The organism is Mesorhizobium sp. CNPSo 4689 (genome assembly GCF_057784325.1).
Map to the genome: position 1 here is coordinate 109,325 of NZ_JBWLUZ010000006.1, position 55,641 is coordinate 164,965.

Consider the following 55,641-nt stretch of genomic DNA (forward strand, 5'->3'; position numbering starts at 1 on the left):
CGGTCGGCGCGCGGATCCTCGTCGCGAAAGCACGGCGCGATCTGGAAGTAGCGGTCGAAGCCCGACACCATGATCAGCTGCTTGTACTGCTGCGGCGCCTGCGGCAGCGCGTAGAAAGTGCCGGGATGAATGCGTGACGGCACCAGGAAGTCGCGCGCGCCCTCGGGCGAGGACGCGGTCAGGATCGGCGTCGAGAATTCGGTGAAGCCAACCTCGCCCATGCGCTTACGCATCTCGGCGATGATCTTTGTCCGCGCCACGATGTTCTTGTGCAGCGTCTCGCGACGCAGGTCGAGGAAACGGTATTTGAGGCGGATGTCCTCGGGATAGTCGGGCTCGCCGAACACCGGCAGCGGCAGCTCCTTGGCCGCCGACAGCACTTCGATCTCGCGCGCGAAAATCTCGATCTCGCCGGTCGGCAGATTGGCGTTGGTTGTCTCGGGCAGGCGCGCCTTGACCTCGCCGTCGACGCGGATCACCCACTCGCCGCGCACGGTCTCGGCGATCTTGAAAGCCGGCGAATCCGGATCGGCGACGATCTGGGTCAGGCCGTAATGGTCGCGCAGGTCGATGAACAGCAGGCCGCCATGGTCGCGCACACGGTGCACCCAGCCGGACAGGCGAACGGGCGTGCCGACGTCGCTCTTTCTCAACTGGGCACAGGTGTGGCTGCGGTAACGATGCATTGTCATGGGTGAAGTCCGGATGCTGGGTTGCGGGCCGTGCGCCCTGCTCGAAATTTGCGCGAAAAGCGCATGAGAGGCCGGCTTTGTCAAGGCAAGCGGGCGGTTCCGGTGCGGCGCGCCAACTGTTCAGGCGAAGTGGATTTCAGCGCCCTGGTGTTCGAAATCCGCGAGGATCGCGGCCGGCGCCGTCTTTTCGACCACCAGATGGCGGATCGCTTCGGGTCCGGCGACGCGGTAGGGCGCCGCCGTGGCCAGCTTGTCGTTGGTGACGGCGATGACGATGCCGGCGCTGTTCCTGGCCATGGCCCGCTTCACCTCGGCCTCCGCCGAATCGAAGGCCGTCACGCCGCGCGAGGCATCGAGACCGCAGGAGCCCAGAAAAAACAGGTCGGCGCCGAGCTGCGCGACGGCAGCCAGCGTATCGGCGCCGACGCAGGTTCCGAGGTCGCGGTCGAACCTGCCGCCCAGCACAATCAGCTCGACCAAGGCGTGATCGGAGAGAGCCGAAGCGACGCCGAGGGAATTGGTGGCTATGGTCAGTTCGAGGTCGCGCGGAATGGCGCTGGCGATCGCGGCATTGGTGGTGCCGCCGTCGATGAACAGGCTCTGACCGCTGGAGAGCAGGGTTACCGCCGCGCGCGCCAGCCGCATCTTCTCCTCGACCGCATGGCCACCGCGCAGGCTGACCGGCGCGGCGGCGAAAGGTGCGGCCGCGACCGCGCCGCCATAGACGCGACGGCATTGCCCGGCCTTGGCCATTTCCCTCAGGTCGCGTCGGACCGTATCTTCCGAAACGCCGAAGCGGCTCGCCAGTTCGCCGGCCAGCACCCTCCCCTCCGCCGCAAGCCGGTCGCGGATGAGTTGGTGCCGTTCATCGGTGAGCATCGCATGATCCTATTTCTTACTGCACGTTCTTGCATGTTTTGCACGTTTGTGCAAGAAGCGGCGTGTACCGAGCCGTTTGACAAACCAACCGCCGGTTTCTCTTTCGTTGAAAGCACCGCGATGACCTTTGGCCTCAGCCTTGCCCCTCAACACCGGGTCTATGCCGGGTTTGCGATCTATTCGTTCGCCATGGGCAACATCTTTCCGCGGCTGCCAGACATCAAGCACGCCATGGGCATAGAGGACGGCACGCTCGGGCTCAGCCTGATCGGAACGCCGATCGGCACCTTGACCGCGCTGACGCTGGCGACGCCGATACTGGAGCGGGTCGGCTTCCGTCGCGCGCTGCTCGGGCTGGTGCCATTGGTGGCCGCAGCCTATGCCATCGCGGTGCATGCGCCGGGGCCTGTAGCGCTGTTCCTGATGCTTTTTCCGGTGGGCCTGATGATCGGCAGCATCGAGATCATGCTCAATGTCGAGGCCGACAGAACGGAATTCCTGCTGAAACGCCGGATCATGAACCGGGCGCATTCGTTCTGGAGCATGGGCTTCTTCGGCGCCGGCCTGTTCGGCGCGGCGCTCGGCCATCTCGGCATATCGCCGCAACTGCATCTGGCTCTTGTCGTGCCGATGGTGGCGATATCGATGGCGCTGTTTCTCGGCGGCTACGAACCGGCGCCGAGCCGCTTCGCCGGCAATGGCGACAAAGCGCCCAGACTGGCAAGGCCGACACTGCCGATCCTCGTGCTCGTCGCGGTGACGCTGTCGGCGATGCTCCTGGAAGGCGCCAGCATCGACTGGTCGGCGATCTACATGCGCACCGTGTTCGACTCGGGCCCCTTTGTCGCCGGATTCACTGTGGCGCTGTTCGCCTTCTCGCAGGCGACTACGCGCTTCTTTGCCGACAGCTTCGTCGACCGCCACTCGCCAAGCGGCGTGGCTCGTGTGCTGTTGGCCAGCATGGCAGCGGGCGTGCTGCTCGTCTTCCTCTCGCCTGCCCCGTTCGTGTCCATGCTGGGCTTCGCCCTTCTGGGCATCGGTAGCAGCGCGCTGTTTCCACTGGCGATCTCCGCGGCCGCCCAGCGGACGGATCGCCCCGCGGCCATCAATGTCGCAGCGCTGTCGCAGATTTCCTTCGTCGCCTTCCTGCTCGGCCCGCCGCTGCTCGGCTTCGTCTCGGACCATTGGGGGATCCGCTCGGCCTTTGCCATCGGCATCCCGTTCATAGCGCTCAGCCTGCTGACCGCAGGGTCGCTTGGGCGAAGGGCGCCCTCGGAGAAGGCCGTAATGCCAGCGGGCGAAGCGCCTGACCCGAGGCAGAAGAAGATACTGGCAGAGGCCGGTGAGGCGTGAACGGCTCGCCCATCATCAAGTCGATCGCCATCACGGCCCGCTTTCCCATATGTGGCGCATCGTGGCGGCCACCCCTACAGCGAAGCGACGCCCCCGATTCCCCGGCGAATCGCCTCGCGGTAGGCGAGGTCGGCCGTCACCATGTCCTCCATGGCAACGCCCATTGCCTTGTAGACGGTGATCTGGTCGGCGCTGACCCGTCCCGGCCGTAGCCCGAGCAGTAGCTCGCCGAGTTCGGTTCCGGTTTCCGGGTCGATCCCGGCCAATTCGCAGGAGCCGACCGGCGTCGGGGCGAATGCGTCGCTTGTCTCGACGAAGAGGCCGGCCTTGCCGACAAGCTCGACCGGCAATTCGCCGCCGGGTGGCGCGACGCCGACCGACGAGACGTGGGTGCCGGGTCTCACCCATTCGGCTGAAATCACCGGCTCATAGGAATGCGTTGCCAAGCAGACGACATCCGACGAGCGCACCGCGGCCTCGACATCGCTGACGGCAACAACACCCGGATGTAGTGCGGCAAGCGCCTGCGCATCCACGAACTCCTTCGCGACAACGCGGATCTCGGCGAAGTCGCGGACCAGTGGCAGAAGGCGCAGGTGCTGGCCGGCCTGGACGCCTGCGCCCACCACTGTCGCGACCTTGGCGTCGCGCCGGGCCAGTTCGCGCACCGAGAGCACGGCCGAGCCGGAGGTGCGTACGGCGGTGATGTAGGTGCCGTCCATGACGCAGACCGGTAATCCCGTCTGCGGGTCGAACAGATGGATGGTGGCGAGATGGCTGGGGATACCTTTGGCGATATTGCCCTCGAACACGTTGACGATCTTCACCGTCAGATGCATGCCCGCCATCCAGGCCGGCATCGCCAGCGAATAGCCTGCCTGGGGAATGTCGAGCTGCGGCCGCGCCGGATTGACGACCTTGCCGCCAGACAGCGCCTCGAAGCCGTCCGCCAGCACGTCGAGAAGCTGACGGAGGTCGATGCAGGTTTTCACCTCGGCCTCGCTCAAGATGAGCACTGGCGTGTCGCCCTTGGCCTGAGCGTTGCGGGAGTTCGATATGGCTGATGTCATGGGTCTTGCCTTGGCTGGTTGAGTTGCCCGCCAACGGTATTGCCACCTGACAGCGTGATGAAATATGTTGTTTTGACTATTTTAGCGTGACTATCACGCTATTCCTGGCCAAAAAGTGTGAATCCTGAAATGGACAATCTCGACCGTATCGACCGCTCGCTGTTGCGTTTGTTGCAGGAGGATGGCCGCCGCACGACGCTCGACCTGGCCCGCCGGGTCGGGCTGTCGCCGACGGGCGCCTCGCAGCGCATCAAGCGGCTGTTCAGTGAAGGCTTCATCCGGGCCGTGCGGGCCGTCCTCGACCCGGCCAGGATCGGGCAGGCACAACTCGTCTTCATCGAGGTTCGGCTCGACCATACGGCGCCGCATGTCTTCGACCGCTTCGCCGAGGCGGTCTTGCAGGCGCCCGAGATCATCGAGTGCCACATGGTGGTTGGCGGCTTCGACTACCTAGTCAAGGCGCGCATCGCCGACATGGCAATGTTCCAGGACTTCCTGCAACGGGTAATCCTGCCGCTGCCCGGGGTCCGGGAAACGCACACCTACGCCTCGATCGCCAATGTGAAGCCCGACGCCTTGTTGCCGATCTAGATCAAATGTGTGGTGTAGAGGCAACGTCCGCCTTCCCCAAAGCCGAAATTCAAGCCAAGGCGCCAATCGTCTCGTGACCGCCGCGGGGAATTGCCGCTGGCATTGGAGGGGGCGATGGTTCAATAAGAGGCAAAGACAAGTGAACCACCTCCCTGCATGTCCTCCATCCGCCCGCTGATCCCGCTCCTCATCGCCGCCGGCATTCTGCTCGGCGGCAATGGGCTGCAGGGCACGCTGATCGCGCTGCGTGGTGCCCAGGAAGGGTTTTCCGCCACGATCATCGGCCTGCTGGGCACGTTCTACTTCGCCGGCTTCCTGCTCGGCTGCCTGGCCGTCACCCGCATCCTCAAGGCGGTCGGCCATGTCAGGACCTTCGCCGCGCTGGCGGCGACCGCATCGGCCGGCACGCTGCTGCTGGTTTTGGTCATCGACCCGGTGATGTGGTGCGCGGTACGCTTTGCCGGCGGCTTCTGCTTCGCCGGCCTGTTCACCGTCATGGAAGCCTGGCTCAACTCCGGCGTCACCAACAAGGACCGTGCGCGCGTGCTTGCCATCTACCGCATGGTCGATATCGGCTCGGTGACATCAGCGCAGTTCCTGATCCCGGTCTTCGGCGCCGGCGGATTCACCATCTTCGCCATCATGTCGATGATGATCACGCTGTCGCTGGTGCCGGTGTCGCTCGGCGACCGCTCCAACCCGACGCCGCCAGAAGACGTCAAGCTCGACCTTGCGCGCGTCTGGCGGATTTCGCCGCTCGGTTGCTTCGGCTGCATCTGCGTCGGCGTCACCAACAGCGCCTTCCGTACGCTGTCGCCGGTCTATGCCGAACAGCTCGGCATGTCGGTGGCCGACGTCGTCACCTTCGTCAGCGTCGGCATCTTCGGCGGGGCCCTCATCCAGTATCCGCTGGGCTACCTCTCCGACCGCCGAGACCGGCGCACGGTGCTCCTGGCGACGACTTGCTGCGCCATGCTCGCGGCGCTGGTGCTGGCGTTCATTCCCGGCAACGACCCGTTCCTCAACTTCGTCATCGTCTTCATCTTCGGCAGCTTCGCCATGCCGCTCTATTCGCTGTCGGCGGCGCATTCCAACGATCGCGCCGACAAGGGCGAATTCGTGCTGATCAACGCGGCGCTGATGCTGTTCTATTCCTTCGGTGCCATCGGCGGCCCGTTCGCGGCCTCGACGGCGATGCAGTATTTCGGACCGGGCGCCCTGTTTGTTTTCACCGCTGTCGTGTACGCCATTCTCATCATCGTGATCCTTTACCGGATGCAGGTGCGCTCCGGCGTGCCGGCGGGCCACCGCAGCCGGTTTACCGCGCTGTTGCGCACATCGACGGTGTTTGCGCGGCTGGCGCGGCGGAACGGTGATTCCGATGGATCGACGGACACATGACCGTGCGGCGGCTTGACGAAAGCCCGCGCGGCTGAAATTGAAAGAGACCTAATATGTTGCCAAAAGCGATTTGATGCACGTCATCACCACCCAAAGTGAACTCGAGACCGTTGTCGCCGCGTTCGAAAAGTCGGATTTCGTCACCGTCGACACCGAATTCATCCGCGAAACGACCTTCTGGCCGATTCTCTGCCTGATCCAGATGGCGGCGCCCGGTGTGACGGCGCTGATCGATCCGCTGTCGCCGGACATCGACCTGAAACCATTCTTCCGGCTGATGGCCAACGAAGCGGTGGTCAAGGTCTTCCACGCGGCGCGGCAGGACATCGAAATCATCGTCCATCTCGGCGATCTCGTGCCGCATCCGGTGTTCGACACACAGGTGGCGGCGATGGTCTGCGGCTTCGGCGACAGCGTCTCCTACGACCAGCTGGTGCAGCGCATCACCGGCGCCCGGCTCGACAAGTCCTCTCGCTTCACCGACTGGCGCCATCGTCCCTTGTCCGACAAGCAGCTCGACTACGCGCTGGCCGACGTCACCCATCTGATCGAGGTCTACCAGCACCTCAGCGCCGAACTGGTGCGGGAAAACCGCGCCCATTGGCTGAACGAGGAAATGGAGGTGCTGACCTCGCGCGAGACCTACGATCCGCATCCTGAGGACGCCTGGAAGCGGCTGAAGATGCGGCTGCGCAAGCCGCAGGAGCTGGCGATCGTGCAGGCGGTGGCGGCATGGCGCGAGCGCGAGGCGCGCGAACGCGACGTGCCGCGCGGGCGGGTGCTGAAGGACGACGCGATCTACGAGGTCGCGCAGCAGGCGCCGCGCGATGCGGCGGGACTTGGCCGCCTGCGCACCACGCCGAAAGGCTGGGAACGCTCGGCGACGGCAACCGCCCTGCTCGGCGCGGTCAACACCGCGCTGGCGCTGCCGAAGGAAGCGATGCCGAAGCTGCCGAAGAGTTTCCAGCCGCCGGAAGGCTCGAATGCCGCGTCGGAGCTGCTGAAAGTGCTTTTGCGCATCGTCGCCGAAAAGGAAGGCGTGGCGTCGAAGGTGCTGGCTTCCAGCGACGACATCGACCGCATCGCTGCCGAGGGCGAGGCCGCCGACGTGCCGGCCCTGCAGGGCTGGCGGCGCGCGGTGTTCGGCGAAGCGGCGCTCAAGCTGGTGCGCGGCGAGATCGGCATCAAGTTCGACAAGCGCAAGATCGCGCTGTTCGATCTGTAGCGACTGCGCTGGCGCGGCTCAGACCGCCCCGAGTAAATGAAACGCGAACCAGATCCAGGCCAGCAGCAGGACAACCGCGCCGAAGAAAAAGGCGCGGCTGCGCAGCATCACCCGATTGCTGGTCAGATGCACCCAGGCATGGACATAGCGCGACAGGATGAAGATCCAGGTCAGCGCCAGCGTCAGGAAGTTGACGCCGTTGGTGACGAAAAGCGCCAGGCAGAGCGCGTGGAACAGCACCGGAAGTTCGAACTGGTTGATCAGATTGTTGGCGACGGTGACGCTGGAGGCCGGCTCGGTCGAACGCACCTTGTACTGACCGACCTTGGCCTCGCCGGACTTGACGGCGAAATACCGGCGACGGGCCATCACGAGATAGACGATATAGACAAGCAGCACATGCGCCAGGACAGGCCAGAAGATCGCGGTCTGGTTCACGATTGCTCCCCGCCCTCAGCGGATCGCCGCTGCCCCGCCAGGTAAAAGACCGCGATGACGGCGAAGGGTATCGCCAGCAGCGCGAATTTGGTGACGGTCAGCGCCGAGGCGAAAGCGAGCGAATCGGGATTGGCCGACTGGAAGTCGGACAACAGCCGCGCCACAGCGAAGTTCTGCGCGTAATCGGCGAGCGTGTAGGGCAGCACGAGCACCAGCGCGAACAGTGCCTGAACCGGCGCGATCATTGCCCGGAAATTCCTCAGCTGCCGTCCGGTTGCCAGAATCAGGCTGACCAGGGTCAGCGACAGCAACGCCGGGAACAGCAGATCGAAGGTCAGGTAGTGCCAGACCAGAATGATCTCGCCGCCGCGCCGGCCAAGCGCCGTCAGCCAGGCCATGCCCTCGTCGGGGGTGAAGCCGGTAAGGCGCATGTCGAGCGACGGCAGCCCGCCGCTCAGGCTACGGAAATAGAGGAATTCCAGTGCCGTCATGGCGACGAAGACCGCCGCCGTCGCGATACAAAGCGCGGCGGCGTGGCGCGACAGCCTGAGCACAGTCGCCGTCAGATTACGCCAGAATGCATAGCGATCCCGTTGATCGGCCTGATCAAAGTCCACCCGGATAATTCGGGCTTTCGCGGGTGATCGTGACGTCATGGGCGTGGCTTTCACGAAGTCCGGCGTTGGATATGCGCACAAAAGTGGCGCGGTCGCGGAAATCGGCAAGATCGCGACCGCCGACATAACCCATAGCGGCTTTCAGGCCGCCCGCAAGCTGGTGCAGTACGCCGGACACAGGTCCTTTGTAGGGAACCTGCCCTTCAATGCCCTCCGGAACCAGTTTCAGCGTGTCGCGGACCTCGGCCTGGAAGTAGCGATCGGCGGAGCCGCGGGCCATGGCGCCGACCGAGCCCATGCCGCGATAGGCCTTGAAGGAACGTCCCTGGTGCAGATAGACCTCGCCCGGGCTCTCGTCGGTGCCGGCGAGCAGCGAGCCGATCATGGCCGCACTGGCGCCGGCGGCGAGCGCCTTGGCGAGATCGCCCGAATATTTGATGCCGCCGTCGGCAATCACCGAGACGCCTGATTTGTGCGCCGTCTCGACCGCCGACATGATGGCCGAAAGCTGTGGCACGCCGACGCCGGCGACGATGCGGGTGGTGCAGATCGAGCCCGGGCCGATGCCGACCTTGACGGCGTCGGCGCCGGCATCGATCAGCGCCTGCGTGCCTTCTGCAGTGGCGACGTTGCCGGCCAGGATGCGCACCGAGTTGGACAGCTTCTTGGCGCGGGTGACGGCATCGAGCACCCGCTGCGAATGACCGTGCGCGGTGTCGATGACCAAGAGGTCGACGCCGGCATCGATCAGCCGCTCGGCGCGCTCGAAGCCGTCATCGCCAACGCTGGTGGCGGCGGCGGCGCGCAGGCGGCCCTGCGCATCCTTGGTGGCGTGCGGGTTGAGCTGCGACTTCTCGATGTCCTTGACGGTGATCAGGCCGACGCAATTGCCATTTTTGTCGACGACGACCAGCTTTTCGATGCGGTGCTGATGGAGCAGACGCTTGGCCTCGTCCTGGTCGACATTCTCTTTGACCGTGATCAGGTTCTCACGGGTCATCAGTTCGTAGACTTTTTGCGCAGGGTCGGAGGCGAAACGCACGTCGCGGTTGGTCAGGATGCCGATCAGGCGGCCGACCGTGTGGCCGCCCGCGCCGCCGTTCTCGACCACCGGAATGCCCGAGATCGAGTAGGTCCGCATCAGCGCCAGCGCGTCGGCGAGCGTGGCGTCGGGACCGATGGTAACGGGGTTCACCACCATGCCGGATTCGAATTTCTTCACCTGCCGCACCTGCTCGGCCTGCTCGGCCGGCGAGAAATTACGATGGATGACGCCAATACCGCCGGCCTGCGCCATTGCGATGGCGAGCCTCGCCTCGGTGACAGTATCCATGGCGGCAGAGAGAATCGGGACGTTGAGGTCGATGTCGCCGGCGATGCGGGTGCGGATGTCGGTCTCGCCGGGCATAACCTCGGAATGGCCGGGCTGCAGCAGCACGTCGTCAAAGGTCAGCGCCAGCGCGCCGGTGGACGTTTCGATGATTTTTGCCATGGCCAGCCCTCGGAATACAAAAAAGCGCTGGACCGTAATGGACAGCGCCGACTCGTTTCTTCCCTTTCAGGATTGGCGCTGGCTGGTAACACGTCGCGGCGCCGATGAAAAGCCGATCATTGCATTGTGATGCGGTCGGATCGCCCGGCGCATTCTGGCCTATTCGACGGGCTTTCCCAGGAATGCATCCAGCAACGCATGACGCCGCGATGCAAAAGGATCGACAACCGTTACACCGCCCCAGGTGAAGCCGTCCTGCAGGTCTTCCGAAAGCAGCAGCCGGCAACCCGTTTGTGAGGCGACGGAGAGAATGGTGGCATCCCAGATGCCGAAATGGTGATCGGTCGCGAGATCCGCTGCCATCATCATCACCTCGGGCGTAGTCCCGACAACCGGGAACGCATCGCGCCACCCGAGAAGAGCGTCACGGGCCTCGGCACGCGTTCTTCCGGCCTTGCGCACGAGAACGTTGAACAGTTCACCGAGCACCTGAACAGGGATGAAGGCAGCCTCTTGTTGAACGTCGCGGAGCAATTCGAGAACGATGTCGCGCTTCCCGGCGCCGTTGACGCCCTCCGCATAGGCAAGGATATTCGTGTCGAGCGCGACCTTCACCCCTCATCCTCGTAGAGCTCGTCGCGTGTCCAGCGTCCGGCATCGACGACGGGCTGGCGTTCCAGGCGCGACAGCAGCGTTGTGCGCGATCTGGAAGCCACGCCCTCGTGCCTGTCCGCAGGCACGATCCGCGCGACAGGCCGCCCGTGGCTGGTCACAACATAGCTTTGTCCTTCGCGGACACCGCGCAGGATGAGGGAGAATTTGCGGTTGGCATCGGCTGCAGAAACGGCTTCTTCCATGGTACGCTCATATAGTAGTTATATTCACTACAGTAGTGACGAGCGGCACCGTTCGCAAGCGATTCTTGGTTGCGTGGCCGCAGAGGTCCCCCGCGATGACGGTCTCATCTCCGGGTGTGATGGTATGCCGTTTCGAGAAGTGCCGTTTGGCACGGTCGCACAAAAGTGACAGCAAATTAATGCGACATCCGGACCGAGGCATGATAACCGCCCCTGGTGTCGGCTTGCCCCCGGTCGACGACACAGAAAATCAAGTCCGGACGCGTTTTGTGAACCGCACCATTCCGCTCATCCTGGCGGTCGCTCTTTTCATGGAAAACATGGATTCGACCGTCATCGCGACGTCGCTGCCGGCGATCGCCATCGACATCCACACCAGCCCGATCGCGCTCAAGCTGGCGCTGACGGCCTATCTGGTGTCGCTGGCGATCTTCATTCCGATCAGCGGCTGGATGGCGGATCGCTTCGGCGCCAAGAATGTCTTTCGCGCCGCGATCGCGGTGTTCATCGTCGGTTCGGTCGCTTGCGCGGTTTCCAATTCGCTGCCGGCCTTCGTCGTGTCGCGCTTCCTGCAAGGCATAGGTGGCGCCATGATGACGCCGGTCGGGCGGCTGGTGCTGGTGCGCGCGACGCCGAAGAGCGAGCTGGTCGCCGCCATGTCCTGGCTGACCGTTCCGGCGCTGGTCGGACCGCTTGTCGGGCCGCCGATCGGCGGCTTCATCACCACCTATTTCACCTGGCACTGGATCTTCCTGATCAACGTGCCGATCGGGCTCATCGGCATCTGGCTTGCCACGCGCTTCCTGCCGGAAACCGAAGCAACCGAGACGCCGCCGCTCGATTTCATCGGCTTCGTGCTGAGCGGACTGGCAGCGTCAGGCGTCGTCTTCGGCCTGTCGGTGGTCAGCTTGCCGGCGCTGCCGCCGCTTGCCGGCTTGATCACCGTGGCCGTCGGGCTGATCTCGGGCGCCCTCTATCTCCTGCACGCGCGCCGCGCCCAAAACCCACTGCTGGCGCTCGAGCTGTTCCGCAACCAGGTGTTCCGCTCCTCCGTGCTCGGCGGCTCGCTGTTCCGCATCGGCATCGGCGCGGTGCCGTTCCTGCTGCCGCTGATGTTCCAGATCGGCTTTGGGCTGACGCCGTTCCAGTCGGGCATGATCACCTTCGTCTCGGCGATCGGCGCCATCGGCATGAAATTCGTCACCGCGCTGATCTTCCGGGTGGCGGGGTTCCGCCGCGTGCTGATCGTCGGCTCGCTGGTGGCGGCGGCATCGATTGCCGTCTACGGCCTGTTCACGCCCGACACGCCCTATGTGCTGATGCTCGCCATGCTTTTGGTCGGCGGCTTCATCCGCTCGATGTTCTTCACCGGCGTCAATGCACTGGCCTATGCCGAGGTTGCGGCTGCCGACACCAGCAAGGCGACGCCCATCACCGCGGTTTTCCAGCAGTTGTCGATCGCGCTCGGCGTGGCCGTCGCGGGCGGCGTCCTGGAAGTGTCGACATCGATCCACGGCGGACCGCTGACGCTGGGTGATTTCCACATCGCCTTGTTCATCGTGGCGGCGATATCGGCGGCCGCATCGCTGTCGTTCATGCGGCTGGCGCCCGATGCCGGCAACGCCGTGTCGGGGCATGGCAGGCTGACGACGCCCAAGGTGCTGGAGCCGGTCAGCCCGCCGGGGAACTGATCCACGACTTCGTCATCCCAGGGTCTCCGCGACGTCGCTACGCTCCTGCTTCGCCCTGGGATGACGAAGGTGGGAGTTCTCGCCCTTTGAAATCCTTCGCCAGCAAATACAGCTCCACCGATTCATCCCGCGACGCCGGCGGCTTGACGTGGTGGACCGAGCGGAAATTCCGCTTGAGCATGGCGAGCAATTCGTTCTCGGCGCCGCCCTGAAAAGTCTTGGCGAGGAAATGGCCGCCGGGCTTCAGAACCGAAAGCGCGAAGTCCGCCGCCACCTCGCACAAATGCATGGTGCGGATATGGTCGGTCCGCTTGTGGCCGGTGGTGGGGGCGGCCATGTCGGAGAGCACGATATCAGGATCGCCGCCGAGCGCCTCGGCGAGTTTCTGCGGCGCCTCGGGGTCGAGGAAATCCATCAAAAGCACCGGCGCGCCGGGCACGGCATCCATTTCCAGATAGTCGATGCCGACGACATGCGGATTGTCAGCCGTGGACTTCGTCCGCGCCGCCGCAACCTGGCACCAGCCGCCGGGGGCGGCACCGAGGTCGATGACCTTCATGCCGGGTTTCAACAGATGGTGCTTGTCGTCGATCTCGATCAGCTTGTAGGCCGCGCGCGAGCGATAGCCATCAGCCTTGGAGCGCTGCACATAGGGGTCGTTGATATGGCGCTGCAGCCAGCGGCGCGACGATTCCTTGAGGCCGCTTTTCTTCTTGATCCGCGTCTTCAGGACGCGGATGCCGGATGAACCTGGCTTTTCCGGTTTCTTGCTCATTGCCGGCCGCGCCCATCGTTCCGCCAGACGCCGTCATCGGCCATCAGCTCGCTCAAGATGCCTTCGCGCAGGCCGCGGTCGGCGACGCGCAGCCGCTCGGACGGCCACACGGCCCGGATCGCTTCCAGTATGGCGCAGCCGGCGAGCACCAGGTCGGCGCGATCGGCGCCGATGCAGGGATTGGCGACGCGTTGCTGGAAATCCCAGCCGACCAGTTTTTCGACCATGCGGTCGACACTGTCGCGATCCATCCACAGCCCATCGACGCGGCGGCGGTCGTAGCGTTCGAGGTCGAGATGGACGCCGGCCAGCGTCGTCACCGTGCCGGAGGTGCCGAGCAGGTGGAAATTCGGACTGGCGAGCACATGTGCCAGCCGGTCGCGCCCGTCGAAGGCCTTCAGCCGGACCGCGACATCCTCGACCATAGCGGTGAAGATCTCGCGCGTCACGGTACGACCGCCAAAGCGCTCGGCCAGCGACACGACGCCGACGGGCAGCGAGGTCCAGGAGACGATGTGGTTGGCGAGCCGTGGCGAACGATGCCCGGTGAGGTCGATCAGCGCGATTTCGGAAGAGCCGCCGCCGATGTCGAACAGGACGACGCCTTGCGTGTCTCGCTCGACCAGCGAGCCGCAGCCCGATACCGCAAGCCGCGCCTCGGTCTGGCGGTCGATGATCTCGAGCTTCAGCCCCGCCTCGCGCTCGACGCGCTCGAGGAATTCGACGCCATTGTCAGCCGAGCGACAGGCTTCGGTGGCGATCAGCCTCGCCTTCCTGATCTTGCGGTTGCGCAGCTTGTCGCCGCAGACCTTCAGCGCCTCGACGGCGCGGTCCATGGCGGCCTGACCGAGGCGGCCATTGGCGGTGAGCCCCTCGCCCAGCCTGACGATGCGCGAAAAGGCATCGATAACCCGGAACTGGCCATGGCGCGTCGGCACCGCGACCAGCAGGCGGCAATTGTTGGTGCCGAGATCAAGCGCGGCGAACACCGGCAGTTCCTGCATCGGCGGCCGGCCGTGCTGCGGCCGGGCCGCTACCGGCGAAGGCGCGGCTTCGGGCTGACGGGTGACCGGCGCGACACTGGCGGCTGGCGCCGGTGCCTTCGCGGCAGGATTGTCGTCGCGGGCGAAAACCTTGCGGCCGCGCCGGCGCTTGCGCCGTTTTCTTGATTTGCCTTTCTGGTGCTGGGCCCCGCCCGCCTCATCAGCATGTCTGCTGCCTGGCCCCGCATGGCGATCGTGATGCCGCCCGGCGGATGGGCTTGCCTGACCTAGCGGCGTCGGCGATGCCCTGGACACGCCCACTGCCGGCGCACCAGCGCCGGTGTCGTGGTCTTCCACTTCAGTTCCTTCCGGCGCCGCGCGAACCGGAGACCGGACGCAGCAGGCGCTTAAATGTTTCAAGTTGCGGCCAGACTAACAGCGCCGGGCCGGATCACCAAGAGCGCACGCGGGTGAATTTTCGCGGCGCAATGCGCCGGCAGCGCTTGCCTGTTGAATAGCCGGCTTCAATCAGGCATGTCTGAAATCGAGGGCGGACTGGGAAAGAGATGCGGGGCCAAAGCCTGACGATGAGCTACGACGCATGAACTGGAGGCGCTATCTCTGGCCGGTCATCGGCATTGCGGCGGTCATCTTCTCGCTCCTGCTTTTGTGGCACGAGTTGCGCGGCATCTCGATCGACGATGTCTGGGACGGCATCGTCGCGATCCCGACGCGCGGCTGGCTGCTGGCAGGCTTGAGTTCCGTCATCGCCTATGCCTCGCTCGCCGGCTACGACCACATTGCGCTTTTGCATATCGGCAAGAAGGTTTCGTGGCTGTTCGTCACCTTCTGCTCCTTCACCACCTATGCGCTGTCGCACAATATCGGCGGTTCGGTGATCTCGGGCGCCGTGATCCGCTACCGCGCCTACGGCACAAGGGGGATCAGCGGCCAGGATGTCGGCGTACTCGTCGCCATCTGCTGGATCACGTTCGTGCTGTCCAGCCTGCTCGTGGGCGGCCTCGTGCTGGTGTTCGAACCCGAGATCATCGACCGTTTCTCCGGCGCCCCGCACCACGGTCTGGCGATCGCCGCCGGCCTCGCCATGCTGATCCTCGTCGGCGCCTATATCTTCGGCAGCTGGCTGCATCTGAAGCCGCTCAAGATCGGCAGCTTCCAGCTGCATTATCCGGCGCTGCCGATCGTGGCGCGGCAATTGCTGATCGGTCCGATCGAGCTTTTGGCGGCGGCAGCGATCATCTTCTTTGCCCTGCCCGCCGGCAACCCGGGCTATTTCGTCGTGCTCGGCGTCTTCCTGGTGTCGTTCTCGGTGGCGCAGATCTCGCATGCGCCGGGCGGGCTCGGCGTGTTCGAGGTGGTGTTCCTCGCCGGTCTGTCGCATATGGACCCGGTCGGCGTGCTGGCGGCGCTTCTGGTGTTCCGCCTGTTCTATCTGATCATCCCGCTGCTGATCGCGCTCTGTGTCGTGCTGTTCTTCGAACACTCGCAATACAGCCGGAGCGAGAGTTGAGGCGCGCTCGCGTCAATAGCTGAGCCGGAAGCGCCAAAAGGCAGCGATTGAAACGCAGCGCGGGGTTGACTATTTTCCGGCGGCGGCTACAAGGCAGCGCTCGCGGCACACAGCCGCCCGCTTCGCACGGTTCGTTACCGACCGCGCCTGCTGGGGAATAGGTTAACGGTAGACCCACGGACTCTGACTCCGTTAGTCCTGGTTCGAATCCAGGTTCCCCAGCCAAACAAAATCAAGCACTTAGCTATCAAATCCTGGCAAAAACCATGTTGCTAGCCCTGAAACGCGTAGCAACATAAGCCATTGATTTGTAAGGCGTGGTAATGAGCGGAGGCTGCGAATAGCTACATGCTTGGCAACATGGCGACATGAGAAAGCCCGCCGAAGCGGGCCTTGTCGTTGCGGTGTGGCGGTGCGTTAGGCAAAGCCCGTACCGAGCTAGCCCTCGGCCTTGAAGTTCTTGGCCGCCTCCTTGCCCTTAACTTTGCCGTGCTCCGCAACCAGGTCCTTCGCCTGCTTTGGGGACACGTCGGTTGTCTCCGCGATCTGCATTGCTTCCTTGTCTGATATGCGATTGTCCTTCTTGCCTTGCTTGGTGGCCATTTCGGAATCTCCTGATCATCGCCGGAGTAACGGACTCAGGCGCTTGTCCGTTCCAGGCCGTCTCGCAAGTTCTACCTATCCAAAATCTCCGTTCCGAGCTGGATCGTTCCAGCTTTCTCTGCGTTGGTTGACATCCCAACAAGGAGAAGCGCCATGGGCGACACACGGCACGAAAAAATTCAGCAACGGGCTTACGAAATCTGGGAGCGCGAAGGCGGCGTACATGGCGTCGACCAGCGGCAATGGCTGCAAGCAGAATCCGAAATCGATAGAGAGGAAGGTCTGCCCAAACCCCGCGAGATATCCAGCACAGACGTTTTGACGGTCGAAGCTCTGGCGATGCGCACCGGCATAACCGCCGAACAGGCCCAAGACCTTCTCGACCGGCTGGGTAACGACCGCGCCGCGATCGAAGAGGCCGCGCGGAGTTTGGCGTAGGGCAACGGAATTTCAGTAAATAGGAAGCAGAGCCTTGTTTCTAACACCTTTCACAGCCATATACCCGCTAGCAGCCAGTGACGGTCGGAACGTCCCTTCAGATAGTTGGAGAGGTTCCCCAGAGATCCAGGCAGCATTTGAGCCGATTGACGGCGCGGTGACCATGAATGTACCGGCACCACGCATAAGTCTCGGTAACGAAGGGAAGCGGGCGAGAGCCCGCTTTTTGTTGTGAAAAACCCCGCCGAAGCGGGGGTTCTGTCGTTCGCGGTGTGAGGGCCGGTTAGGCTGCGACTAACGCTTCACCTAGGATCATCAGTTCCGGCACCCCGCACTCCTCAAGGCGCCTCACCCCGTAAATTTCGTGTCCCTTGCCTGTGCGCGCCCGCGTCAGAACCTCGGACAGCATGGGCTGATCACGATGGGTTATCTTTGCTCCGATTTCGAACTTCCAAGATTCAGTATCAACTGTCTGCACCCCGTCCATCAAATTTCACCCCTTCTTTCCCCAAGCGGGCCCCCATTTCGGCCACGCTCAGAAACGATGCGCCACTGCTCAGTGGAAGTCAAAAGGATTTTGACCTAAGTATCTGATATAAAAGCAAAATATGCGTCTACACATTTTTCAAGCGGGAAACACATCGCCCGCTGTTTGGCCTATGGCGTTTACACAACTGCGCGTCGACATGACGCAGCGTAAAGACTCTGCTATCGCTTGGAGGTGCGGGCGGACCTGATTCTGCCTGGCCGGCGCCTTATCGGGCAACCTCCACCACGGCGCCGGCCATCTTCCTCTTGTTGAAATCGTCAAGCGCTCCCTTGCGAGTGCGGAGCTTGCGTTTAGAGGATGCCGGCGATTGCTGAATGCGTCGGGTCCGCTGCCGGGGAGACAGCGGACTCAAACTAGGGCCGAGAGGGGGCAAGGCCCTTTATGATCCCTATGCGGGGATCAGGGTGATAACACCGGGCGGGCACAAAACGTTCCGTCGGCTGAAAGATACATCCGGCCCGCTTGTGACAGCGCGCTAGCGATTGCCATCAGCACGAGGCCATATCTGCCTGTCGCCCAGCATTAAGCGGTAGCGCCGGTCCAGATGACGGATGACCTCGTTCGCTTCGGCCGTCGTGTAAAAGATGGCTATGCCTTCCACCGATTTGCCGTCGACGCGCTCAAGGCGATAAGCATCCTGCCGCGGAGTGTCTTTGTAGGCCAATGATAAACGCTCCCCAAGCGGGGCATTTTAGGCGCGTTTGATGAACATCAAAAGCCCTGCGGCATTAACCACTTGCACCGACAAGGCGGAGCCAAACCAATGTGCAAGGGTTACCCGCACATGGAACACTCCATTCAAGTCCGTCTCGCTTGAACCCAGGTTCCCAGCTCAATCCAGCGATGAAAGCTCAAGGCAAATGATCAGGCCGAGAGGTTTAGCCTGGACCTGGCCTTGGCTTTGAGGCTGCCTCGCCGTGCGATCAGCTGATTTGTCAGCACTTTCACGTCGATGGGTTCCGACATGAAAAACCCTTGGGCGCCGTGGCATCGTTCGGCGATCAGGAAAGCCAGCTGCCCTTCTGTTTCGACGCCTTCGGCCATGACGACCAGGCCAAGGGAATTGGCCAATGCAATGATCCCCCTGACCACGTCCTGCTTCTTCCCGGACGACTCCAGATCGTTCAGGAACGATCGATCTATCTTCAGGCGATTGAGGTCGAGGTCGGCAAGGTAGCCGAAACTCGAATATCCGGATCCGAAATCGTCGAGCGCCAGACTAACGCCGAGGTCTCGAATTTTCGACAAAGTGTCCAAGGCGTCCCTGCTGTGGATGAACACCCCTTCCGTTATTTCCAGCTGCAGGCGCGACGGCGGCAATCCGGTCCGCCGCAGCACGTCGACGAGGTGCGTGAAGAAAGCATCCTCCTGCAGACTCTTGCCCGAAGCATTCACCGCGCAGACGAAATCGTCGGCGGAAATCGACATCCAATGCGATGCCTGCGCGCAGGCCTTGCTCAGCATGATCTTGTCGATTTCCAGTATCAAATCACTCCGTTCCGCTGTCGGAATGAATGAGTCAGGCAAGCGCACCGCTCCCGAAACGCGGTCGCGCCAGCGGACCAGGGCTTCGGCGCCGATCATGCGCCCGGTCGCCAATTCGAATTGCGGTTGCCAGACCAGGAAGTACTCGTCGCCATTGAGCGCTCGCTTGATCGCCGCTTCCTCGCCAAGCTGCACGTCGATCTTGCTGAGCATCGCAGGCGAGTAGGTCACGAACCCCGAACGTCCCTCCGCTTTCGCGACATAAAGCGCGCTGTCTGCGTTGCGCAGCAAGGTGGAGATATCCGCACCATGGTCCGGGAAGGACGCCATGCCGATGCTGGCGCCGATGCGCACCTGGTGGCCGTCCAGATCGGCAAAGCGGTTCAACTGCTCGCGAAGACGATGTCCCAGATCCGCCGAGTGGCTATCCCCGATCGCCATGACGGCGAACTCGTCTCCGCCCAGACGGACGGCGGCCACTTCACCGGGACGTTCGACCGACTGCAGGGTTTCGGCAACGGCTCTCAGCAGCAGATCGCCGATGTGATGGCCGAACGTGTCGTTGACACTCTTGAAATGGTCGAGGTCTATCAGGAACAGCCGAAGTTCCTTGCCGGCCAGCCTCGCCCGCTCCAGCAGCCCGTCCCGGTTGGCAGACATCCAGGCGCGGTTCTTCAACTCCGTGGTCGCGTCTTGCCAGGCGAGGAATTCGAGTTTCCTGATCGTCTCACGACGACCGATCAGCAACACGGCGGTTCCTATCGCGAGCGCCGACAAGACGGTCAAGGCAAAGGCGATCTGGTAGTTGAACCTGTTCAGGTTCTTCTCCGCCGAATAGAGATCGACGTTAACTTCCTCCCCATATTTGTAGTATTCATCGTTCATGCGAGCGACAATCTGGTCGAGCTCGTTTCCCACCTCCTTCAGGCTCTTTTCGTCCAGAGGCACGCCGGCCGCAATGACGACGTCAAGCTGCTTCACCGCGTCGTTGACCCGCGGCACGATACCGGCATAGGCGGGGATTTCGCTGATGGTGTCGCCGCCGTCGATGCGCTCGAAGCGGATGTAGATCAGGTCGTTCGCGGTCGACAGGTGCTCGAGGCTTTCCGGTGATTTGGGAGCCGCCTGGGCAAGCGAAATCATGTCCCGTAGATGCGTCACGTCGCGTATTGCAATGTGAAACTCACGAATGGCGAAGAAGCCGAAACGCGGCATCGCGGACTCTATCCTGCTGATGCTCGTGAAGAGCACCGCGATCAGCGCGGCTGAGCAGATCGCTGCCGATGCCGCCGCGGTCGCGTAGGTTGCAGGAACCCGCCAGGCTGTGCCTCTAAACCACATGGCTGGACGTCGCGCTTGGGTTCAATTGGCTGGCGCAATCGTCTTTATCAACCAGATCCATCTCGGCTTGCGAACCGGCGTATCAAAGGCCGGATGGTCGTCGAGAGGGTAGATCAGCCGCGTGGGACCTTGCGTGCGCCTTGTCAGCAACTGGCCGTCCTGGCGCGTTGCAAGAAGAAGCGGACCTTCCGTCCAGTCTTCCTTCGGGATTGTCTGCACATAGTCGTCCTGCGCCCGCAGCACGACGGATCCCTCGCCGTCCAATCCGATCAGCTTGAGCACATCCCGGAACAGAACACCCTGAAACTTCAGTTGCCCCTTTTCAAAGGGACTTGGGGTGGAAACGCTGTAAAGGCCGAGCTTTTCAAGCTGCCGCAATGTGACCGGGATCGATTCCCCGTTCTTCTCAACCTTGAAGGCGACGGTGTCGGGCGGCTCCGGATATTTGGCTGGCTCCAGGGCGAATGCCGGCAACACGCCGATTGCGAAAACAACCAGCAGGATCAGGCTGCGACGAAAGGCGAATAATCTCCCTTTGAGCATCGACACAACGCAGTCCTTTCCATTTTATGGTCAGTACCAACCGTTGCCGGCTCGCCGATACTGTCGGCGGAACAGCCATCTTTCCATCGAATGATTGTTTTTCAGTTAGCTTTTGGTTTCACGCTGTCTTGCTGACTTGCGGCTGCAAGGCAGCGCTTGCAGCGTAAGCAGCCGCTTCGCAGGGTTCGTTGCCGCCCGGCTTTCGGCCCGGCACCGGCCGCCCCCAACAAGCAAACCGTCAAGCCGGCGAATATATTAGCGATCAACGATATATTAACGGCTGTGATGCAGCCTTTCGGCATTGGGGGCAGGAACCAACCTCCGATCGACGTTCCAGCACCCCTCTGGGCCGGGACGTTCGACCGATGCGGAGCAAAACGCATGAGTGTCGAAACAGCACTGGCACAGTTGCTGCGGATGATCCACTGCCGCGCCCTGACTTTGGCGGCGTTGCCGGACGATGAAAGAGATCTGCACTACGATCTCATCCGCCTGTCATGTTGCGGAGCCGCCGAACAGATTGGGCAAAGTCCCGACAAGGCCGCCGTCACTGCAAACAGTGTGGTTGAATTTACGCGCGCAATGGTCGGGGTCATTGAGGCAGGCCGCGGGCCAGACGCAGGGCGAAGCGCCAATTGGCCGCTGGGCGACAGTTCGACAGTTTGGCAGCCTGGGCGATCGCAGTAGGCGTAATCGCCGGTCGCCTCGCCCATGCCTGCCAGCCTCCAAAAAGGGCGACGCGTCACCAAGGCCCAGAGGCCTGCGCTGCGCCCCTTCACTCCGCCGCCTGCACCCGCCTCGCCTCGATAATCGCGCGGATTTCGGCGCGGCAGGAGCCGCAATTGGTGCCGGCCTTCAGCGTCTCACCGATGGAAGCGACGGTCGTGCAGCCGGCCGCCACCGCCGCCGCGATCTGATTGGCGCCAACGCTGAAGCAGGAGCAGACCGTGGCGCCGGCATCCGGCCGCTCGGCGCCGGCGCGGCCGGCGACGATGCGGAAGCGCTCGCGCTGGCCGGCATGGGTTTCTTCGAGCTGTTCGGCGGCCCAGCCACGCGACACCGCGACCGGGCCGGGGGCGACGAACAGCGCGCCTGCGAGGCGCTCGCCGTCGAAGGCGGCGATGCGATGCTGGCCGGCGTCGCGGTCGTGATAGGCAAGCATGTCGGGTGACGCGCCGAACAGCGCAGCGGCAAAGCCCGCCCAGTCGATGTCGTCGTCGGCGAAAGCCAGTTCGACCCGCCAGCCGCCCCGGCATTTGGCCACGGCCCAATAGGTCGCGGCAACCGGCGCCGGGCGTTGTCGCATAACCGCAAAGCCGAAGGCTTTGGCCGCGAACTTCTCGATGCGCACCGCGACATGTTTCAAAGCCGGCTGGCCGGAAACGGGATCGGTGAGCGACGCCGTCAGCGCGTCGAGCCGGCCCTTGGCGGCAAACTGGTCGGTCCAATGCATCGGCGCAAACAGGCTGCCCTGGCGTTGGCGCGATGTCACCAAGGCTCGCACGAGCACCTCGCCACGCGGGCTGGAGATACGCACGATGTCGGCATCGCCGATGCCGAAGTGCTGCGCATCCGCCGGGTGGATTTCGACGAAGGGTTCGGCGATGTGCTGGGATAGGCGCGGGCTTTTGCCGGTGCGCGTCATGGTGTGCCAGTGGTCGCGGACACGGCCGGTGTTGAGGATCAGCGGGAATTTTTCGTCCGTGCGGGTTTCTGCGACGGGGCGAATGGGGATGAAGCGCGCCCTGCCGTCGGGCGTGTAGAAGTTGCCGTTGGCGAAGAAGCGGGTGGAAGGACTACGCGCTGCCTGACCATCCTTCTCTGGCCATTGGAAAGGCGCCAGCGCGTCGTATTCCTCCGCATCGATCCCGGCATAAGCACCAATATCAAAGTCCCGCGCACCGTCATTCTCATACGCCGAGAGCGCTGCGTGCTCCGCAAAAATCTCCGCCGGCGTTGCATGGGCAAACCACTCGCCAAACCCCATCAGCCTCGCTACCTCGGCGACGATCCACCAGTCCGGCCGCGCCTCACCGGGCGCGGGCAAAAAGGCCCGCTGGCGCGAGATGCGGCGCTCGGAATTGGTGACGGTGCCGTCCTTCTCGCCCCAGGCGGTTGCGGGCAGCCGGACATGGGCGTGGCGGACCGTGTCGGTGCTAGCCAGAACGTCCGAGACCACGACAAAGGGACAAGCCTTGATCGCCGCTTCGACGGCATCGGCATCCGGCATGGAATCGACCGGATTGGTGGCCATGATCCACAGCGCCTTGATGCGCCCATCGCCCACCGCCTTGAACATGTCGACCGCTTTCAGACCGGGTTGTTCGGCCATAGAAGGCGCGTTCCAGAAGCGGCGCACGCGCGCTCGATGCGCGGGGTTTTCGATCTCCATATGGGCAGCGAGCATGTTGGCCATGCCGCCGACCTCGCGGCCGCCCATGGCGTTGGGCTGGCCGGTGACCGAAAACGGCCCTGCCCCGGGCTTGCCGATGCGCCCGGTGGCGAGATGGCAGTTGATGATGGCGTTCACCTTGTCGGTGCCCGAGGACGACTGGTTCACCCCCTGGCTATAGACGGTGACGGTTTTTTCCGTCCGGGCAAATAGGCTGTAGAAGCGGCCAAGCTCGTCCTCGCTGAGGCCCGTGGCTTCCGCGACGCCGGCAAGGTCGAGGTTCGAGGCGGCGAAAAGGGCCCGGTCGAAGCCGGTCGTGTGCTCGGTGATATAGGCGCGGTCCAGCGCATTGTGCTGGCCAAGATAGGCGAGCAGCCCGGTGAACAAGGCCACGTCGCCGTCCGGCGCGATCGCCAGATGCATGTCGGCGATGTCGGCGGTCATGGTGCGGCGCGGGTCGACCAGCACGATCTTCATCTCCGGCCGCTTTTCGCGCGCCGCCGCGATGCGCTGGTAGAGTACCGGATGGCACCAGGCGAGGTTGGAGCCGACCAGCACGATGAGATCGGCAAGCTCGAGATCCTCGTAGGTTCCCGGCACCGTGTCGGAACCGAAGGCGCGGCGGTGGCCGGCGACCGAAGAGGCCATGCAGAGCCGCGAATTGGTGTCGATGTTGGCCGAGCCGACAAACCCCTTCATCAGCTTGTTGGCAACGTAATAGTCCTCGGTCAGCAACTGCCCGGAGACATAGAAGGCGACCGAATCCGGGCCATGCTCGGCGATGGTCTGCGAAAAAGTCGAAGCGACGCGGTCGAGCGCCTCGTCCCAGCGGACGCGGCGGCCGTCGATCTCCGGATGGAGCAGCCTGCCGTCGAGGTCGATGGTCTCGGCAAGGGCGGAGCCCTTCGAGCAGAGCCGGCCGAAATTCGCCGGATGGTCAGGATCGCCGCGGACCGACACTTGCCCGTCCGCGGCGACCTTCGCCAGCACGCCGCAACCCACCCCGCAATAGGGGCAGGTGGTCCTCACCTCGCGCGCTGCGTCGATCTCCATGATTTCAGGCCGCGCGGCTGGCCAGCGCTTCCAGCGCGATGAACAGACGCTCGCCATCGATGCGCACCGGGATGGTGCGCACAACGCCCTCATCGGCGCCGAGCGCCTTGCCCGTTTCCAGCGAGATCACCCAATTGTGCAGCGGACAGGTCACCGCCGCGCCGTGGACGATGCCCTGGCTGAGCGGCCCGCCCTTGTGCGGGCAATGGTCGTCGATGGCGTAGACCTGATCGTCCGCGGTGCGGAAAACGGCAATTTTGCCCTCGGGCGTAGCAACGCAGCGCGCACCGCGCCGGGGGATGTCGGAGAGCGTGCCGATAGCGATCCAGTTCATCATGCTCACTCCGCTGCCTCGGCGAACCCGACCGATGCCATCGGCCGGAATTCGTGCTTGTCCTTGCCGGAGACGCGCTCCGACCACGGGTCGACCTGGGCGAATTTCTGCGAGAAGACGAAGCGCTCGTAATAGGCCTTGCGCTTCTCGCCATCGTCCATGATCTGGCGCTTGATCTCGGGGATGCCGATGCGCTTGGCCCATTTGTAGATGCGCTCGAGATAGCGGCCCTGCTCGCGGTACATCTGCGTCAGCGCCACGATATGCTCCAGCGCCTCGTCCTCTGTCCTGACCAGGCCGAGCACTTCGGTGCCCTTGATGTCGAGGCCGGCGGCTCCGGCGAAATGGATCTCGTAGCCGCTGTCGACGCAGATGACGCCGACATCCTTGCAGGTCGCCTCGGCGCAGTTTCGCGGGCAACCCGACACCGCCATCTTGACCTTGGCCGGTGTCCACGAGCCCCACATGAACTTCTCGATGCGGATGCCGAGACCCGTCGAATCCTGCGTGCCGAAGCGGCACCAGTCGGAACCGACGCAGGTCTTCACCGTGCGCAGGCCCTTGGCGTAGGCATGGCCGGAGACGAAGCCGGCCTGGCCGAGATCGGCCCACACCGCAGGCAGGTCTTCCTTGCGGATGCCCAGCATGTCGATGCGCTGGCCGCCGGTGACCTTGACCATCGGGATCTCGAACTTGTCGACCACGTCGGCGATGGCGCGCAGCTCGGAGGCGCTGGTCACGCCGCCCCACATGCGCGGCACCACCGAATAGGTGCCGTCCTTCTGGATGTTGGCGTGGACGCGCTCGTTGATGAAGCGCGACTGATAGTCGTCGGCGTAGTCGTTCGGCCAGTCGCAGACGAGGTAGTAGTTGAGCGCCGGCCGGCATTTGGCGCAGCCGCAGGAGGTTCTCCATTCCAGCTCCTGCATGACGGCCGGAATGGTCTTCAGGCCCTTGGCCTTGATCAGCCGGCGGACCTCGTCATGGCCGAGCGTGGTGCAGCCGCACATCGGCTGCACGGCGGCCGGGTTGTAGTTGTCGCCGATGGTCAGCACCATCAGCTTCTCGACCAAGCCGGTGCAGGAGCCGCAGGAGGCAGACGCCTTGGTGTGCGCGCGCACATCGTCGAGTGAGGTCAGGCCCTTGGCCGTGATCGCGCCGGTGATCTTTCCCTTGCAAACGCCGTTGCAGCCGCAGATTTCCGCATCATCCGGCAAGGCTGCAACGGCCGCCATAGGGTCCAGCGGGGCACCCCCCTGGTAGGACTGGCCGAAAATGAGCGTGTCGCGCATCTCCGATATGTCGGTCTGCTTCTTCTTCAAATCATTGAACCAGGCGCCGTCGGCCGTCTCGCCATAGAGCACGGTGCCGATGATGCGGTCGTCCTTCAGCACTAGGCGCTTGTAGACACCGGCCGCAGCGTCGCGCAGCACGATCTCCTGGCGGTCCTCGCCCTCGGCGAAGTCTCCCAGCGAGAACAGTTCGATGCCGGTGACCTTGAGCTTCGTCGGCGTGTCCGAATGGACGAAGGCCGCAGCCTCGTCGCCGGCAAGCTGGCTGGCCGCGACACGCGCCATCTCGTAGAGCGGTGCCACCAGCCCGTAGACCATGCCGTTGACCTCGGCGCATTCGCCGAGCGCGAAGATGTCGGGGTCGTTGCTGCGCATGCCGGCATCGACGACGATGCCGCGGTTGACGGCGATGCCAGCCTCCTTGGCCAGCGCCGCGTTCGGCCGGATGCCGACCGCCATCACCACCAGCGTCGCCGGGATTACGGTGCCATCGGCAAGTTCCACCTGTTCGACCTTGCCGTTGCCAGTGATCGCCTGGGTATTGGCCTTGGTGATGACCTTGATGCCGCGCTCTTCCACGGCGCGCTGCAGGAGGTAGCCAGCGGCCGGATCGAGCTGCCGCTCCATCAGCGTCGGCATGACATGCAGCACGGTGACGTCCATCCCTTGCGCGTTGAGACCGGCCGCGGCTTCGAGCCCGAGCAGGCCGCCGCCAATGACCACGGCCTTGGCCCGCGACTGGGCGGCAAGCATCATCGCGCGGACGTCGTCTAGGTCGCGATAGGTCAGCACGCCCGGCAGATTGTGGCCCGGCACCGGGATGATGAACGGCACCGAGCCGGTGGCGATGACCAGCTTGTCGTAGGGCTCGGTCACGCCGTGATCAGAGGTGACGGTCTTGGCCTGCCGGTCGATGGCGACGATCTTGTGGCCCTTGTAGAGGGTGATGCCGTGCTTGATGTACCAGCCATCGCCATGGATGATGATCTCCTCATAATCCTTTTCGCCCGACAGAACCGGCGACAGCATGATGCGGTCGTAGTTCACGCGCGGCTCGGCGTTGAAGATGGTGACCTGGTAGCGGTCTGGCGCCTTTTCCAGCAGATGCTCCAGCATGCGCCCGGGGGCCATGCCGTTACCGATGATGACGAGTTTTTCGGTCATATTCCTGATCCGCTCCAGTCTCACTCAGCCGCGTAGGAAAGGGCTGAAGTTTCGGCAGATGCCGCGCGCTCCATCCGCCGGATGGAGACGTGCATCCAGGCAAAGCAGGTGGCGACGATGACGAAGAGCAGCATGAAGCAGCTCGACCATACGCCCGTGAGGTCGTTGAGGGCGCCGAAGGCGATCGGCAGGACAAAGCCGCCGAGCCCGCCGATCATGCCGACAACGCCGCCGACCGCGCCGACGCTGCCTGGATAATAGGCCGGAATGTGCTTGTAGACGGCGGCCTTGCCCAGGCTCATGAAGAAGCCGAGTATCGAGGCGACGGCGATGAAGGCGACCGGCCCGATGGCGAAGTGGAAGGGGATCGGCCCGCTGATGCCGTGAACGACATAGTCGGCCGACGGCAGCGACAGGATCAGCGTGGCGACGGACGACACAGCGAAGGTCCAGTAGAGCACGGTGCGAGCGCCGATCCGGTCGGAGAGCACGCCGCCATAGGCGCGGAAGATGCTTGCCGGGATCGAATAGGCAGCGCCGATCATGCCGGCTGTCGCCAGCCCGAAGCCGTAGACCCCGATCAGGTAGCGCGGCAACCACAGCGACAGCGCGACGAACGCACCGAAGGCGAAGAAATAGTAGAAGGCGAAGCGCCAGACCTGCAGGTTCTTCAGCGGCGCGAATTCCTGCCAGAAGCTTCTCGCGGGCGCCGCCTTGCCGGCGCGGCGCTCACGGATGACCGGATCGTCGCTGGTAGTGAACCAGAAGACGACGGCCATGACGACGAGTGCCGCCGCCCAGATCAGCGCGACCGACTGCCAGCCCCAGGAGAGAAGCACGAACGGAGCCAGGAACTTGGTGACCGCGGCCCCGACATTGCCGACACCGAAGATGCCGAGGGCCGTGCCCTGCTTGCCGGCGGGGAAGAAGCGCGAGACATAAGCGACGCCGACAGCGAAGGAGCCACCGGCGAGCCCGACGCCGAGCGCGGCGACTAGCATCTGCCCGTAGGTGTGCGCAAAGGCGAGCAGGAAGGTCGCGACCGCCGCCGCAAGCATGGTCGCGGTGTAGACCAGCCGTCCGCCAAAACGGTCGGTCCAGACGCCGAGCACCATGCGCACGAGCGAACCGGTGAGGATCGGCGTGCCGACGAGCAGGCCGAACTCCGTCTCGTTCAGCCCCAGTTCCTGCTTTATGCGGACGCCGATGATTGAAAAGATCGTCCACACCGCGAAGCAAATAGTAAAGGCGATGGTGGACATCATGAGCGCCTGCCTGGGGGCACTATCCTGGCTGGGCGCGGCTGGGAGATTTGCGGTCATTTCAGGCTCCGGTTTGCGGCGTGGGAGGCACCGCCCTTGTCTGTTCGTTCGCGATTGTCAGCGGCGCGGCATCGGCGAGCTGGATGAAACCGAGCTCTGCGAGGTCACCGCGGGACCCTTGCCGTCTGTCTTGGCGCCTGCGGGAAAGAGGAGGAGCGCGGCGGTGAACAGTGCTGCCGTCAGCGCGCTGCTGGCCAGAAAATCGCGGCGCGTGAAGTCCGCGAGGGACGCGCCATTTCCGATCCGTTTCGTCATCGTCGTCTCCGTTGGGCGCCGCTTGGGACCAGCGCCGTCGATTGCGTGTTCGGTCAAAACAAAAAAGCTGCCGGCCAGGCCTCGCGCGTCCGCCCATCGGGATCGCGTGTTGACCTGAGCGGCAGCTTTGCCTGTGGCGCCCGTCATTGGACGCCGTGTCTCTTGGCCCATGCGGGCCTGCATTCTGAAAAGCAGGAAGCGTGCCAATTCGACAGCGCGCTGGATTATCGAATGAACTCAATGCGAAGCCGCAGCAACGCGACTTTTCAAGCCCGGCTGCGGATCAAAGATTAGTCAGAATGCCTTGCACGGCAGCATAATATTTGTGCAATGCGGTATATCGCCTATTGCCGATGCAGATTCCCCATTGCCGATGATCGGTCATGGCCCTACTCCGCGGCTTCGACGAAGCGGTGGCGTTCGTAGAGGAACTTCAGCACCGCCTCGCGGCAGCGCAGGAAGGTGCGATCGGAAGAGAGCTCGACGCGGCGGCGCGGCCGGACCAGCGGCACGGCAAGCACCTCGCCGATGGTCGCCGCCGGACCGTTGGTCATCATGACGATGCGGTCGGAGAGCAGCACCGCCTCGTCGACATCATGGGTAATCATGATCGTCGTCGAGCCAAGCCTGGAATGGATGTCCATCACCGCATCCTGCAGATGGGCGCGGGTCAGCGCGTCGAGCGCGCCGAAGGGCTCGTCGAGCAGCAGGATCTTCGGCTCCATGGCCAGCGCCCGCGCAATGCCGACGCGCTGCTTCATGCCGCCAGAAATCTCGGCCGGTCGCTTGTCCCTGGCATGCGCCATCTGCACGAGGTCGAGATTGCGCATGATCCAGTCATGGCGCTCGGCTCTGGTCCTGGTCGAGCCGAAGACCTTCGACACCGCCAGGTTGATGTTCTCGTAGACGGTGAGCCACGGCAGCAGCGAGTGGTTCTGGAACACCACGGCGCGCTCCGGTCCGGGGCTGTCGACTTCCTTGTCCTCGAGCAGCACAGCGCCGGCGGAGACCTTGGTCAGCCCGGCGATCAGGTTGAGCAAGGTCGACTTGCCGCAGCCGGAATGGCCGATGATGGAGACGAATTCACCCTTGTCGATGGTCAGCCGAATGTCTTTCAGCACCTCGCTGACCTGGCCACCGCGGGCAAAGGATTTGTCGATATGGTCGAGCTTCAGATAGGCCGTCATCGCCCCTCTCCTCACTTTGCCGTTGTGCCGCGGGTGACGAAGGCGCCGACCGCCGCGACCAGCCGGTCGAGGCAGAAGCCGGTGACGCCGATGTAAGCGAGCGCGACGATGATGTCGGGCAGGCGCGACGAGTTCCACGCGTCCCAGATGAAGAAGCCGATGCCGACGCCGCCGGTCAGCATTTCGGCGGCGACGATGGCGAGCCAGGACAAGCCGATGCCGATCCGCAGACCCGTGAAGATGTAGGGGGCCGCCGCCGGCACCATGATCTTGATGAAGAACTCGATCTGGTTGAGCCGCAGGATACGGGCGACGTTGCGGTAGTCCTCGGGGATGTTGCGGACGCCGACGGCGGTGTTGATGATGATCGGCCAGATCGAGGTGATGAAGATGACGAAGATCGCCGACGGGCTGGAATCGCGGAACGCCGCCAGCGACAGCGGCAGCCAGGCGAGCGGCGGCACGGTGCGCAGGATCTGGAACACCGGGTCGAGGCCGCGCATCGCCCAGATGGACTGGCCGACCAGGGCACCCAGCGCGACGCCGACGACAGCCGCGAGGCCGAAGCCGATGGCGACCCGCTGCAGTGAGATCAGCACCCGCCAGGCGAGCCCGATATCCTGCGGGCCGTTGTCGAAGAACGGATGTGCGATCAGGTCGTAGGCCTCGTTCCACACCTGGCTCGGCGGCGGCAGGCTGGCGGTCGGCGACGAGCAGGCGACCTGCCAGACGACGAGCATGAGGACGATGACGACGGCAGGCGGCACCAGCGTGCTGGCCAATTTGCTCACGATCGCAAGCGGATCGACACGGCGCCGCGCCTTGGAGGCGAAAGCGATCACCTTCGACGGCTCGGCCGGCGCTGGAAACGCCTTCACCTTGGTGTCCTCGATGGCTTGAATTGACATGTCTTCGCAAAACTCCGTGGTCGGATCTGGCGACAAGCGGCGGTGACGCCGCTTGCGTTTGCGACAACGGCGCGCAGGGCGCCGTTGCGCGTTGCTCTCGCTGGGAGCGACAAACGGCGCATCTGGCGCCGTTTGCGCTTATGCCGATGCCTTGATCTTCAGGCTGTCGAGATAGGCCGACGGATTGGCCGGATCGAAGGTCTTGCCGTCGAAGAAGGTCTCGACGCCGCGCGACGACGATGCCGGAATATCAGCAGCGGCGACGCCGAGGTCCTTTGCCGCCTCGCGCCACAGATCCTCGCGGTTGACCTGGTCGACCAGCGCCTTGATGTCGGTGGTCGGCGCGAACTTGCCCCAGCGGATGTTTTCGGCGAGGAACCAGCTGTCATGGCTCTTGAACGGATAGGACACGCCGTCCTTCCAGAACTTCATGTAGAGGTCGGTGCCGCTGGCGACGCGGCCGTTGCCATAGTTGATGTCGCCCTTGAGGCGGCCGATGATGTCGGCGGTCGGCACGTTCATCCACTGCCGCTTGCCGATGATGGCGGCCATCTCGTCCTTGTTCTCCTTGGCCTCGCACCACTGCTGGGCTTCCATGACGGCCATCAGGATCGCCTTGGTGGCGTTCGGGTATTTCTCGATGAAGGCGGCGCGCAGGCCGAGTGCCTTTTCCGGATGACCCTTCCACAATTCGCCCGTGGTGGCGGCGGTGAAGCCGACGCCCTGATGGACGAGCTGCTCGTTCCACGGCTCGCCGACGCAGAACACGTCCATGTTGCCGACCTTCATGTTGGCCACCATCTGCGGCGGCGGCACGACGATGGTCGAGACGTCCTTGTCGGGATCGATGCCGCCTGCGGCCAGCCAGTAGCGCAGCCACAGGTCATGCGTGCCGCCCGGGAAGGTCATGGCGGCTTTCACTTCCTTGCCCTCGGCCTTCTTGGCGGCGAAGGCCTCCTTCAGCTTGGAGGCGTCGAGGCCGACGCCGGTCGCGGCATATTCCTGCGCGACCGAGATGCCCTGGCAGTCGTAGTTGAGCCGCGCCACGATCGCCATCGGCAGCGGCTGGTTGTTCTGCGTCACCTTGCCGGTGTGCATCAGGTAAGGCATCGGCGTCAGTATGTGGGCGCCGTCGATGCCGTTGGCCTCGCCGCCGAGCATCAGATTGTCACGCGTCGCGCCCCAGGAGGCCTGCTTCAGCACCTCGACATCGGGCATGCCGAACTTGGCGAACAGACCCTTTTCCTTGGCGATCATAAGCGGGGCGGCATCGGTCAGCGCGATGAAGCCGAGCTTGGCGCCGTTCACTTCCGGAGCGGACGGCGCCGCATAGGCGCCGGAGGGCAGCAGCGCACGCGCCGCCGCCAGGGTTGCCGCGGTGGCAGCACTTGCCATCAGGAAATTGCGGCGGGTCATGCCCTCGAGAGGGGCTTCGGTCTTGATGCGTTTCGTCATCGTCATCTCCGGTTGGGCGCCGCTTGGGATCGGCGCCGTCGATTGCGTGTTCGGTCAAAACAAAAAAGCCGCCGGCCAGGTTCTTCGCGCCCGAGAGACCGGGATCGAATTTCACCTGAGCGGCAGCTTTGCCTGTGGCGCCCGCCATTGGACGCCTGTTCCGTGACCCTAGAAGAGCCTGCCTATGACCAAGCAGGAACCGTGCCAGTTTCGATCTGGACCGAAAATATCAATAAAATCAGTGCTGCATGCCGATTGCGAACACGCCGGGCCGCAAATCAAACAGGCCAAAGATTGTTCATTAGCACCATTGCACGCACAATTTTTGTGCAATGCACAAGAATGGCGCGAAAATGATCAGGCCTCGGCACGGACCGATTTCTGGCCGGCAATGTAGGCATCGATCTGGTCGGGATCGAAGATCTGGCCGTCGAAGAAACCGTCCGGGCCAAGCACCAGGCTTGCCCCTGCCGAACCGACCGGCGTCGAGGCCTTCAGCGCGCCCTCAACCTTGGCATTGGCGCCGGGCAACGCCACGCCGAGCGGCTTCAGCGCCGAGCGGTAGAGGTCCGGCCGATAACAATCCCTGGCGATGGCGAGGTTCCCCGGCGTGTGCGCGACATGCTCCCAGCGTACCATTTGCGTGTAGAACCACAGCGCGTGGCTCTTCCAGGGAAAATTCGCCGCCTTGTCGAAAGGCACGAAGAAATCGTCGATCGCCTGCTCCGCACCGCCGCCCAGATTGAGATGCCCAGTCAGGATCGGCATTTGCACTGCCGGCGGCAGGCCGAGGAAGCCGGGCTGCGCCATCAGCGCGGCCAGTTGCTGGTGGTTGGCCGGGTCCTGGCACCAGCGGGCCGAATGATGCAGCGCGCGCAGCAAAGCCGCCAGCGCCTCCGGGTGCTCCTGCGCCCACGCCTTGCGCACGCCGATCACTTTTTCCGGGCTGTTGCGCCACAGCAGCGCCTTGACGGTGACGATATGGCCGGTGCCGGCGGCGACCGAGGCGCTGTTCCAGGGTTCGCCGACGCAGTAGCCGTCAATGCGGCCGGCGGCCAGCGCATCGGCCATGAAGGGCGGCGGCACGATGACGATCTCGATCTCGTGCGTGGGATCGATGCCGCAGGCGGCGAGCCAATAGCGCAGCTCGTAATTGTGCCCGGAATGCGGATGCACAACGGCAAAGCGCAGCGGATCGCGGCCGGCCCCTGCCCGCTCCCGGATCAGCGCGCGGAGCGCTGCACCCGCGCGCGCCGGTTCGAGATCTGGCTCGGCGCCATGCGCCGCCATGCCTTGCCAGACGGCGTTAGAGACGGTGACGCAATTGCCCCCCAAGCCCAGCGAGAACGGCACGATGGTCTCGGAGGCAAGCGGCGTCAGGCCGAGATTGCAGGCCAGCGGCATCGGCCCCAGCATGTGCGCCAGATGGAAATGGCCGATGGCGATGCGGTCGCGGATGTTGGCCCAGGAGGTCTCGCGGTGCAGCGTCAGCTCGATGCCTTCGCGCGCGGCAAAGCCCATCTCGCCGGCCGCGACCAGCACGGCGCTGTCGAAGAGCGGCATGAAGCCGGCGGTGATCTGGTGCGCAGCAGTCATGCCTATTCGTCCTCCGAGAGCAACCCGGCGGCCGTCACCAGGCTCTGGGCGATGTCGCTGATCTTGCGGTTCTGGTTCATCGCCGTCTTGCGCAGCAGCGTGTAGGCCGCCTCCTCGCTCAAACCGCGCGACTTCATCAAAATGCCCTTGGCGCGATCGATGACCTTGCGGCTCTCCAATTCGCTGCGCGCCTCCTCCAGCTCGCGCGCCATGCGCGAGAAGGCATTGAAGCGGCTGACCGCCATGTCGAGGATCGGCTTGACGCGCTCCTGTCTCAGACCATCGACGACATAGGCCGACACGCCGGCATCGACCGCCGCCTCGATCGAGGCCTGGTCGGAGCGGTCGACAAACATGGCGATCGGCCGCTTAACCGCGCGCGACAGCTGGAACATGTTTTCCAGCATGTCGCGGTTCGGGTTTTCGAGATCGATGACGATGACATCAGGCTCGATCTCGCCAATGCGCCGCGCGATGCCGGCGACGTCATGGATGACAGTGACCCGCTCATGGCCGGCCTCACGCAAGCCGGCCTCGATGATCGAGGCACGGATGCGGTTTTCGTCGATCACCAGAACGGCGAGTGAGGAGCGGACCATGGCTCCAATATCGCCAAGCGGGGGAATTGTGCAATGCGGCATGGAGATGGCGGCGCAGCCGCTTTGCTGCGAATGCGCGCTGCACTGACGATGTCCTGCTTAACGACAATCCGTTTTGGTCGACAACGAGGGCCGTGGCGGAGATGTTGACCCCCTCCTAAATATGTGTCCACTTCGTAACGAAGCGGACGCTAGCGGGTTATCTTGGCGCTGGTCAGAAACGGGCAAGCGGCAAAGGGTGAGGAATGCCAAACGTCAATCCTGACGTCTTACGATGGGCTCGCGAAACCGCTGGGCTCGATCTAGACGAGGCGGCCAAAAAGCTCGGAATAAATGACACACGAGCCATCGCCGGCCCTGATCGTCTTGCTGCGTTAGAAAAAGGGGATGGCGAACCCTCCCGCCCCTTGCTCTTGAAGATGGCGCAGCACTACCGCCGTCCTCTTCTTGCATTTTACCTTCCCGCACCGCCGCGGCGGGCTGAGCGAGGCGAAGATTTCCGAACGCTACCCGAAGAGTACGGGCAAAGAGACGCCGCGCTTGTAGATGCTCTGTTGCGTGACTTGAGGGCAAGGCAGGAGATGGTCCGATCCCTGCTTGAGGTCGAGGATGAGGCGAGAGAACTGCCATTTGTGGGCAGCTTCGATATGAGCGGCGGTTCGAAGGCGTTGAGTGAAGTAATCACCCAGGCCCTTGGCTTTGACATCACCCAATTTAGGCGCGGGGGTCGCAACGAAGCTTTTGCTTATCTTAGAGAACTCGCCGAGAAGATCGGCGTGTTTGTATTGCTAATTGGCAATCTCGGAAGCCACCACAGCACTCTGGACGTTGAGCTTTTCCGAGGGGTTGCGCTGGCCGATCCTGTAACACCCTTTGTTGTCATAAATGATCAGGACAGTGAGGCGGCTTGGTCCTTCACGCTGCTCCACGAGCTTGCACACGTCTGGATTGGTCGCACTGGCATTAGTGGCGCTAACCCATCCACGGCGATCGAAGTTTTCTGCAACGACGTGGCAGGCCAAGTTCTCATGCCTGACGGCGAGGCATTGCGTGAAGATGCTCTGCGAGGGGCCTCTTCCGACCAGGTAATCGTGAGAATAAGGCAGCTTGCAGACGTTTGGCAGGTGAGCCATTCCGCCGTCGCCTACAAGCTGTTTCGAGAGGGAATCATATCCCGCGATATATGGGCCGAAGTCAGCGGCATATTTCGGAGACAATGGCTTCAGAATCGGGCGGCGGCACGAGAGCGCAATAAGGATATTGAAGGCGGCCCGGACTATTATGTCGTCCGAAGGCACCGGCTCGGCAACCGCCTGGTAGGTTTGTCTCGGCGGATGCTAGCAGAAGGTGCCCTCTCACCATCGATGGCCGGCCGAATTCTAGGAGTAAAACCGACCAATGTTTACGCATTGACGGGCGCACCATCCGTTGGTGCCTCCGGACGTGCAGCTTGAGGGGGCGACAATTTGCCAATGTCTTGATTACCGCTAAAAATTCATACTACGCATTCGACCGCGTTCCCGAGTTTTGGGAGTGGCTCTTGCACTGGGCGGAGCGAGGCGCAATCAAAATGCCAGTGGAAATCGTCGAAGAAATTGTCGGCGGGTCCGATGATTTGGCCCAGTGGCTTGGTGACAAAGACAATCGAAAGGCGTTGTGCCTCGAAGAGGACGTTAACGTTGCGCGGGTCCAGGAAGTTCTCGCCAACGCCTATGCCGCTGACCTCACAGACGCCGAGATCATTAAGATCGGACGTGACCCATTCCTGATTGCACACGCTTTATTCGCCCCGGACGTTCGAACAGTCGTTACCACCGAAGTCTCGAAACCAACGACCCAGCGGGCAAATCGCAGAATTCCCGACGTGTGCGATCAAATGCGCGTCAGATGGTGCGACAGCTTCACCCTAGTGCGAGATCTAAACTTCTCGACCAAATGGCGTGACCGCCTCTAGAAGCGGGCTCTGGCGCGTGGTCGAGATTGAGGCGTGCCCTACTCCGCCGCCTCGTACCCGGCGATGCCCTTGATCTCGAGGAAATCCTCCAGCCCGTATTCGGCGTATTCGCGGCCGTTGCCGGATTGCTTGTAGCCGCCGAAGGGCAGGCCGGCGTCCCAGGTCGGGTATTTGATGTAGACGTTGCCGGTGCGCATGCGGGCTGCGACTTCGCGGGCTTTCTGGATGTCCTTGGCCTGGATGTAGGAGGCCAGGCCGTAGACGGTGTCGTTGGCGGTGTGAAGCACCGGCCGCCTGCATCAGCCTGTCAACCGCTTGCTCATATAGACGGTTATCCCGTTCATGAATTCCTCTTCCCGGTCGATCGTGTAGCCTTGCTTGCGATAGAGCAGCACGTTGGCTTCGAACGCGCCATTGGTCAGCAGGCGAAGCTCGGCGCAACCGGCTTCGACGGCCCTGCGCTCGGCGCAGTCGAGCAGCAGCCGGCCAATGCCCCTGCCCTGCGCGTCAGGCGCGACGGCAACATTCTCGATCCAGAGGTGGTCGTCATGCCGCATGGTTTCGATCAAGCCGACGATCTCGCCCTTCTCGATGGCAAGGTCGAACTGATGCTCGCGGACGGCCCTGTCGTAGTCGGCGCGCATCGGCAAGGGCTCGCGGCCTATCACCGGCACCCATCTGGCATAGGCGGCGCGCACGATGTCCCGGATGGCGGCGGCTTCCGCCGGCTCGGCCAGCCGAAATTGGATGGTAGGGTCAAATGTCATTCAAGTGCTCCAAATGCAAAAAACCCGCCGATCCGTTTTGGATGGGCGGGGCTGGGGACGAACAGACCGGATTGTCGACTAGCCGGCCTCTATCTTCGCGCAATCAGCTTGCCGCTCGTGAGAACGGCGGCGTCGCTTCGAGTTTGCGGGAAAGGCGAACATGGCGGCAAGCTGGAGCAGAAACGGCGAAGCGTCAAGCCGTCTGCCGAGGCGGATAGAGGCAGTTGCGAAGCCCTATCATCCGCAGTCAATTCGACGGCCTCGCAATCGTTCGTAAAAATCGATCATTGTGATGCGAATAATTCGTTGGAAAGATCGGTAATGGAATGGCATTCCACTGGCGAATTCGTCTGGAGAATTTCCTTGTCTTTCCTGTCGACCACCGCGAACGATCTTCCAATCGTACATGAAGCCGCCGTTGAAACGCGCACAGGCGCGACGGCGGTCAATTGGGCCGGCGTGGTGCCCGGCATCGTGCTGGTGGCGATGATCACCAGCGTCGCCTACTCGGCCCGCAGCGTTTCAGGCTTCGCACTGTTCAGCCCGATGATCCTGGCCGTGGTCGCCGGCATGATCTATTCCAACGTGCTGGGCACGCCGGCGCATGCCAAGGCCGGCATCGCCTTTTCGCAGCGCCGTCTGTTGCGCTTCGCCATCGTGCTGCTCGGCTTCCAGTTGACGCTCGGCCAAGTGGCGGCGATCGGTGCCGGCGGCGTCGGCATCGTAGCAGTCACGCTTGGCGCCACCTTCGTCTTCACCGTCACGCTCGGCCGGCTGCTCGGCGTCGACCGCAAGCTGGCGCAGCTGATCGCCGCCGGCACCTCGATCTGCGGCGCCTCGGCCATTGTCGCCACCAACATCGTAACGGACGCGCGCGACGAAGACGTCACCTACGCCGTTGCCGCCATCACGCTGTTCGGCACCGTTGCCATGCTCGGCTTTCCGCTGCTGGCGCCGGTCTTCGGCCTCGACCAGCACGCGTTCGGCCTGTGGGCGGGCGCCTCGATCCACGAGGTGGCGCAGGTGATCGGCGCCGGCTTCCAGAATGGCACGCAGGCCGGCGAGACCGCAACCGTCGCCAAGCTGACCCGCGTCGCCATGCTGGCGCCGATGGTGCTCGCGCTCGGCCTGATGGCGCGCCGCGGCAGCGCCGATCCGTCGGCGGCGAAGGCGCCCATGCCGTGGTTCGTCGTGGCGTTCATCGCGGTGGTGGCGCTGAACAGCATGGTCGCAATGCCTGCCGAAATCCATTCGGCGATCGCTTTGGCCACCCAGATCATGCTGACCATGGGGCTCGCCGCCGTGGGCCTTCAGGCCGATATCTCGCAGCTTCGCTCGCGCGGCCTGCGCCCGCTGATGCTGGCCCTCTTCGCCTTCCTGTTCGTCGGCGGCTTTAGCCTGATGCTGGTGAAGTTCGTTTAGGGCATGTTGAGATTCAGGTCAGGCCGGGCTCTGCTGAATATCAATATGCCCTAGTCCTCGAAGGAGCTCGCCGCTACATAGATCGCCGCGAGCTGTTCGATGCCGGCCTGATCTTCCTTGTCGAAGCGGCCGGGCGTCGGGCTGTCGAGATCGAGCACGCCGAAGACGCCGTCATTGTCCCTGAGCAGCACGACCAGTTCCGAGCGCGAGGCCGCGTCGCAGGCGATGTGGCCGGGAAAATCGTGCACGTCCTTGACCAGCATCGACATATCCAAATCGACGGCGGTGCCGCAGACACCCTTGCCGACCGCGATGCGCACGCAGGCCGGCTTGCCTTGGAAGGGGCCGAGCACCAGTTCCTCGTCGGATGCCAGGAAATAGAAGCCGGCCCAGTTGAGATCGGGCACCATCTGGAAGATCAGGGCGGCGGTGTTGGCGGCGTTGGCGATCGAGTCGCGCTCGCCCTCCAGCAGCGCCTTCAGCTGGGTGGCGAGATCGCGATAGAACGCTACCTTGTCGCTGCTGTCGATGGTTTTTGCCGCAAACATGGTCGCTTGTCTCCGTTGCCAGCGGCTGGATACGCCCGCTACAGTTCCGTTCTCTGCCACCAATGATGCGCCTGGGAAATACACAATCGTGAGTGCCCCCCTCGCCAACCGAAAACGTGAGCGTGCGCAGCCGGCGGCGGCCGAAGCCCCCCTCACCTTCGCCGTGCTGGTCTTCCCCGGCTTCCCGATGATGGCGTTCAGTTCGCTGATCGAGCCGCTGCGTGCGGCCAATGTGCTGGCCAAGAAGGAATGCTATCGCTGGGTGATCGTCGGCGCCGGCAAGGGTCCGGTCGAAGCCTCGAACGGCGTCGTCATCCAGCCGGGCTTTTTTGCCGGCGATGCACCGAAGGTCGACCGCATCGTCGTCTGCTCCGGCGGCGATGCCGACCATCTCGTCGCCGACGAGGCGGTGAGCTGGATCCGCAAGAGCCTCAGGGGCGGCGCCGATATTGGTGCCGTGGCGGATGCGGCGTTTTTCCTCGCCCGCGCCGGCCTTCTCGACGGCCATGCCTGCACGTTGCACTGGACCAGCCAGGCGGCCTTCACCGAAGCGTTTCCGGACATCGAGCTGAGACGCGATCTCTATGTCATCGACCGCAAGCGGTTTACGTCGGCCGGCGGCGTCGGCAGCCTCGACATGATGCTGGGGATCATCACCCGCGACTATGGCGCCGAGCTCGCCGCCGGCGTTGCCGAATGGTTCGTGCACAGCCCGCTGCGCTCTAGCGTCGACCGCAAGCTGATGCCGCTCAGGCTGCGCACCGGCGTCCAGAACGAGCTGGTGCTGTCGGCCATCGCCATCATGGAGGATGCGGTGGAGGATCGGCTTGGCATGGCGGAGCTGGCGACACGCCTTGGCGTTTCGCCGGACAAGCTCGAGCGCAATTTCCGCACCGAGCTCAGCATTTCGCCCAATGGCTACTATCGGCGGCTCAGGCTGAAGCGCGCCGCCGATCTGCTGGCGCATTCGACGCTGATGGTGCGCGACGTGGCGCTGGCCTGCGGCTTTGCTTCGATGTCGAGCTTTGCCCGGGCGTTTCGCGAGGAACATGGGCATGCGCCGAAGGCGGTGCGGCGGCATTAGGGTGCGGCATCCGGCACGACATTTGCGGGATTCGGCACAGCCTTTGCATGACGCTTGGCCCATCTTCGCCGCTTCAGGAGGCACCCATGAGCATCGTCGTTTTCGACCCCGACAGCACCGAGGACGTGGACTTCAAGGACCGCATGCGCCACCCAGCGGCGGCCGATCCGGCCGGCGGCATGTGGCTTTCGGACACCGAGCCGTCCTTCATCGATGCGGATGCGTTGCGCAAGGGGCGGCTGGCCAAGCTGCGCGCCTGGATGCGCGAGGCCGGCTATGGCGGCGTCGTTTTGTTCGACCCCTACAACCAGCGCTACGCCACCGGTTCGCGCAACATGTTCGGCTATTTCCTGCGCAATTCGACCCGCTATTTCTTCATCCCGACCGAAGGGCCGATCGTGCTGTTCGAATATCCGCAGAGCTACCATGTCTCCATGGTGCTCGACACGATCGACGAGGCGCGGCCTTCCAAGCTGGTGTGGTCGTCGGTGTCGGGCCGCGACGACGAGACCGCCGGCCCGTTCGCCGACGAGATCGCCGAGCTCCTGAAAAAGCACGGCGGCGGCTCGATGAAGCTCGGCCTCGATCGCTGCGGCCATCTGCAAGCGCTGGCGCTTGAAAAGCGCGGCTGCGAGGTCAGGGATTGCCAGGGCGAAATCTTGGCGGTGCGCGCGGTGAAGACGCCGGAGGAAGTGAAATGCCTGCAGGTGTCGATGGCCGGCGCCGAGGCTGCCGTGTCAGCCGTGCGCGAGGCAATAAAACCCGGCGTTTCCGAAAACGACCTCTTCGCCATCATGTACCATGAGGTGATCCGGCAGGGCGGCGAGTTCATCGAAACCCGCCTGCTCACTTCGGGCCAGCGCACCAATCCGTGGTTCAACGAGGCGAGCGGCCGCAAGATCAGGCCGGGCGAGCTCTTGGCGCTCGATACCGACACGATCGGCTGCTACGGCTATTATTCCGACTTCTCGCGCACCTTCCGCTGCGGGCCGGGCAGACCGACCGACTATCAGAAATCGCTCTACCGCATGGCGCATGACCAGGTTCAGCACAACATTTCGATCGTCAAGCCTGGCATGGCGTTTCGCGAGATCGCCGAAAAGGCGTGGAAGATCCCGGACCGTTTCATCGACCAGCGTTATACGTCGGTGATGCACGGCGTCGGCATGCATGGCGAGACGCCGTTCATCGCGCATGCCATGGATTACGAGACCTATGGCCGCGACGGCATCATCGTGCCCGGCATGGTGGTCAGCGTCGAAAGCTATATCGGCGAGAAAGGCGGCCGCGAGGGCGTCAAGCTGGAGGACGAGATCCTGATCACCGAGACCGGCACCGAGCTTCTGTCGCGCTTCCCCTATGAGGATGATTTCCTTGACAGGCACGTTTGAATGAAGCGCCCGATCTCGATCAGCAGAGGCACTGTGGCGGCGATGTTCATCGATCTCCAGGAGGAGCATCGCCAGGACAAGCGCTATCTGGTCGAAGGGTTCGGCGACATACTCGCCAACGTCCAGCGTCTGCAAGAAGCAGCGCGGCGCAATTTCGTGCCGCTCTACCACTGGGCCTATATCGTCGATCTCGCCAAGGCACGACCGTTCCATCCGGTCGATGCCGATGGCAAGTCGGCCTTCTCCGACAAGGACGATCCGCTGACCGCGATCTGCCCGGAAGTGGCGCCGGCTGCCGGCGAGACGATGCTGATCAAGACCGAGGCCAGCGCCTTCGGCAAGGGAAATTTCGCCGACCGGCTCAAGGCCGCCGGCATCGAATGGCTGGTGATTGCCGGCGTGTGGACCGAGGCCTGCATCGACGCCACCGTCAGGGACGCTGTGGCGCTCGGCTTCCGCGTGCTGCTGGTCAAGGACGCCTGCGGCAGCGCCAGTGCCGCCATGCACCAGACCGCCATCCTCAACCTCGCCAACCGGCTCTATGGCGGCGCCGTCGCCAACACCCTGGATGCCTGCCGGCTGTTGTCGGGCGATGCGGTCGGCGTCTGGCAGGTCGAGGGTTCGGTGCCGCTGCGCTTCACCTATGAGAACGCGGCCGGGCTCTACGACGACCTCTGACCCAGGGATCGGATGCGATGGGCACGGTCCACCACATGACCAAGCGCGGGAAATACGCAAGGCGGCTCGATCCGGCTTTGTGGGTCTATATCGACCGGGTCAACGAATGGTATCCGCCCGAAATCGCCGAGCTGCCGATCGCCGAGCAAAGGGCGGTCTATGACGCGATGTGCCGGGCCTTCCACCAGGGCCATCCGTCGGGTGTCTCGGCCGATGACGGCCTAGTCACCACCGCCGATCACGACATTCCCGTCCGGCACTACCAGCTCGCCGGCAAGGCGCCGCAGGCGATCGTCGTCTACTATCATGGCGGCGGCTTCGTGCTTGGCGGGCTGGACAGCCATGACGACATCTGCGCCGAGATCTGCGCAGCCACCGGGTTCGAGGTGCTGTCGGCCGATTACCGTCTGGCGCCGGAACATCGCCATCCTGCCGCCTTCGACGACGCGCTGGCCGCGTTCGAATGGGCGGCCGCGACGAGCGCCCTGCCGATCGTGCTGTGCGGCGAGAGCGCCGGCGGCACTCTGGCCGCCGCGGTCGCGCATGCGACGCGCCGCCACCCGCGCCGCGCGGCCGGACAGGTGTTGATCTATCCCGATCTCGGCGGCGACGGGACCGGCCGCTCCTATGTCGAGCATGCCGAGGCGCCGCTGCTTTCGCTCGGCGATATCGATTTCTATCGCCGCATCCGCTCCGTACCGGGACAATCGCCCGACGATCCGACCTTTTCGCCGCTCAAGGACAGTGATTTCTCCGGCCTGCCGCCGACATTCATCATTACGGCCGAATGCGATCCGCTGTCGTCGGACGGCGAGGCCTATCGCGACCGCATCGTTGCCGCCGGCGGCTCGGCCTGGTGGCAGGAAGAGCCGCGCCTCGTGCACAGTTTTTTGCGCGCCCGCAAGAGCGTGCCGCGCGCCGGCGAGGCTTTTCTGGATATCCTCTCGGCCATCGCTTCCGTCACCATGCTGGGCAAGAACAACCAGCCGTCCTGAGCGCCATCTCGTTGTCTCGCCGCGCTCGCAACCGTTGCGGAACAGCGCACAAGAACTGCGGAAAAGCGAACATTTCCCTGCGTAAGCCCGCCCTATCATCGCCTGAGGCAATGGCGCTCCGGTGAACCGCATCCTCCCACGCGTCTGGCGGCAAACCGGAGCGACTTGGTTTTTCGTGCATGTCGTTGCCCAAAACCGCAGCGCACCCTCGGGTCAGGCCCGAGGGCATGCTTTTGGCGACATGCACCAACAGGAGGGAACGACGATGAAGTTCATGCTGACCGACCGAAAGCTGCACCCGCGCGCAAAGCCGATCGCCGACGATTTCAAAAAGGGCGGCATGAACCGGCGCGAGTACCTCGCCCTGATGGCCGGGTTCGGCGTCAGCGCCGCCGGGGCGCTGGCGCTCGGCGGCCTTGCGCCCTCGCCCGCCCGCGCAGAGGAGCCAAAGCGCGGCGGCACCTTGCGCGTCGCCATGAACGTCAAGGGATTCAAGGATCCGCGCACCTTCGACGGCGTCGAAATGTCGAATGTCGCGCGCCACTGCAACGAATATCTGGTGCGCTGGAACACCAACTTCAGCTTCGAGCCGTGGCTGCTCGAAAGCTGGGAGACCAGCGACGACGCCAAGACGCTCACGCTGCATGTGCGCAAGGGCATCACCTGGTCGAACGGTGATACGTTCAACGCCGACGACGTCGTCCACAATCTGACGCGCTGGTGCGATGCCTCCGTCGCCGGCAATTCGGTCGCCGCGCGCATGGGCGCGCTGGTCAATGCCGACACCAAGAAGCCCGTCGACGGCGGCATCGAGAAGGTCGACGACTTTACGGTGAAACTCAATTTGCCCAAGCCCGACATCTCGCTGATCGCCGGCATGGCAGACTATCCGGCGCTGATCATGCACCGCTCTTATGAGGGCGACGGCGACCCGATGAAGGCGCTGGCGATCACCACCGGTCCTTGCGAGCTGGTGAAATGGGATGCCGAGACGAGTGCGGAGGTGCGGCGCAAGGACAAGCCGTGGTGGAAGGGCGAGTTCCATCTCGACGGCATCACATGGGTCGATTACGGCTCCGATCCCAACGCCATGCTGTCGGCCTTCGAATCCGGCGAGATCGACACCGACCACGAGACCGCCTCCGATGCCGTGTCGCAGACCGAAGACATGGGGCTTGAGAATTCCGAGATCGCCACCGGCTCGACCATCGTGGCGCGCTTCAATGTCGGCAATGCGCCCTATGACGACGTCAAGGTACGTCGCGCCGCCCAGCTTTCCGTCGACAATTCAGCCGTGCTGAAGCTCGGCATCGACGGTCGCGGCAAGCCTGCCGATAACCACCATGTCGGCCCGATGCACCCCGAATATGCCGATATCGGCCCGGCCAAGCGTGATCTGGATGAGGCAAAGAAGCTGCTTGCCGAGGCCGGCAAGGCCGACCACGAGTATGAGTTGATCTCGGTCGATGTCGAATGGCAAAAGAGTACCGGCGATGCGATCGCCGCGCAGATGCGCGAGGCAGGCTTGAAGATCAAGCGCACCGTGCTGCCGGCCGCGACCTTCTGGAACGACTGGAGCAAATACCCCTTCTCCTGCACGGAGTGGCTGGGACGGCCGCTCGGCGTCCAGGTGCTGGCGCTCGCCTACAAGTCAGGTGCGGCCTGGAACGAAAGTGCCTATGCCAACAAGGAGTTCGACGAACTGCTCGACAAGGCGCTGGCAATGCCCGACGCCAAGGCGCGCAAGGAGATCATGGCCAAGATCGAGCAGAATTTGCGTGACTCCGGCATCATCATCCAGCCCTACTGGCGCTCGGTCTATCGCACCTACCGCAAGGGCGTGCATGGCTGCGAGCAGCACCAGTCGCTCGAGCAGCATTTCGAGAAGGTCTGGCTGGAGAGCTGATCTGTTGATCTATTGTGGGCGCGTCAGGCGGTGGCTTGCCTGACGACGTCCGGAACCTGCGCGACCGACATCCGCTCGATGATGGTCGTCGGCAGGATAATCCTTTCGGGCGGCCGGTCATCGCCTTTCAGGCGGCGTATCAATAGCTCCGCCACGGATTTTCCCAGCGCATAGACTGGCTGGTCGATGACAGTGATGGGCGGCGTGGTCACGCTCGTCCAGTCGGCATCGTGGAAGGTGATCAGCGACATGTCCTGCGGAATGCGCAGGCCGCATTCCCGGATCGCCTTGAACAGTTCGAGGGCCACGACGCTGTCCGATGCGAGAATCGCCGTCGGCCGGTCTGGGCTCTGGAGCAATTCGTGCATCGCGGCCCGCGACGTCTCGGATCGCCCGGAGCCAAAATGGATGTTGCGTTCGGCTCGCTCTATGCCGGCTTCCCGGCAGGCATCGAGAAATCCTAGAATGCGCTCACGCACGGTGGACGTGTTGATCCTCGACTCGCCACCGCGAAAATCCCCCGACAATACCGCGGCGGTCATATAGGCGATCCTGGTATGCCCTGCCCGCGTCAGGATGCGGGTGGCGCGCAAGGCAGCATTGCGGTCATCGACGGTGACGGTGTCGACATCGAGGTCCGGCAGCGCCCGGTCGAGCAGCGCCAGGGGACAGGTGCCGCGCGCAATCTCCACGAGATGGGCGATTTCTCCGGATTGGGCGGGCGTGACGATCAGACCGTCAACCTGCTTTGCCATGAGAACGCGTATTGCATTCTTCTCGGCTTCGACCTGTTCGCCCGAATTGGCCAGGATGACGTTGATGCCCGACAGGCGCGCCGCGTCGCTGATGCCGCGCACCGCCAGCGAGAAGAACGGGTTCTCGATGTCGCCGACGACCACGCCGATACTGCCTGACCGTCCCGTCGTCATGCTGCGCGCCAATTCGTTTGGACGATAGTCGAGCGCCTTCGCCGCTTCGAGTACTGCGGCGCGCACCGTCTTGCTCACCCGGCCATAGCCACCCAGCACGCGCGCTGCAGTCGCTTTCGAGACCTTCGCCTGGCGGGCGACATCGCTGACGGTGATGGAGGGAGCCTTGGGCGGACGTTTCATTGTGGAAAAAATCGCTTCCGAATTCGTTGACGGATGGTCATTCCCGTGACTACAAATGTCAAGAGACCGGTCTCATTTACATTTGAGACCGGTCTCACAAGAAAAAGAGCGCCTGGAGGCGTCGCATCGCAAGCCGTATTGAAAATTGGCGCGTGTCCGCCGTGAAAGCAGCGCCCCCGCGGACCGATCTTCAGAGTGGAGAACAACCATGAGCATCAGAGGTCTTTTCACATCGAGCCCGCGGCAGCGCATCGGCTCCATGATCTTCGCCGTCACGCTGGCCGCCCTGTCCCTGCCCAAGGCCTGGGCCGCGGACAACCCGTATAATCTGATCGATGCCAAGACCATCAGTGTCGGCACAATGGGCGATGCAAAGCCCTATGCCTTCACGACCGCCGACGGCAAATTCACCGGCTTCGACCTCGAATTCTTCCTGAACGTGGTGGGGCGGATGGGATTCAAGGCGGATCAGGTGACCTTCACCGGCCAGGAATTCTCCGCGCTCATGCCCTCGGTCGCCAATGAACGTTTCGATGTCGCGGTCGCCGCCATCGGCACGACTGCCGAGCGGAAGAAGAACGTCGATTTCTCCGACGGCTACCTGGCCGGATACCTTTCGGTACTGACGTCTGACGCCAAGATCACCGGCGCCGAAGGCCTGGCCGGCAAGCGCCTCGGCGTCGTTCAGGGAACGCTGCAGGAGATCTATGCCGCGAAGAATTTCAAGGACACTGACCTGGTGAAATTCCCTGACAACAACTCCGCCATCGCCGCACTCAACAATGGCACGGTCGATGCGCACTTCCTCGACTATGAGGCGGCGAAACAGTATGGCGAGCGCTATCCGGCGTTGAAGGTCGCGATCAATATCCCCTCCTTCGATGCACCGGCCGGCTTTGTCGTTCGCAAGGGCAACGACGCCTTCCGTGAAGCGCTCAACAAGGGCATTCACGAAGCGATGCAGGACGGCACCTGGAGGGATCTCTACCAGAAATGGTTCCCCGGATCGCCGATGCCGGAGCAATATCTCCCCAAGAAGAACTGAGCCGCGTGAGGCCGCCGGCGCGAATGCCGGCGGCCTCAAACAGGCATGAGCGATCACGCGGTGGCTTTGCCGCCGCGCAAGGCAGGTTGGCAGATGAACTGGCTCGAGAACCTTCAGCGCAGCTTTTTCGACTGGGACGCGATGGCATCGGTCCTGCCGGCGCTGCTTGCCGTCGGGCTGAAAAACACCCTGATCCTCGCGGCGGCTTCCACCGTGCTCGGCATCCTCTTGGGCATGATCCTTGCGGTGATGGGCATTTCGCGCTCCGCCTGGCTGCGCATCCCGGCACGCATATACACCGACATCTTTCGCGGCCTGCCGGCCATTCTCACCATCCTGCTGATCGGCCAGGGGTTCGCACGCATCGGCCGGGACATCTTTGGCCCCTCCCCCTACCCGCTCGGCATCCTGGCGCTCAGCCTGATTGCCGGCGCCTATATTGGCGAAATCTTCCGCTCGGGCATCCAGAGCGTCGAAACCGGCCAGATGGAAGCGTGCCGCGCGCTCAGCATGAGCTACGGCCAGGGCATGCGACTGATCGTGATCCCACAGGGTGTGCGCCGCGTGCTCCCTGCTTTGGTCAACCAGTTCATCGGCAACGTCAAGGATTCCAGCCTCGTCTACTTTCTCGGCCTGCTGGCGTCCGAACGAGAGATTTTCCGCATCGGCCAGGACCAGGCGGTGGTCACCGGAAACCTGTCGCCACTACTTCTGGCCGGCATGTTTTATCTCATCATCACCGTGCCGCTGACCCATGTGGTCAACACCATCGACAATCGCCTGCGGCTCGGCAAGCAGAAGCCCGGCGGCGTTGTCAGCGGCCTTGTCGAGGTCGGCGAACTGGAGAACACAGCCGGCAAAACCTCAGCATTGCCCACAGCCGCGCCGTCGGCCGTCAAGGCCGGCAGCCTGGAGGTTCTCGATCTCGACATGGCCTATGGCGAGCTTCAGGTGCTCAAGCAGATCCGGCTCAAGGTCGAGCCGGGGGCGGTCACCTGCGTCATTGGACCTTCGGGCTCCGGAAAATCGACGCTGCTGCGCTGCCTCAACCGGCTGGTCGAGCCGAAGGCCGGCGACGTGCTGCTCGACGGCGAGAGCATCCTGGCGATGAGACCGGAGACGCTGCGCCGGCGCGTCGGCATGGTTTTTCAGCATTTCAATCTGTTCCCGAACCATACGGCACTCGAGAACGTCATGCTCGCCCTCACCAAGATCAAGGGCATGGCGACAGACCAAGCCAGGCGCCAGGCGGAAGCGCGCCTTGCCGAAGTGGGCCTCGCGGCGCGAAAGGACTACCGGCCGAGCCGCCTGTCAGGCGGTCAGCAGCAGCGCGTGGCGATCGCCCGCGCGCTGGCGATGGATCCCGAAGTCATCCTCTTCGACGAGGTGACGAGCGCGCTCGACCCCGAACTCGTCAAGGGCGTTCTCAACCTGATGGCCGATCTCGGCCGCCGCGGCATGACGATGATCGTCGTCACCCATGAGATGGGCTTTGCCCGCAAGGTGGCGGACCAGGTCGCCTTCATGGACGAAGGCCGTATCGTCGAGGTCGGACCACCGGCGGAGCTATTCGACAGGCCGAAGAGCCCGCGGCTCAGGCAATTCCTCGCTGAGGTCCTATGAACGATGCCGCCGCGCCAAGCTGGCCGGGCCAGGCGCAGGGCATGACCCCGAAAAACCACTCGTCCGACCATCGAAAGCTGCATTCATGACCCACAATCCTGCCCTCAAGGTCGCCGTCATCGGCGGCGGCATCTTCGGCGTCTCCACGGCCGTCCATCTCGCCCGCCTCGGCGTGGAGACGACGATCGTCAATGACGGCCCGCTCGCCAATGGCGCGTCGTGGCGCTCGCTCGCCTGGCTCAATTCGGCGCGAAAGCGTTCGGCCGCTTATCACAAGCTCCGCATGCAGGGCCTCGATCGCTACCGGAAACTGGCCGCCGGCAACGATTGCGGTGCCTGGCTGCGCTTCGATGGCGGCCTCACCTGGGATGCCGACAATGCTTCCAACCAGATCCCGGAAATCTCCCGTCATGAACAGGCGATCGGCTATGAAACGCGCCTGCTCGCGCCTGGCGATATCGCCGCTGTCACCCCGGGTGTCGATGCAAAGGCGGTTTCGCGTCAGGGTGCGATCTTCAATGCCGGCGAAGGATGGGTCGACCTGCCCTCGCTCATCGGCCTGCTGCTGAAGGAGTTTCGCGAACGCGGCGGCCATGTCATCACCGATGGGGGTTCCGCCGACGTCTCGCTTGCCAACGGCCGTGTCAGCGGCGTGAGGACGGCCTCCGGCCAAGTGGTCGATGCCGATGCTGTCGTGGTCGCGACAGGCTCGGCGGTGCCGGGCATGGCGGCGAAGGTCGGCAAACGCATAGGTGACGGCACGACACGCGCGCTGCTTGTCCTCACCAAGCCGCTGCAGCACCCGCTCCGGGCCGTGCTGAACACGCCGCTCGTCGCCATCCGGCCGACGCCCAACGGCGCCTTCGCGCTCGACTCGGCCTGGTCCGAAGATGAAGTAATCGTGGGCGACGACGGCACGTACGAGGCGAAGCTGTCGACCATTGCAGGATTGCTCGATGAAGCCTCCAAGGTGCTGGAGGGAAACCCGACGCTCGCGCTGGCAAGCTATCACACCGGGCCAAAACCAATCCCCTCCGATGGCGAGCCGGTGATCGGCCAATTGACCGGCATTCCGGGCTATCACGTCGTCTTCAGCCATAGCGGCGCGACGCTTGGCCTCGTCGCGGGAGAATTGCTGGCCGGAGAAATCGTCAGCGGGACGCCAAATTCGTTGCTTGAACCGTTTCGCCCTGGACGGTTTGACAGCTGAGCGGAAGCAAGCGCCCGCCGAATGCCATTTGCCATGCGCGAGAATTTTGGCACAGATTGCGCCTGACTGACCATCGGCGCGAGAAGCAATCAGGCATGGATCATTTCGACCTCGGCTCCTACCGGCGTCCCATCTCCACCCATTCGGCGGAGACGCAGCGCTGGTTCGATATCGGGCTGAACTGGTGCTACGGCTTCAATCACGAGGAAGGGATAAGATGTTTCGAGAAGGCGCTGGAAACGGACCCTGACTGCGCCTTCGTGCATTGGGGCATCGCCTATGCCGCCGGACCTTTCTACAATCTGACCTGGAAGGAGCATGGCGAGGCCGAGGCGAACAGGGCGACGAAACTCTGCTTTGATCACATCCAGCTTGCGCGCGCCAATACCGATCAGGCGAGCACGGTCGAAAGGCGGCTGATCGAGGCGCTGGCCTGCCGTTTCCAGAAACCGCACCGCGTGCCGCCAGCGGAATTCGAGCATTGGGACGACGCCTATGCCGCCAAGATGCGGACGGTCTACCGCGACTTTCCCAACGACCACGATGTGATGGCGCTCACCGTCGAGGCGCTGATGATGCGCACTGTGCGGCGTCTGTGGGACCTCAAGACCGGCAAGCCGGCGCCGAACTCGGACGTGCTGGAGGCGCTCGAGGTCTGCGAGCGGTCGATCAAACTCTCAGACGAACGCGGTGTCGCGCAGCATCCGGCGATCGTCCATCTGCACATCCATCTGCTGGAAATGTCGACCATACCTGAACGCGGCATGCGCTCAGCCGACCGGCTCGGCACGATGTGTCCCGATGCTGGCCACATGAACCATATGCCGGGGCATATCTATGTTCTATGCGGTGAATACGAGAAGGCAAAACTCGCCAGCGAAAAGGCGGTGCGCGCCAACGACCTCTATCTGGCCTATGCGCAGGAGACTTCCTATTACCTGCTCGGCTGCTGCCACGACCTGCACCTGATGATGTTTTCTTGCATGTTCCTCGGTCAGCACAAACCGGCCCTGTGGGCGGCCGACAAGGTGCGCAACCTGGTGACGCGCGAGGTCGTGAGCATCCCGGACCGGCCGAAGCTGACGCAGACCGTGGAAGGCTACCACGCCATGAAATCGCATGTACAAGTGCGCTTCGGCCGCTGGCAGGAGATCATCGACGAGCCGATGGTTGGAGAGCCGGAGCTCTATGTGCTGACCACGGCCATGCAGCACTACGCCAAGGGCGTCGCGCATGCGACTCTTCGGGATTTCAAGGCAGCCGAAGAGGAGCGCGAGCGCTTCCACCTTCACCTGAGCCACATACCGCCGGAGCGGCGTTTCCTCAGTAACCCGACCCTCGCCTCGCTCGCCGTCGGCGCTGCCCTGCTCGACGGCGAGTTCGCCTATCACCAGGGCCGGCACGAGGAGGCCTATGTCCATTTGCGGCGAGCGGTCGAGCTCGACGACAATCTCTCCTACACCGAACCCTGGGCGTGGATGCACCCGCCGCGCCATGCGCTGGCCGCGCTGCTTTTGGACCAGGGGCACGCTGAAGAGGCCGAGCAGGTCTACCGCGACGATCTCGGCCTGAGCGGCACCGTGCAGCGCTGTGCCCAGCATCCGGACAATGTCTGGGCGCTGCATGGGCTGGTCGAATGCCTGAAGCGGCGCGGCGACACTGACGAGCTGTCGCTGCTGCAGGCAAGGCTCGCCGCCGCGCTGGCCCGAACAGACGTGCCGATCACCTCGTCCTGCCTCTGCCGAACAAGCGTGCAGTCAGCGCATAGCTGCTGTCATTGAAGATGGCCTAAGCCACCTTCACCGGTGCCGCCGCTCTCAGCAGCATGCCGAACAGGTCGCGCGGCTCGTCGGGGTCGGCCAGCATATCGAGCTCCTGGTAGAGGCCAGTCGATGCGAGTTGATCGCGGACATAGCGCAGCGCCGAAAAATCCTCGATGGCGAAGCCGACGGAATCGAACAGGGTGATCTGGCCGGGCTCGTGCCGCCCTTTGGCCACGCCGGCAATGACCTGCCACAGCTCGGTCACCGGATGGTCGGCAGGAAGCTGCTGTATCTCGCCCTCGATGCGGGTCTGCGGCGGGTATTCGACGAAAATGTCTGAGCGCAGCAGGATGTCGCGGTGCAGCTCGGTCTTGCCGGGACAATCGCCACCGACCGCGTTGATGTGGACACCGGAGCCGACCATGTTGTCGGTGAGAATGGTGGCGTACTGCTTGTCGGCGGTGACGGTGGTGATGATCGGAGCGCCCTCGACTGCCTCTTGCGCGGTTCCGCAGGCCACCATATCGAAGCCGAGGCCGGCGAGATTGCGGATGCATTTTTCCGTCGCCGCGCGATCAATGTCGAAGAAGCGCAGCTTGCGCACTCCGAGCACGGCCTTGAAGGCCAGCGCCTGGAATTCGGCCTGGGCGCCGTTGCCGATCAGTGCCATGCAATCAGCATTGGGCGGCGCCAAGTGCTTTGCCGCCAGCGCCGACATCGCCGCCGTGCGCAGCGCCGTCAGTATGGTCATTTCCGACAGCAGCACCGGATAGCCATTGTGGACGTCGGCCAGCATGCCGAAAGCGGTCACCGTCTGGCGGCCCTCGCGCATGTTCTTGGGATGGCCGTTGACATATTTGAAGCCATAGACCTCGCCATCGCTGGTCGGCATCAGTTCGATGACGCCCTCGGCGCTGTGCGAGGCGACGCGCGGCGTCTTGTCGAAGGCCTCCCAGCGGCGGAAGTCGTCCTCGATGTAGCCAGCAAGCTCGGTAAGAAAACGCTCGACGCCGATCTTCAGCACCAGCTTCATCATGTGATCGACGCTGACGAAGGGAACGATGTTGAGATTGGGGATCATGGTCTCGCGTCCTCCCGCCTTTGCCGGCGGCAATCAGTCATTGCGCTGCGTATTATACGCCTTCTTCACGGAAGCGAGTGCAGGATCGCGCGCCTCGAGCGGCCAATCGCGGCGCTGGTGGCCACGAACAGGCGCGGCCTTCAGCCATGTTCGGGCTGAAGGCCAATGTGCAGGAGTTCATGATGTGGTGAGAACCCTCCCCGTCAGGAGAAGATCTCCGCCAGTTCGTCGACGCTGGTGCCTTCCTTGACCTGGCGCAGCTCGACATAGCTGACCGCGGCGGCGACCGACAGCAGCATCGACATCACGCTCTGCACCAGCCCGGCCACGATCGTAGCGATAGTGCCGTGAAACAGGTAGACAACCACGCCAACCGCCGCCTGGATGACCATGGCAATGATGATCAGGACCAGGAACAGGCCGAACAGCGACCAGCGGCTGCCCTTGGTCAGGGCGCGGCTGCGCGACATGGAGCCGAACACGCCGAGCCGTTCCTGGATCAGAACCGGCACCGAAACCGACCAGCCGAGCCACAGGATGATGCCGGGCACGATCAAGGCGATCATGGCCAGGCCCGACCCCAGAGCAACGAGGAAACCTATTGCCAGCGTCGGCAGCAGAAAGCGAATGGCGATCTGCAGGCAGTCGCCAAAGGTCGGACGCTTGCCGTTCAAATCCTCGATCGTGGCCTGCACAAGTGCTGACTGAAGCAGCAGCGCTAAAATGGAGCTTATGAAAATGGCGACAAACGTGACCCAGGAATTGCGGAGCGCGAAGGTGGGATCGGCCGCGGCGCCTGGATCGGCCTGCAGGATCGCTTGCATGCGCGATTCGGTCCACAGCTGGATAAGGATCGTCGGCAGGCCTGAAAACAGCAAAGCCAAACCCACGTAAAGTCCGATGTTGCGGCCAACAACGGCAAAGGTGTTGTTGAACACCCTGCCGACCTGAAATTTTTCGGGCCGTTCCAGTGTCGTCGAAGTCATGATGCACCCCCCGTGCTCACCGCCGCGTGTAGACTGGCGGACTCGATAGTAAATTTGCCAAGATTGAAGGTCGCCGTCCAGCCCACTTGCAATTCTTATTCTGCATTGCCACTGTCGGCGCGGAACCGCAGGTTGCAGGGGGCGAGCGGGTGGCAAATGCAGGGCTGGGCACAGCGGACGCCGAATGGCTGGCCAAGATGCACAAGCAGTTGCTTGCGGATGATTCGATTCAGTTCGGCCTGCCGGCCCTTGTTCAGCCTGAACCGCCCGAATGGCTGAAGCCGTTGCTGGAGATGCTGGAGCGGCTCGGTCCCTATATGATCTATCTGTTCTGGGCCGCGGTGATATCGGGCGCGGCCATCATCCTGCTGTTGATCGTGCTTGAAGTGAGAGGCGTCGCCTGGCGCCTGCCGTGGCGGCGCGCGCGCAAGGAGACCGAGGCGGAAGAGGCATGGCGCCCCGACGCAGGCGAAGCCCAGATCCTGCTGTCGGAAGCGGACGCGCTTGCCGCGCGAGGCGACTATGACGAAGCCGTCCATCTTCTGCTTCGCCGCAGCGTCGCCGACATTGCCGGCCGCCTGCCCGACTTCCTGCGGCCGTCTCTGACCTCGCGCGACATCGCCAATGCGCCTTCCCTGCCGGCGCGGGCCCGCGGTGCCTTCAGCGAGATAGCGCGCATCGTCGAGGCCGCGCTGTTCGCCCGCCGGCCGGTCGGCGCCGAAGGCTGGCAACAGGCGCGCGGCGCTTATGAGCGATTCGCCTTCCGGGACGCCTGGGCATGAGCGCTTCGGCAGCCGAGGCGGCACAGGAACCGTTCAGCCGCAGAACGCTGTTCTGGGGTATTTTCGCCAGCCTGCTTGCGGCGGCCGGTTTCTTCCTGCTCTCCACCTATGCCCCCGATTTCCGTACGCCTGGCAATGGCGGGCCAACGCCATTGTCCAAGGGCGGCTCCGGCTATGCCGGCCTGGTGGAATGGCTGAAATTGACCGGCGAGCCACCGTCGATGGCGCGCAACGAGGACGACCTTGCCAGCGACAAATTGCTGATCGTCACCATCTCGCCCGAGAGCGACCCGGAGGCGCTCACCCGGATACTCGATCTGCGCAAAGACCTCAGCACGCTCTTCGTGCTGCCGAAATGGCAGACGTTCCCGCTGCTGGAGCACGAAGGCTGGGAGACCAAAGTCGGGCGGCTGCCCGACACGGTCGTAAATGAATGGCTCGGCCGGATCACCAAGGCAAAGCTCGGCGTCGGCCAAAGCACGGTCGAGAAGCTCGACATCGAAGGCAGGCTGGTAGCCGCGCCCGAGGATATGCAGTGGGTGGCCGAGGAGCATCCGCTGATCGCGGCGGGCAACGGCAAGGCCGTTCTCACCGAACTCGCCGACAAGCCTTTCTACATCCTGACCGACCCCGACCTGATCAACAACGCCGCGCTCAAGGACCCGGACAAGGCTGCAGCGGCGCGCGACCTGATCGCCTTCCTGACACCCGACGAAGGGACGGTCATGTTCGACCTCACCCTGCACGGCGCGGGGCGCAAATACGATCTCGCCAAGCTCCTAGTCGAGCCGCCGTTCCTGGCACTGACGCTGACCATCCTCGCCGCTTCGGCGCTGGCCTTCCTGCACGGCCTTGGCCGTTTCGGGCCGCCGCGTGCCGAGGAGCGCGCTATCGCCTTCGGCAAGCGGGCGCTGGTCGACACCACGGCGATGCTGCTCAGGCGCGCCGGACGGCTGGAGGAGCTGGGCGACCGCTATGGCGCCCTGGCGCGGGCGCGCGCCGCGGCACTGCTCGGCGCGCCGCACGGCCTGCAGGGCGAAGCGCTCGACCACTGGCTGGATTCCCGCGACAAGGACGAGGCCGGCGGCTTTACTGTGCGCCTGCAGGCCGCAAACGATGCCAGGACCCTAGCGCAAATGCATGAGGCAGCAGAACGGCTGCATGACTGGACGGCAAGGAGGC

General features: G+C 63.6%; 53 protein-coding genes, 1 tRNA gene and 1 pseudogene (2 of these 55 only partly in view). 25 read left to right on the forward strand and 30 right to left on the reverse strand.

From position 1 onward, the window contains the following. A protein-coding gene (gene aspS, locus AC04SI_RS12355) for an aspartate--tRNA ligase (RefSeq protein WP_404277952.1) crosses the window boundary here: on the reverse strand, positions 1-686 show its start. It extends 1,105 nt beyond the left edge of the window; only the first 686 of its 1,791 coding nucleotides appear in the window; it begins with the start codon at positions 684-686; its stop codon lies beyond the left edge, outside the window. Positions 687-812: 126 nt separating this feature from the next. Beyond that, complete coding sequence (locus AC04SI_RS12360) at positions 813-1,571, reverse strand: DeoR/GlpR family DNA-binding transcription regulator (protein WP_404277642.1); 759 nt, start codon at positions 1,569-1,571, stop codon at positions 813-815. A gap of 120 nt (positions 1,572-1,691) precedes the next feature. On the opposite strand from AC04SI_RS12360, the gene AC04SI_RS12365 reads away from it, so the two are divergent. Next, positions 1,692-2,924 carry an MFS transporter gene (locus AC04SI_RS12365; protein ID WP_404277640.1) on the forward strand — a complete coding sequence of 411 codons (1,233 nt, stop codon included), beginning with the start codon at positions 1,692-1,694 and terminating at the stop codon, positions 2,922-2,924. 74 nt (positions 2,925-2,998) lie between these two features. On the opposite strand, the gene AC04SI_RS12370 is transcribed toward AC04SI_RS12365, so the two are convergent. After that, entirely contained in the window at positions 2,999-3,994 is a 996-nt protein-coding gene (locus tag AC04SI_RS12370) for an ornithine cyclodeaminase family protein (protein WP_404277638.1), read from the reverse strand. Positions 3,995-4,123: 129 nt separating this feature from the next. Here AC04SI_RS12370 and AC04SI_RS12375 point away from each other — a divergent pair, with 129 nt between their 5' ends. From AC04SI_RS12375 to rnd, 3 genes are all read left to right on the forward strand, one after another. Then, positions 4,124-4,585, forward strand: a complete 462-nt coding sequence (locus AC04SI_RS12375) for an Lrp/AsnC ligand binding domain-containing protein (RefSeq protein WP_404277636.1) — start codon at positions 4,124-4,126, stop codon at positions 4,583-4,585. Positions 4,586-4,741: 156 nt separating this feature from the next. Beyond that, entirely contained in the window at positions 4,742-5,986 is a 1,245-nt protein-coding gene (locus AC04SI_RS12380) for an MFS transporter (RefSeq protein ID WP_006205954.1), read from the forward strand. Between the two features lie 73 nt (positions 5,987-6,059). Then, complete coding sequence (rnd, locus tag AC04SI_RS12385; RefSeq protein ID WP_404277633.1) at positions 6,060-7,211, forward strand: ribonuclease D; 1,152 nt, start codon at positions 6,060-6,062, stop codon at positions 7,209-7,211. An 18-nt stretch (positions 7,212-7,229) separates the two neighbouring features. On the opposite strand, the gene AC04SI_RS12390 is transcribed toward rnd, so the two are convergent. From AC04SI_RS12390 to guaB, 3 genes are all read right to left on the reverse strand, one after another. After that, positions 7,230-7,649: an MAPEG family protein gene (locus AC04SI_RS12390; RefSeq protein ID WP_404277630.1), complete on the reverse strand. Its 420-nt coding sequence runs from the start codon at positions 7,647-7,649 to the stop codon at positions 7,230-7,232. Continuing rightward, positions 7,646-8,194 (reverse strand): hypothetical protein, encoded by a 549-nt coding sequence (locus AC04SI_RS12395; RefSeq protein WP_488474283.1) that lies wholly within the window; start codon positions 8,192-8,194, stop codon positions 7,646-7,648. The genes AC04SI_RS12390 and AC04SI_RS12395 overlap by 4 nt, the downstream gene beginning before the upstream one ends. Positions 8,195-8,255: 61 nt before the next feature. Continuing rightward, positions 8,256-9,758, reverse strand: a complete 1,503-nt coding sequence (gene guaB / locus AC04SI_RS12400) for an IMP dehydrogenase (protein WP_404277628.1) — start codon at positions 9,756-9,758, stop codon at positions 8,256-8,258. On the opposite strand from guaB, the gene AC04SI_RS12405 reads away from it, so the two are divergent. After that, a complete protein-coding gene (locus AC04SI_RS12405; RefSeq protein WP_404277626.1) occupies positions 9,745-9,888 on the forward strand; it encodes a hypothetical protein in 144 nt (47 codons plus the stop codon). The two genes, guaB and AC04SI_RS12405, sit on opposite strands and share 14 nt — an antisense overlap. Before the next feature lie 29 nt (positions 9,889-9,917). Here AC04SI_RS12405 and AC04SI_RS12410 read toward each other — a convergent pair whose 3' ends face one another. Beyond that, positions 9,918-10,373 (reverse strand): PIN domain-containing protein, encoded by a 456-nt coding sequence (locus AC04SI_RS12410; protein ID WP_404277624.1) that lies wholly within the window; start codon positions 10,371-10,373, stop codon positions 9,918-9,920. Further along, on the reverse strand, positions 10,370-10,615 hold the full coding sequence (locus AC04SI_RS12415) for a type II toxin-antitoxin system prevent-host-death family antitoxin (RefSeq protein WP_488474269.1): 246 nt from the start codon (positions 10,613-10,615) through the stop codon (positions 10,370-10,372). Before AC04SI_RS12415 ends, AC04SI_RS12410 begins: the two co-directional genes overlap by 4 nt. Before the next feature lie 269 nt (positions 10,616-10,884). On the opposite strand from AC04SI_RS12415, the gene AC04SI_RS12420 reads away from it, so the two are divergent. Further along, the gene (locus tag AC04SI_RS12420; RefSeq protein ID WP_488474270.1) at positions 10,885-12,306 is read left to right on the forward strand and encodes an MFS transporter; all 1,422 of its coding nucleotides are present in this window, start codon (positions 10,885-10,887) and stop codon (positions 12,304-12,306) included. A 37-nt stretch (positions 12,307-12,343) separates the two neighbouring features. Here the strand turns inward: AC04SI_RS12420 and AC04SI_RS12425 are convergent, their stop codons facing one another. Continuing rightward, positions 12,344-13,081: an RlmE family RNA methyltransferase gene (locus AC04SI_RS12425; RefSeq protein WP_488474271.1), complete on the reverse strand. Its 738-nt coding sequence runs from the start codon at positions 13,079-13,081 to the stop codon at positions 12,344-12,346. Continuing rightward, the gene (locus AC04SI_RS12430; RefSeq protein WP_404277616.1) at positions 13,078-14,421 is read right to left on the reverse strand and encodes a Ppx/GppA phosphatase family protein; all 1,344 of its coding nucleotides are present in this window, start codon (positions 14,419-14,421) and stop codon (positions 13,078-13,080) included. The genes AC04SI_RS12425 and AC04SI_RS12430 overlap by 4 nt, the downstream gene beginning before the upstream one ends. A 244-nt stretch (positions 14,422-14,665) precedes the next feature. On the opposite strand from AC04SI_RS12430, the gene AC04SI_RS12435 reads away from it, so the two are divergent. Together AC04SI_RS12435 and AC04SI_RS12440 are read left to right on the forward strand one after the other, a co-directional pair. Continuing rightward, positions 14,666-15,595: a lysylphosphatidylglycerol synthase domain-containing protein gene (locus tag AC04SI_RS12435; protein ID WP_404277614.1), complete on the forward strand. Its 930-nt coding sequence runs from the start codon at positions 14,666-14,668 to the stop codon at positions 15,593-15,595. Between the two features lie 151 nt (positions 15,596-15,746). Then, positions 15,747-15,820: transfer RNA gene (locus AC04SI_RS12440), tRNA-Gln, on the forward strand. 213 nt (positions 15,821-16,033) lie between these two features. Here AC04SI_RS12440 and AC04SI_RS12445 read toward each other — a convergent pair. Beyond that, the gene (locus tag AC04SI_RS12445) at positions 16,034-16,198 is read right to left on the reverse strand and encodes a hypothetical protein (RefSeq protein WP_404277612.1); all 165 of its coding nucleotides are present in this window, start codon (positions 16,196-16,198) and stop codon (positions 16,034-16,036) included. A gap of 153 nt (positions 16,199-16,351) precedes the next feature. On the opposite strand from AC04SI_RS12445, the gene AC04SI_RS12450 reads away from it, so the two are divergent. Then, positions 16,352-16,636 (forward strand): DUF2934 domain-containing protein, encoded by a 285-nt coding sequence (locus AC04SI_RS12450; RefSeq protein WP_404277610.1) that lies wholly within the window; start codon positions 16,352-16,354, stop codon positions 16,634-16,636. 1,025 nt (positions 16,637-17,661) lie between these two features. Here the strand turns inward: AC04SI_RS12450 and AC04SI_RS12455 are convergent. From AC04SI_RS12455 to AC04SI_RS12465, 3 genes are all read right to left on the reverse strand, one after another. Then, positions 17,662-17,850 carry a hypothetical protein gene (locus AC04SI_RS12455; protein ID WP_404277608.1) on the reverse strand — a complete coding sequence of 63 codons (189 nt, stop codon included), beginning with the start codon at positions 17,848-17,850 and terminating at the stop codon, positions 17,662-17,664. 200 nt (positions 17,851-18,050) lie between these two features. Next, positions 18,051-19,814, reverse strand: a complete 1,764-nt coding sequence (locus AC04SI_RS12460; RefSeq protein WP_488474272.1) for a putative bifunctional diguanylate cyclase/phosphodiesterase — start codon at positions 19,812-19,814, stop codon at positions 18,051-18,053. A 219-nt stretch (positions 19,815-20,033) separates the two neighbouring features. Further along, positions 20,034-20,555: a putative pterin-binding protein gene (locus AC04SI_RS12465; RefSeq protein ID WP_404277948.1), complete on the reverse strand. Its 522-nt coding sequence runs from the start codon at positions 20,553-20,555 to the stop codon at positions 20,034-20,036. Between the two features lie 381 nt (positions 20,556-20,936). On the opposite strand from AC04SI_RS12465, the gene AC04SI_RS12470 reads away from it, so the two are divergent. Beyond that, entirely contained in the window at positions 20,937-21,242 is a 306-nt protein-coding gene (locus tag AC04SI_RS12470) for a hypothetical protein (protein ID WP_006205931.1), read from the forward strand. 88 nt (positions 21,243-21,330) lie between these two features. Here the strand turns inward: AC04SI_RS12470 and AC04SI_RS12475 are convergent, their stop codons facing one another. The 8 genes from AC04SI_RS12475 to AC04SI_RS12510 all read right to left on the reverse strand — a co-directional run bounded on the left by AC04SI_RS12475 (position 21,331) and on the right by AC04SI_RS12510 (position 31,917). Continuing rightward, positions 21,331-24,000, reverse strand: coding sequence for a nitrate reductase (locus AC04SI_RS12475; protein ID WP_404277604.1), 2,670 nt, complete (start codon positions 23,998-24,000; stop codon positions 21,331-21,333). A gap of 4 nt (positions 24,001-24,004) precedes the next feature. Continuing rightward, positions 24,005-24,334, reverse strand: a complete 330-nt coding sequence (nirD, locus tag AC04SI_RS12480; RefSeq protein WP_192182668.1) for a nitrite reductase small subunit NirD — start codon at positions 24,332-24,334, stop codon at positions 24,005-24,007. A gap of 5 nt (positions 24,335-24,339) precedes the next feature. Then, positions 24,340-26,790, reverse strand: coding sequence for a nitrite reductase large subunit NirB (nirB, locus tag AC04SI_RS12485; protein ID WP_404277601.1), 2,451 nt, complete (start codon positions 26,788-26,790; stop codon positions 24,340-24,342). Positions 26,791-26,810: 20 nt separating this feature from the next. Then, positions 26,811-28,112 (reverse strand): MFS transporter, encoded by a 1,302-nt coding sequence (locus AC04SI_RS12490; RefSeq protein ID WP_404277599.1) that lies wholly within the window; start codon positions 28,110-28,112, stop codon positions 26,811-26,813. Positions 28,113-28,169: 57 nt separating this feature from the next. Further along, positions 28,170-28,367: a hypothetical protein gene (locus AC04SI_RS12495; protein ID WP_404277597.1), complete on the reverse strand. Its 198-nt coding sequence runs from the start codon at positions 28,365-28,367 to the stop codon at positions 28,170-28,172. 389 nt (positions 28,368-28,756) lie between these two features. Further along, positions 28,757-29,554 (reverse strand): ABC transporter ATP-binding protein, encoded by a 798-nt coding sequence (locus AC04SI_RS12500; protein ID WP_404277595.1) that lies wholly within the window; start codon positions 29,552-29,554, stop codon positions 28,757-28,759. An 11-nt stretch (positions 29,555-29,565) separates the two neighbouring features. Beyond that, a complete protein-coding gene (ntrB, locus tag AC04SI_RS12505) occupies positions 29,566-30,462 on the reverse strand; it encodes a nitrate ABC transporter permease (protein WP_404277592.1) in 897 nt (298 codons plus the stop codon). A gap of 138 nt (positions 30,463-30,600) precedes the next feature. Continuing rightward, the gene (locus AC04SI_RS12510) at positions 30,601-31,917 is read right to left on the reverse strand and encodes a CmpA/NrtA family ABC transporter substrate-binding protein (RefSeq protein ID WP_488474273.1); all 1,317 of its coding nucleotides are present in this window, start codon (positions 31,915-31,917) and stop codon (positions 30,601-30,603) included. Between AC04SI_RS12510 and AC04SI_RS12515 the strand changes: the two genes are divergently transcribed. Continuing rightward, on the forward strand, positions 31,904-32,083 hold the full coding sequence (locus AC04SI_RS12515) for a hypothetical protein (RefSeq protein WP_404277588.1): 180 nt from the start codon (positions 31,904-31,906) through the stop codon (positions 32,081-32,083). The genes AC04SI_RS12510 and AC04SI_RS12515 overlap by 14 nt on opposite strands. Before the next feature lie 191 nt (positions 32,084-32,274). Here the strand turns inward: AC04SI_RS12515 and AC04SI_RS12520 are convergent, their stop codons facing one another. Together AC04SI_RS12520 and AC04SI_RS12525 are read right to left on the reverse strand one after the other, a co-directional pair. After that, positions 32,275-33,513: a CmpA/NrtA family ABC transporter substrate-binding protein gene (locus tag AC04SI_RS12520; RefSeq protein ID WP_404277586.1), complete on the reverse strand. Its 1,239-nt coding sequence runs from the start codon at positions 33,511-33,513 to the stop codon at positions 32,275-32,277. A 2-nt stretch (positions 33,514-33,515) separates the two neighbouring features. After that, positions 33,516-34,112: an ANTAR domain-containing response regulator gene (locus AC04SI_RS12525; RefSeq protein WP_404277584.1), complete on the reverse strand. Its 597-nt coding sequence runs from the start codon at positions 34,110-34,112 to the stop codon at positions 33,516-33,518. 245 nt (positions 34,113-34,357) lie between these two features. On the opposite strand from AC04SI_RS12525, the gene AC04SI_RS12530 reads away from it, so the two are divergent. After that, a complete protein-coding gene (locus AC04SI_RS12530) occupies positions 34,358-35,566 on the forward strand; it encodes an ImmA/IrrE family metallo-endopeptidase (RefSeq protein ID WP_404277582.1) in 1,209 nt (402 codons plus the stop codon). Positions 35,567-35,589: 23 nt separating this feature from the next. Continuing rightward, positions 35,590-36,066, forward strand: a complete 477-nt coding sequence (locus AC04SI_RS12535; RefSeq protein ID WP_488474284.1) for a DUF4411 family protein — start codon at positions 35,590-35,592, stop codon at positions 36,064-36,066. Positions 36,067-36,104: 38 nt separating this feature from the next. Here AC04SI_RS12535 and AC04SI_RS12540 read toward each other — a convergent pair. Continuing rightward, positions 36,105-36,353, reverse strand: a pseudogene (locus AC04SI_RS12540) (aldehyde dehydrogenase family protein); the annotation flags it as partial. 12 nt (positions 36,354-36,365) lie between these two features. Continuing rightward, positions 36,366-36,833 (reverse strand): GNAT family N-acetyltransferase, encoded by a 468-nt coding sequence (locus AC04SI_RS12545; RefSeq protein ID WP_404277578.1) that lies wholly within the window; start codon positions 36,831-36,833, stop codon positions 36,366-36,368. A gap of 321 nt (positions 36,834-37,154) precedes the next feature. Between AC04SI_RS12545 and AC04SI_RS12550 the strand changes: the two genes are divergently transcribed. Next, on the forward strand, positions 37,155-38,255 hold the full coding sequence (locus AC04SI_RS12550) for a YeiH family protein (RefSeq protein WP_404277576.1): 1,101 nt from the start codon (positions 37,155-37,157) through the stop codon (positions 38,253-38,255). 50 nt (positions 38,256-38,305) lie between these two features. Here AC04SI_RS12550 and AC04SI_RS12555 read toward each other — a convergent pair whose 3' ends face one another. After that, positions 38,306-38,803 (reverse strand): GAF domain-containing protein, encoded by a 498-nt coding sequence (locus tag AC04SI_RS12555; RefSeq protein WP_404277574.1) that lies wholly within the window; start codon positions 38,801-38,803, stop codon positions 38,306-38,308. Positions 38,804-38,891: 88 nt separating this feature from the next. On the opposite strand from AC04SI_RS12555, the gene AC04SI_RS12560 reads away from it, so the two are divergent. The 5 genes from AC04SI_RS12560 to AC04SI_RS12580 all read left to right on the forward strand — a co-directional run bounded on the left by AC04SI_RS12560 (position 38,892) and on the right by AC04SI_RS12580 (position 44,857). Next, entirely contained in the window at positions 38,892-39,887 is a 996-nt protein-coding gene (locus tag AC04SI_RS12560; RefSeq protein ID WP_488474274.1) for a GlxA family transcriptional regulator, read from the forward strand. An 86-nt stretch (positions 39,888-39,973) separates the two neighbouring features. Further along, complete coding sequence (locus AC04SI_RS12565) at positions 39,974-41,278, forward strand: M24 family metallopeptidase (protein WP_404277570.1); 1,305 nt, start codon at positions 39,974-39,976, stop codon at positions 41,276-41,278. After that, positions 41,279-41,956, forward strand: a complete 678-nt coding sequence (locus AC04SI_RS12570; protein ID WP_404277568.1) for an isochorismatase family protein — start codon at positions 41,279-41,281, stop codon at positions 41,954-41,956. Positions 41,957-41,973: 17 nt separating this feature from the next. Then, on the forward strand, positions 41,974-42,951 hold the full coding sequence (locus AC04SI_RS12575; protein WP_488474275.1) for an alpha/beta hydrolase: 978 nt from the start codon (positions 41,974-41,976) through the stop codon (positions 42,949-42,951). 265 nt (positions 42,952-43,216) lie between these two features. Then, positions 43,217-44,857, forward strand: coding sequence for an ABC transporter substrate-binding protein (locus tag AC04SI_RS12580; protein ID WP_404277564.1), 1,641 nt, complete (start codon positions 43,217-43,219; stop codon positions 44,855-44,857). 23 nt (positions 44,858-44,880) lie between these two features. Here AC04SI_RS12580 and AC04SI_RS12585 read toward each other — a convergent pair whose 3' ends face one another. Then, complete coding sequence (locus tag AC04SI_RS12585; protein WP_404277562.1) at positions 44,881-45,969, reverse strand: LacI family DNA-binding transcriptional regulator; 1,089 nt, start codon at positions 45,967-45,969, stop codon at positions 44,881-44,883. 259 nt (positions 45,970-46,228) lie between these two features. On the opposite strand from AC04SI_RS12585, the gene AC04SI_RS12590 reads away from it, so the two are divergent. From AC04SI_RS12590 to AC04SI_RS12605, 4 genes are all read left to right on the forward strand, one after another. Next, positions 46,229-47,014: an ABC transporter substrate-binding protein gene (locus tag AC04SI_RS12590; RefSeq protein ID WP_404277946.1), complete on the forward strand. Its 786-nt coding sequence runs from the start codon at positions 46,229-46,231 to the stop codon at positions 47,012-47,014. 93 nt (positions 47,015-47,107) lie between these two features. Continuing rightward, positions 47,108-48,637, forward strand: coding sequence for an amino acid ABC transporter permease/ATP-binding protein (locus tag AC04SI_RS12595; protein WP_488474285.1), 1,530 nt, complete (start codon positions 47,108-47,110; stop codon positions 48,635-48,637). An 85-nt stretch (positions 48,638-48,722) separates the two neighbouring features. Next, positions 48,723-49,847 (forward strand): NAD(P)/FAD-dependent oxidoreductase, encoded by a 1,125-nt coding sequence (locus AC04SI_RS12600; RefSeq protein WP_488474276.1) that lies wholly within the window; start codon positions 48,723-48,725, stop codon positions 49,845-49,847. Between the two features lie 95 nt (positions 49,848-49,942). Beyond that, positions 49,943-51,628: a tetratricopeptide repeat protein gene (locus AC04SI_RS12605; RefSeq protein WP_404277558.1), complete on the forward strand. Its 1,686-nt coding sequence runs from the start codon at positions 49,943-49,945 to the stop codon at positions 51,626-51,628. A 7-nt stretch (positions 51,629-51,635) separates the two neighbouring features. Here the strand turns inward: AC04SI_RS12605 and ocd are convergent, their stop codons facing one another. After that, positions 51,636-52,691: an ornithine cyclodeaminase gene (gene ocd, locus AC04SI_RS12610; RefSeq protein ID WP_404277556.1), complete on the reverse strand. Its 1,056-nt coding sequence runs from the start codon at positions 52,689-52,691 to the stop codon at positions 51,636-51,638. 203 nt (positions 52,692-52,894) lie between these two features. Next, entirely contained in the window at positions 52,895-53,677 is a 783-nt protein-coding gene (locus tag AC04SI_RS12615; protein WP_404277554.1) for a hypothetical protein, read from the reverse strand. A 149-nt stretch (positions 53,678-53,826) separates the two neighbouring features. Here AC04SI_RS12615 and AC04SI_RS12620 point away from each other — a divergent pair, with 149 nt between their 5' ends. Further along, positions 53,827-54,459 carry a DUF4129 domain-containing protein gene (locus AC04SI_RS12620; RefSeq protein ID WP_404277552.1) on the forward strand — a complete coding sequence of 211 codons (633 nt, stop codon included), beginning with the start codon at positions 53,827-53,829 and terminating at the stop codon, positions 54,457-54,459. After that, on the forward strand, positions 54,456-55,641 hold the 5' portion of the coding sequence (locus tag AC04SI_RS12625; protein ID WP_488474277.1) for a DUF4350 domain-containing protein. It continues 17 nt past the right edge of the window; the window shows 1,186 of its 1,203 coding nt (coding positions 1-1,186); the start codon lies at positions 54,456-54,458; its stop codon lies beyond the right edge, outside the window. The genes AC04SI_RS12620 and AC04SI_RS12625 overlap by 4 nt, the downstream gene beginning before the upstream one ends.

Coding starts and splice junctions, on each gene's coding strand:
- ntrB (WP_404277592.1), bottom strand. CDS start 30,462: ATGTCAATTCAAGCCATCGAGGACACCAAGGTGAAGGCGTTTCCAGCG.
- AC04SI_RS12465 (WP_404277948.1), bottom strand. CDS start 20,555: ATGCTCAAAGGGAGATTATTCGCCTTTCGTCGCAGCCTGATCCTGCTG.
- AC04SI_RS12605 (WP_404277558.1), top strand. CDS start 49,943: ATGGATCATTTCGACCTCGGCTCCTACCGGCGTCCCATCTCCACCCAT.
- AC04SI_RS12530 (WP_404277582.1), top strand. CDS start 34,358: ATGCCAAACGTCAATCCTGACGTCTTACGATGGGCTCGCGAAACCGCT.
- AC04SI_RS12555 (WP_404277574.1), bottom strand. CDS start 38,803: ATGTTTGCGGCAAAAACCATCGACAGCAGCGACAAGGTAGCGTTCTAT.
- AC04SI_RS12570 (WP_404277568.1), top strand. CDS start 41,279: ATGAAGCGCCCGATCTCGATCAGCAGAGGCACTGTGGCGGCGATGTTC.
- AC04SI_RS12460 (WP_488474272.1), bottom strand. CDS start 19,814: ATGATTTCGCTTGCCCAGGCGGCTCCCAAATCACCGGAAAGCCTCGAG.
- AC04SI_RS12470 (WP_006205931.1), top strand. CDS start 20,937: ATGAGTGTCGAAACAGCACTGGCACAGTTGCTGCGGATGATCCACTGC.
- AC04SI_RS12445 (WP_404277612.1), bottom strand. CDS start 16,198: ATGGCCACCAAGCAAGGCAAGAAGGACAATCGCATATCAGACAAGGAA.
- AC04SI_RS12595 (WP_488474285.1), top strand. CDS start 47,108: ATGAACTGGCTCGAGAACCTTCAGCGCAGCTTTTTCGACTGGGACGCG.
- AC04SI_RS12585 (WP_404277562.1), bottom strand. CDS start 45,969: ATGAAACGTCCGCCCAAGGCTCCCTCCATCACCGTCAGCGATGTCGCC.
- AC04SI_RS12615 (WP_404277554.1), bottom strand. CDS start 53,677: ATGACTTCGACGACACTGGAACGGCCCGAAAAATTTCAGGTCGGCAGG.
- AC04SI_RS12495 (WP_404277597.1), bottom strand. CDS start 28,367: ATGACGAAACGGATCGGAAATGGCGCGTCCCTCGCGGACTTCACGCGC.
- AC04SI_RS12500 (WP_404277595.1), bottom strand. CDS start 29,554: ATGACGGCCTATCTGAAGCTCGACCATATCGACAAATCCTTTGCCCGC.
- AC04SI_RS12515 (WP_404277588.1), top strand. CDS start 31,904: ATGCGTTTCGTCATCGTCATCTCCGGTTGGGCGCCGCTTGGGATCGGC.
- ocd (WP_404277556.1), bottom strand. CDS start 52,691: ATGATCCCCAATCTCAACATCGTTCCCTTCGTCAGCGTCGATCACATG.
- nirB (WP_404277601.1), bottom strand. CDS start 26,790: ATGACCGAAAAACTCGTCATCATCGGTAACGGCATGGCCCCCGGGCGC.
- AC04SI_RS12525 (WP_404277584.1), bottom strand. CDS start 34,112: ATGGTCCGCTCCTCACTCGCCGTTCTGGTGATCGACGAAAACCGCATC.
- AC04SI_RS12360 (WP_404277642.1), bottom strand. CDS start 1,571: ATGCTCACCGATGAACGGCACCAACTCATCCGCGACCGGCTTGCGGCG.
- rnd (WP_404277633.1), top strand. CDS start 6,060: ATGCACGTCATCACCACCCAAAGTGAACTCGAGACCGTTGTCGCCGCG.
- AC04SI_RS12490 (WP_404277599.1), bottom strand. CDS start 28,112: ATGACCGCAAATCTCCCAGCCGCGCCCAGCCAGGATAGTGCCCCCAGG.
- nirD (WP_192182668.1), bottom strand. CDS start 24,334: ATGAACTGGATCGCTATCGGCACGCTCTCCGACATCCCCCGGCGCGGT.
- AC04SI_RS12425 (WP_488474271.1), bottom strand. CDS start 13,081: ATGAGCAAGAAACCGGAAAAGCCAGGTTCATCCGGCATCCGCGTCCTG.
- guaB (WP_404277628.1), bottom strand. CDS start 9,758: ATGGCAAAAATCATCGAAACGTCCACCGGCGCGCTGGCGCTGACCTTT.
- AC04SI_RS12380 (WP_006205954.1), top strand. CDS start 4,742: ATGTCCTCCATCCGCCCGCTGATCCCGCTCCTCATCGCCGCCGGCATT.
- AC04SI_RS12475 (WP_404277604.1), bottom strand. CDS start 24,000: ATGGAGATCGACGCAGCGCGCGAGGTGAGGACCACCTGCCCCTATTGC.
- AC04SI_RS12370 (WP_404277638.1), bottom strand. CDS start 3,994: ATGACATCAGCCATATCGAACTCCCGCAACGCTCAGGCCAAGGGCGAC.
- AC04SI_RS12580 (WP_404277564.1), top strand. CDS start 43,217: ATGAAGTTCATGCTGACCGACCGAAAGCTGCACCCGCGCGCAAAGCCG.
- AC04SI_RS12550 (WP_404277576.1), top strand. CDS start 37,155: ATGGAATGGCATTCCACTGGCGAATTCGTCTGGAGAATTTCCTTGTCT.
- AC04SI_RS12575 (WP_488474275.1), top strand. CDS start 41,974: ATGGGCACGGTCCACCACATGACCAAGCGCGGGAAATACGCAAGGCGG.
- AC04SI_RS12365 (WP_404277640.1), top strand. CDS start 1,692: ATGACCTTTGGCCTCAGCCTTGCCCCTCAACACCGGGTCTATGCCGGG.
- AC04SI_RS12545 (WP_404277578.1), bottom strand. CDS start 36,833: ATGACATTTGACCCTACCATCCAATTTCGGCTGGCCGAGCCGGCGGAA.
- AC04SI_RS12600 (WP_488474276.1), top strand. CDS start 48,723: ATGACCCACAATCCTGCCCTCAAGGTCGCCGTCATCGGCGGCGGCATC.
- AC04SI_RS12415 (WP_488474269.1), bottom strand. CDS start 10,615: ATGGAAGAAGCCGTTTCTGCAGCCGATGCCAACCGCAAATTCTCCCTC.
- AC04SI_RS12565 (WP_404277570.1), top strand. CDS start 39,974: ATGAGCATCGTCGTTTTCGACCCCGACAGCACCGAGGACGTGGACTTC.
- AC04SI_RS12405 (WP_404277626.1), top strand. CDS start 9,745: ATGATTTTTGCCATGGCCAGCCCTCGGAATACAAAAAAGCGCTGGACC.
- AC04SI_RS12520 (WP_404277586.1), bottom strand. CDS start 33,513: ATGACTGCTGCGCACCAGATCACCGCCGGCTTCATGCCGCTCTTCGAC.
- AC04SI_RS12435 (WP_404277614.1), top strand. CDS start 14,666: ATGAACTGGAGGCGCTATCTCTGGCCGGTCATCGGCATTGCGGCGGTC.
- AC04SI_RS12375 (WP_404277636.1), top strand. CDS start 4,124: ATGGACAATCTCGACCGTATCGACCGCTCGCTGTTGCGTTTGTTGCAG.
- AC04SI_RS12510 (WP_488474273.1), bottom strand. CDS start 31,917: ATGACGAAACGCATCAAGACCGAAGCCCCTCTCGAGGGCATGACCCGC.
- AC04SI_RS12450 (WP_404277610.1), top strand. CDS start 16,352: ATGGGCGACACACGGCACGAAAAAATTCAGCAACGGGCTTACGAAATC.
- AC04SI_RS12590 (WP_404277946.1), top strand. CDS start 46,229: ATGATCTTCGCCGTCACGCTGGCCGCCCTGTCCCTGCCCAAGGCCTGG.